The organism is Nitrospira sp. T9 (assembly GCF_052156535.1).
Lineage (GTDB): Bacteria > Nitrospirota > Nitrospiria > Nitrospirales > UBA8639 > Nitrospira_E.
Genome location: NZ_JBQKUP010000034.1, coordinates 230686 through 288356 on the forward strand (window position 1 = coordinate 230686; position 57671 = coordinate 288356).

Below are 57671 nucleotides of genomic sequence, written 5' to 3' on the forward strand. Positions count from 1 at the left end.
ATCCCCAATGCATGCGATCTCTTCTTCGGTATGGGCCTCACTCGAGAAGAATGAGTCGGAAAGAAGGCGGTCATGAATATTAAATACCAAGACCGGAAGACCATGGCTCCCAGTGGAATCAGGAAGATCGACTTCGGAGAGGCCCGCTTGCTGTTGCCAATTCAGGCGACACGGTTCGGTCAATGTAGGTTTCGTTTCAAACTTTCCTAGGCACGCACTCACCATGGTGAGTGCCATTAGGGACAACACAACCAAACCACCCTCCAACCAGCTTGCTTTGAATACGGGCATCGGCAGCCTCCCCTTCATTCAAATGGCAGTCTTCAGTTCCCCTACCTTTGGGATTCGAATCTCGCCACATAAATGTATTTGCTATGCATCCCATATGCTCTCGTGGAGGTTTGTGCGAGGACTCATACTTTTGGCTCTCAATAGAGAAGAAGGTTTCTGCACTCCTTACTTCGCTTAATCGACCACCTTGCTCCTGCGATGAAACCATAAAATAATAGCGGAACCAGGATTGATGTTCACGTTCGGTTCGCCTTATCGTTTATAGGGAAAAATGTTTAACCTATGGCGAATGGCCTCTAGCCGGCTTCCATTTTTGTGTTTCCTTTGATGATGATCCAAGGCGACTAGGAGGTATATTTCTTTTTTTTGAGCTTTGTCATCGACGGGCATTTTTTAACGATTACTTAAGAGATTATTGCTCGGACATTGAGCGGAACTCCTGCTTTTTTTGAAAATTGGGAACTAAAACCTAATGATTCCTATGTTGTCCTAATAGGCTAGATGAACCTGGGAACCTGTTCCAAGGGGAATTGGTACTGCAGTTTAAAAAAAATCATCACTGGCTCGACCCCCGTCCGCCTGTAATAATACGACTAGAAAAGGTGATTTTGGCGGAATTGGGTAGTTGGGTAAGATCTTACCACTATTGAGGAGAATGGATTCAGGGGTGATAAGGGAAAGGAGTGATTACGTTTGGCTTCTGATTCGCGCTGCACGTTCCATGAGGTGCCTCGCGCTAGGGCGTAATGATGACGTCGACAAAGGCAGGTTGACTGTCGGCACCTTGAATGTCCGTGACTCTGAGCGTGAAGCGGAAGAGGCGTTCTTCGACTACAAACGGGGCCAAAAATTTGGCTTGTGCGGAATACGGATCAAGCAGAGGGACTTTACTTCCTCGTACTTGTTCCCAGTGGTACTGGAGGGAGCCACCGTCTGGATCATAACTCCGTAAGCCATTCAAGGTGACTCGTGTTCCCGAAAGGACCGTTTGCGTTTTGCCGGGATCCGAAAGCGGTGGCTGGTTCGGTTCATCGTTAACCTCAACCAGAATACCGAGGGTGGCCTCTTGATGGCGGTTTTTTACGGTGAGCGCGGTTTCTCCATTCCCCACCAGCCGAACCACCCCATTTGGGTTGACCGAAATGATTTTTTCGTTAGCAGACTGATAGGTGGTTCCTGTGCTTTGTGCCCGAAGGGAACGGGAGATTCCATCTGAGAATCGCCCAATCACTGGTAATTCAAACGTTTTTCCGAGAAAGTCCACTTGGTCATATACACGAGTTCCGCTGGCTCGTCCCAATTTCATGGGCTTGTCCGTTTGAAAGTCAATTTCCAGGAGTTCAGCGTCCGGCTCGATTTGAATTAGGATTTCATCGAAGATGGCTAAGGATTCATGTTGGGATTGTCTTCCACCCTGTTCAGCCACAGCCAGAAGCCGATAGGTGCCCATCATCTCTTTGGGTATCAGGATCTTTCCGCCAAAGGGAGGATTATTTTTTGCCGTGGCGACAAGGGCTAATTTTTCTTCGACAAATTCTCGCAGCATATCGTCAAATTCACCATACCAGTAGTAGTTCACCTTGGTGACTCCGGGGAGACCCTCTAAATCCAAGGCGACCGAAATATGATCACCTGACTGGTGAACTGTGGATTCTTTCGGTTCAAGTATGGAAAAGGGCCAGGACGTTTGATATCCAAGCAGAAGGGTGAGAACGGTTACGAAGACTATCGTCATCAGAGCGCGAAACATGTTCGTACCTCACAGGGCGTCAACAGCCATTAGTCTTATCATACATCACCCTTTCAAGTGGGTGCATCCCTCATGATAAGATAATGACGAGTTCTTGGCTTGTGAAATGTGGGAGAGTGAGAAAGGGAAGCCCTGGAGGGGTAAATTTAAAAAAGGCCTGAGTGAATGGCCGGACACCTTAAGTGTTCATTCCCGGGATCAATGGTGTATCTACATTGCCATCTTCTCGGCTGAATCAGTATCCTCGTCCACCTGATCAAGACTTGGGTGATTGAGTACCCATGCGGGGACTGGTCGAATATCCCAAATGATCCCGAAAAGTTGGAGTCCTTCCAGCAGGTAATAGGTGACATCGATTTCCCACCATCGAAATCCTTGCCGGGCAGAACTGCAATATTGATGATGATTATTGTGCCATCCTTCACCTAGGGTAATGATGGCCAGAAGGAAGTTGTTCCGGCTATGGTCCGATGTTGGATAGCGTCGGCTACCGAAAAGATGGGAAAGTGAGTTGATGGTGAAGGTTCCGTGCCAGAGGACAACGGTCGATATCACAAAGCCCCACACCAGCATTTGCCATCCACTTGTTCCCAAATCCGGATAGGCACTGCCCAGCCATTTCCCCAAGAGAAACAGGAGGACTGCCAGCCCGATTGGCACAAGGGTGTCGAAACGATTCAGAAATCGTAATTCCGGATATCGCGCAAAATCCTTGATGCGGTTCAACTTTGTTGCGAGTTGGTCATGGGTTAAAAACCAACCTACATGGCTCCACCAGAGCCCGCGGATAACAGGAGAATGGACATCTGCCGGTTTGTCGGAGTAGGCATGATGGTGGCGATGATTAGCGGCCCACCATAAAGGACCTCGTTGGGCCGCGCTGGCCCCAAGGCAGGCAAACAGGAACTGCATCACTCGTGAGGTGCGAAAGGTTCGGTGGGAGAAGTAGCGGTGATAAAAGCCGGTAATGGCGAACATTCGTACAATATACAAGGATACCGCAACCCCGACCGCGATAGGACTCCAGCCCACCCAAAAGACTGCGAGGACGGCAACATGTAGGGCCAAAAACGGGATCGTTCGAACCAGGTCTATCTCGCGACCATTTTTATGGGAAGCCAGCGCTGTCGCTTCTTGGGTATCAAACAGGGACTTTAACAGTTTCCATGGGCCCAATATGATCCGCTGGATTTCTGGCATCCTTAACGCTCCTCTCTCATGTGTAGGGAATTTCGAGATATCTATAGCTTACGATTCACAAAACTTCATCAAGGCCTTTTTGTAAAACGGAGATCCTCAACTTTCTTAAGATAAAGGGAGAATATACAAACTCTACAAAGTAAACCAGAAGGAGACCTTCTGGCAAATACAATTTTACTAGGAGTATGGCTTTTGGTATACGATGGGAGGCTGGATATCTAATAGAACCCGTTAAAAAATGCCGACTCGAGCGTCCATCATGGTGATATTGAATGTGAGAAATGATCATATGCCATACAAAAATTTTCTTCAAAACTAAAATCCCGTCATTTTTCTGCTGATTGGGTGTGGAAGGGAATCGGTTTCGGGGCTTGGCATATTGTTATGGATGGGGAAGGCAACCTGGGTTTGGTTGATAGATCAAACGCTCCGTTGCATTGGTTCGATCCTGGTAAAGTTCCTCGAAACAGCGGAATGAACGCTAGAGAAGGACTATTCAATTCGAGAAACGCCTACATAATTATTTTGGAAGGTGGAGGGCAAACCCGCGAAAGATGCCCACGCTGTTATTAGCACCTACTGAGTACTATGTATGGGCATAGTCTAACAAAAACAGGCCAGATTTTACCAAATTTTTTCCGTGACATAAACATGGAGCAGCTATGGAAATTTTCATTTATTATCTCTGCTTGAGTGTAACCTGACCTTCTCCCATACCAGAAGGTCCTGGAGGCTGAGTGATGAGGCCAAAATGCAATCAATATAGGTCGCTCATCGTGTATGGGATTTCGCTGAACACAGGATGTCCATTCCTGTATTTCTATTGTATGGGAACATCCGGAAATGCCATTAGTCCCAGGATGGCTTACCCCTGAAACCCTCTCGCCACATTCAGCCGCCCACTGAATATTATGCAAGTGGGCAGGAAAAAATCTCAGCTTCTCCTGTTGGCCTCCCCGGATTTTAAGGCTCATGGCTTCTGATAAATGGTGCGGCGTAGCGGAGCACAACGACCAAGGGCCGAATATGTCAGAAATCATCTTTGCCGAGTGATGATCATCAATAACAATTAGGAGTATCTGATCATCCACCTGGAAATATGATTTTATGTTTGAGGTGTTTCACGTGGACTCTGTTTTTCGATCAGCGCTGCTGCTACCCGTTTGGCAATTTTGGCTGCATCAGGTTTTTGCGACACTTGGGCTGTCACGATTGCGCCTTCCAATAAGAGGGAGAGTTCTTCGGCTAAATGCTGAGGATTCCGCACTCCCATCTGAATGCATAGCTTGAGAATAAACTCCGTCATCATCCGCTTGAAATCCCTGCAGACGTAACGCAGTGAAGTGTCGGGGGTGGAATGCTCACCAACGGCATTGATGAACAGACATCCATAAAAACTCTGTTGCGAAAACCAGGTTTCGGCCACATCGAAAATGGCCAGCAGGCGAGTTTTGGGAGTGCGCGCCTTCGTCTCCACTTGCCGCATGAACGAATTTCTAAACTGTCCGTCATAGTGTCGCAATGCCGCGAGGACCAATTCCTCTTTTGAGCGGAAGTGGGCATACAAGGTTTTTTTTGTCACCCCCGAATGTTCAACAATGGAATCAATCCCTGTGGCGTGAATCCCGTTTTGCGCAAATAAGGTTACAGCTGTCTGGATAAGTTGCTCCCGCTTTGAGGGTCGAGGGCTTTCTTGCGACATTTAACTAGACCTTCTGGTCTACCAATATTTTTGTAATTTTTGTGGATACACAAATATTTCTGAAAGAGATGTATCAGGTTTCTTTTTGTATTCCAATAACATGAATGGTTTCTGAAATGTGAACGCGATTGGAAAAGAAGTGTAACGAAAGGAGAACTCAGCTGACTAGGCTCCATGAAGGATACAGATCTGTATACTTGGATTTATTAACCATTCTATCTTCAAAAAGGAGATCCATCATGAAAATGATGAAGACAATCTTGAGTTCCCTGTTCGTCATGTTCGTGGCTATCGCGGGTACACCCGCTTTCGCGGGGGATGTTACCAATAGCACTCCAGGAATCAGCGGTTATGATCCGGTAGCGTACTTTACGGATGGCAAACCGATGAGGGGCTCCGGTTACCACGTTGTCGAGCACAAGGGAGTGACCTATGCCTTTGCTTCCAAAGAGCATAAAGAAATGTTCGAGGCCGACCCCGGGAAGTATGTGCCAGCCTATGGTGGATATTGTGCCTATGGTGTGGCGGTCGGGAAGAAATTCGTGTCCGATCCTGAAGCGTGGAAGATCGTTCAGGGCAAACTGTATTTGAATCTGGATCGGGATATCCAAAACAAATGGGCCAAGGATATTCCGGGCTATCTCAAAAAATCGGAGGCCAATTGGCCAGAAATCAAAGATAAAGCGCCGTCGGATTTATAAAGGAACTAGGCCGAGGTCCGTCACGGTTTTTGGGGCGGGCCTCAGCCGTTTTTTAGTTACTAATTTTTGTAAGGAGAATTCTATGAAGCAGTTTGTCACCATAGGAACGATCCTCATTCTGGGATTGGGAAGTTTGGCAGGATGGGCGATGACGAAAGAAGAGAAATCCTTTGCCCCTAATGTTCACCACAAAACCGGGGCCATCAATGTTCCTGAAAATTACCGGGAATGGCCCACGCTAGGGACCTGGGCCCACGCCAAGGTTGAAGGTGCGCCCGGTTTGCAGGAATACCACGTCGTGTATACCCAGCCGGACACAATCAGGTATTACAACGAGAAAAACCGGTTTCCCGACGGAGCGGTGTTGGTGAAAGAACTCCTAAACGCCGACACCATGGCGATGACCACCGGGCCGGCAGTCGGTCACGCGACCACCATCAAAGGCTGGTTTGTGTTGGTCAGGGATACGAACGGGCGGTTTAAAGAATCCAGCCTATGGGGTGATGGTTGGGGTTGGTCCTTCTTTAATTCGGACGATCCTCAACATACGGTGTCTAAGGATTATAAGATAGATTGTCTTCCGTGTCACACCCCGGCCAGAGAGCTGGCGCGGGAAAATGCGGTTGAGGCGGATAAATGGATTTACTCGTTTGGTTACCCTGTGCTTCAAAGGAAATGACAGAGCAACTTAATATAAACATCCAATCCATCGGCACTGTTCCATAAAAAGTTTCACTCGCCTCACATTTGTCATTTTCGCCAAGGGTTATTATTTGACTTTGGCTATTGGATGAACCGGGTTCCGGTTCGGAAGCCAGGTTCGTTTCATTGGGCCAAAGGACGCAAAGCCATTTCCATCCAAGATTGCACATGGAATCGTTCTGACTTTACCGTGGAGGAGGGGACCATACCCGTCTGGCCCAACTAAGGTCTTTTTCTGGGTTTGAACGTCAGCCCGGTTACCTCATTCATATGTGGTGGTCATATGATCATCTGAGTCGAAGATCAAGCCTGTAGATATGGTTTTCATTTCATCCTACCTTGCTCACCTACCTTCTTTAGGCTCGTTTGCGTGATCATTTCCGGATCTTCTATATTCGTGGACAGAAAAGGGGATTAACTAGTGGGTCAATACAGGATTTAACCTTTTTAAGCCTCTATTTTCATGAGCCGATTTTTTGATGTCATTGACACATTACGGCTCCTTTGCTACTTATCGGCTTGGTCCCCCAGGGCTTATACATTTCCTATTCCCAGTGAGTACGACACGTTACCTTTCGCCGAAAGAACTCCTTTCTCGAAATGCGCAACACCATGAGGAGGTTAAACGCTTTGAAATTTTTAATCTATCTCGTCTTTTTATCCTTCTCATGGTTGGGGCTGACCACACAGCCCTTGGCTGCGGTCGGAGACGTGAATTACATCTCGGACGTAGTAACGGTGCCGCTACGCAGTGGGCCCACTACTGCCCATCGCATCCTACACCGTGGCCTACCAAGCGGGACCCAACTGACCATTCTCGCGATAGACGAGGAGGCGGGCTTTACCCAGGTCAGGACCACCGATGGGATGGAGGGTTGGGTTACGTCTCAGTACCTCATTGGAGAACCCATTGCCCGGGTCAAGCTGGCTGCAGCCGAAAAGCGCCTACAAGGTCTTAAAGCTGAAATCGAAAAAGAACGCGAGGCGCGTGCAACTATCCAGGTTGAGCACAAAGAAACCGACGCCAACAACCGGACACTTAATTCGCAGGTGCAATCCCTCTCGAAAGAACTCGCGGAACTGAAACGTATATCGGGCGATTCCATCAACGAGCATGCCCGTAACATCGAACTTGTTCAGCAGAATACACTTTTAGCCGGCCAGGTTGAAGAGCTATCCGCCAAAGCCAGGCAGCTCGAAGAAAACTCACAACTTAAATGGCTACTGTATGGGGGCGCTCTGGTCCTCATCGGCCTGTTAATCGGAGTCATTCTCAAAGCACGGCCCAGACAGACGACGAGTTATTCCCGCTATTCGTAAGGAACATCATAAAAAACCCATGCCCAAAAGTCTGTGCTCCCTTAGGCATCTCTCTCGCCCAGACTCGATTCAGACCTGTCGGGTCAATCCATGCCTTCCGATTATTTCAATGCTTCAAGGGTTGCACGGAGTTCTTGGACCTCCGTCTTAAATAAGGCGAGGTGTTCATCCCGTTGGGGTTGCGTATCCTTGAACTTCCATAGCCGTTTAAAGATAGCCCACAATTCCTTATTATGGGTCACCGCGAGAGCGTAGGCCGGTGTTTCCCGTTTGGCCTCGTCCACACAACACAAGGAATTGTCGAAGGCATGAAATTGATTGTGCAGGTCGTCCAATGGCTGATCGGACCCTGTTCCCCCTTTCGCGGCTTCCGCACTGGCTTCCATCATAGTGGTCAGGTTCAGTACGGTTTCGAGACTGGTGGTCCCTTTAGCTTTTTGGGCAAATTCATCCGCACGCGGATAGAAAACATAACTACATCCGCTCAGCCCGGTTATCAGAGCTGCTATCGCGAAAATGGCGGTAATCTTTTGCATAAGCCCCTCCAGGGTAAATGGGAATAGGTTGTGTAGAGTGTATGATCTCTAGCCTATAAAAGATTGTTTAAAAAAATTGTGTGGATGTGTATGTGAGCGCGTCCATCAATATAGAAATATTCTACCTATCTGAATCCTGGAGCGAAATTGACTTCGGAAGACATTTTTTCTGCTTTTTGTCTCCCAAGGCTCAAGGCGCAAATTTAACTCAGTCTCCAGGCCATGTGGGTCCATCTCCTTTAACTTTCATTTCAAATTCAACATCATTCTTATGTAATGTAAAATGGCATGGGCATCTTTCTGGAGGGTATTTTAAAACAATAAGAGAACGAATGAGGGCTAAACTTTCCAAACGATTAAAGGCAAAGGTCGAGGCCAATTTCTTTGTCGATTCCACCCGGATCGGTTGTGATATCTGTCGACAATTGGCAGGGGGCACGTTTGTGGAGGTTGGTGAGTGTTCGACGGTATGTCACCACCCGGGATCTCAAGAAGAAGAATTTTTCGCCTATCAAGCATTAATAGTCTGTCCTGTGGGGTCATTTGTCACTATGATGAAGAATCCTTTTGTTACCCCTAACATGGTGAAAAGATGGTAATCCATTTTTAGCATTGCGATGTGTATATGAAGTTGGTTAAAGATGTGCGATATGAGGGGAGATTCGGATACCAAATCTTTCACCGAGATATCAAAAGAGGCCGAGTATGTCCGCTCCGATCTCTTTAAGCGAATCAACGCAGACCATACCGAAATTTGTGGGAACGGATGATTCCCACGTCTCTGTGCAGAGCAAATTCTTCAGCCGATTGGTTTTTATTTCAGGAAAATTGGAACGGATTCCGGCAGACATTTTTCCAGCGAAGTATTGTGAATGGGTTTTTTTGGAAATATCCTAAAGTAGCATGCCGATCTTTAGGTAGACGGTTGTGGTTCTTTCTTTTTGGCAAACCATTTCTTACCAAAAGATGGCATAGGAAAAGTACATGGATAACCAATAATCATTCATCACACAGGAGGAGGTTATGAACATTCAAGGAAACTGGAAATTGGTGCTTGCAACCACAATGATGGCCCTGATGGTCGGGTGCGCATTCAGTCCGCCAAGCAAAATGGTGAAACAAAATGACCATGCGCGTTTGGCGGATTGGTACCAGAAAGAGGCGAGTGACCTTCATGCGCGGGCAGAAGAAATGCGCCAAATTGAGAAAGAATATGAGTTTTTGGGGACCCCCAAAGAAGGGCATGAATCAAGCCTTGTGGAACATGCCAAGAATTTAAAGGACTATTACACTAAAGCTGCGGAAGTTGCGGAAAAGATGGCGCAGGCTCATGCTGAGCAGGCAAAAGCCCCGTAAGGACGTGAACGGGAATCTTTCAGGCTTTCATGGGGAAGCCGGATTACTAATTATTAAATTGTGCATGATGGTCAATACTCATCCTGGGATGGGCCATTAAACCTTTATTCAAATTTGACGTCCAGAATATTTGAATCCGTATCCTTACCGGCCGATAAAAATTTGGTTTTTATTCCCCGGTGATCATCTGTGGTGGAATCGGAAACTTGGGTGTAAATCTCTCACCCGCGATATCCCGAGGAAACGGATAAACCTTTTCCAGAACCTGGAATGTTTGCAATCAGTTCGGATGGTAAGGTCCATAATAGGTATTTCCAACATGTCCCCCAACAGGTCCGATCCCGATGAGTTGATCGAAATCTTGGAAGGGATTCAGGCAACTAATTCCCGATCCGGGGAACATATGAATAACTTTAAAGCCTCGGTACTTCCATTTTTTCTTCTTCTTCAATTCCTTCGTTTTGGAAGTAATCGTTTGACGCTTTGGTCCTCGCTTTAGGTCGAGTTGGGGGTTTGTTCTCCGCCCAAATCCAACCCATGGCGATTAACGTGATCACAATAGTGAGACTGATGGTTAAAACCAAGGACCATGCCATGTCATTGCCTCACTTGATTGGATGTGTAAATAATTTTCTTTTGCCTGTGTGAGGTAAGTGAGCAATCATGATGCCAATTGGTGGAAGAACCCTTTCCCAACCACTCTGAGTTTAAACGCTTGAATTCTTAAGAGAAAAGAAAATCAGACAAGGATGGAGGGAGATCGACAAGTGGTTAAATCGTGGACAGGTGTCTATGAGGAATTTTCACAATAACCAGTTTCCGGTTTTTCCTTCTATCCAATCACCTGAAGGGAAAAACCTGCGCTAGTTTCTCTATGGGTTTCCTGCCTTGATCCCTGTGACGCCATTTCAGTCAGGGTGCTTCTTGTGAACCAGTTCTTTCCGGGGCAATACGCATCCTCATCCATGCTCAGCTTGTGATGGTCTGTCAGGGTGAGTCGAAGGTCCAAATGACCGAGAAAATCAATAAGTTCTGGGAAGGCGTCAGAGTGTTTTGCCCACCCTTGAAGAACCCGCCACCGGAACCCGTAGAGTTGTCATGGCGGTATTCGATCCGAAATATGGAATTGGTCCATTCATAGGGAAGCCGGTATTCCGAAGTGGCGGTGACCGCCCAGATGAATTGGGCAAAGCCGGTTATGAGACCATTCGGGTCCGAATAAAGCTCCGGTCGAAGCGCGACAAACCATGGTTTGGTGATGTGCCAGCGCGTATGGAGCGTCGCGCCCATATAGAGTAATCGGGGATTGCCAGGAACCGAGGCATTCTTTTGGGTTCCCAACTGATACTGGCCCGCAATTGTGACCTGCTTCCCTTTCCATTCAACGATGGTGTCTGAAAAAAATCGCCAGAATTCCAGTGAGGTGTTCGATTGATCAGGCCCATAATAGATGGTTTCTTTAATCGTCCAGGAGCGACCGGGTGTGTATGTCGCCTGGGCTCCATAACTCGGAAGGTCGTTGGCGTTTTGTAGATGGAAATATTCATTGATGACAAAGACTGCACCGGTCCATCGGTCGTTGATTGAATAGACCGCATTCGCCCCGAACATGAGGTACGGTGAGTAGTCGGCCATCCAGGAGCGCGTATAGTTAAAATTATCCTTGGCGTACAATGATTCATAGCCAATGAGGCTGTTAAAGAGTCCTGCCTGAATCGTCAAGCCGTTGCCGACCGGAGCCAGGTAGGAGAAATTCGCGCGACCGAAGTGATGCCAGACATCGGACCCGGGAACATGAGGAAGGTTGGTCCCGAACCCGAAATCTTTGGAATCCTGTCCGCCCTGCCCCAATAGCTCTGCACCCCATCGGGACTGCTCGGACGCACTCTTCTTAATATAGGCACCGCCCATGTTCAGTTCGAGCTCGTTGACTTTGGGCGTGGTGGCGCGATTGCGAAAAAGGTGATTGCCGGGAGAGTTAAAGTCATGTGAATATCCAAGATCCACAAACCCGCCGTAGTGCCATTGTGGGGACTGGGCTTTCGGTAGCTGGGCCGCAACATCCTGCGACAGTACCTTTGTCCGGGGCAGACGCTCAGGTTCCTCTGCAAGGGCCTGAGTCATCCTGATCAAGCATGTCACCAATGTGATCATGCCCATCCACCAGGTAATCGATATCATGGTCTAATCGTTCTCCGTCTCCAGTTGTTTTCGATCGGACTAGTTCTATTTGATGCTCCCCCATCTCTCGGATGAACGGATGGAGAGGAACTCGCATCGGCTGGTTTGTTCTGTCATGTAAAGATATGTGTCTGACGATTGGGGTGCCCTTTACCTATAGCAGCAGGACCGTTTCAGGATAAAGGCTCATGTGACTGGTGTCATCCAGAACTCGTTGGTACTGTATTTTTGTGAGGAAAAAGGTCCTGGTTTGGAATCTGCCAACTATGGACAACGTCCAGGTAGGTACTGTAGGGGGCTGTTGAAAAAATCCGCCAGCGGCGTTCTCGCCATTTTTCCGTGCTCACGTACTGGAAGTACGCTCTGCGCGCAAAAATGACTGCGGCCTTTCCTTCGAGGGGCCTCAGGACAGGACTGGACGGACCCTTCGGGAAGACTCAGGGCATGCTTTTTTGAACCGCCCCGAGGCCTCTAATATGCAAAGTGCCTGTGGGTCAATATGCCCTTGGAAATTGTTTTTATTCAACACTCCCTGTAGGCATTCTTCAACGAAATAAATGAAATCGGTGAGGTCGACTTTGTCACCGCATTTCATCGCCAGGATATAATGTTCGCGGACCTGGTTTGTCTGGGGCATGAACTGGATTTGAGGCAAGAAATCGACTCCTCTCAATGCGAGAAAAAGAGCTACGGGCTTCTCGTTTCGGGCTGAGAAGTCAAACACGGAAGTCATATATCCTTAAGATCTGAACCTCATGGCCGAAAATATGAGTAGGCCTTGGCCGTTCGGGCTGCGAATATGATGCTGCAAACCTCGTCAATCATAAACAAGCCTGTGGTATTTTCTTATCAACCTCGCTCCCCTTTGAGGATCAAATCTTATGGCTACTGAAAAATTTCGATTGGTGACCCGCAGTGATTTTGACGGACTGGTCTGTGCAGTTCTGTTGAAAAAAGTGGGGATTATTGATGGGATCAAGTTTGTGCATCCGAAAGACATGCAGGACGGCAAAGTGGCGATCTCCGCCAAGGAAATCACCACCAATCTGCCGTATGTTGAGGGCGTCCACCTCGCGTTTGACCATCATCTGAGTGAAACCATTCGTAATAAGGGTAAGAGAAGCAATCATATTATCGATCCCAAGGCGCCTTCTGCTGCCCGGGTGGTCTATGAGTATTACGGTGGGGACAAGACATTTCCGGCCGCATGGAATGAGATGATGGATGCGGTCGATAAAGGCGATTCGGCCAAATACGATATCAACGAAATCCTCAACCCGAGCGGCTGGGCCTTGATGAATTTCATTATGGATGCGCGTACCGGACTTGGACGCTTTAAGGAATTTCGTATCTCCAATTACCAGTTGATGATGGAACTCATCGAAAAATGTATCAGCCTCAGTATCGATGAAATCATTGCCCTGCCGGACGTGCAAGAGCGGGTGCAGCTCTTCCATAAACATGCCGAGTTGGCGAAGGAACAGATCCAACGATGCTCGACTGTCCATGATAATCTGGTCGTGCTGGATTTGCGGGATGAGGAGACTATCTATGCCGTCAACCGGTTTATGATTTATGCCCTGTATCCGGACTGCAATCTGTCAATCCATGTGATGTGGGGATTGAAACAACAAAACACCGTGTTCGCAATTGGAGCGTCAATCGTCAACCGGAGTTCAACGGTCAATATTGGAGAACTTTGCCTGGCGTATGGCGGCGGGGGGCACCGGAATGCGGGCACCTGTCAGGTCTCGAATGAAGTGGCCGGGAAAACACTCAAAGAAATCATCGGGATGATACGCATGCGAAGCATGACCCAGGTAGATGCAGGAAAGCCAGCCTATGCGACGGTTTAACAGGCAATAGATCCAGAATGTCATGGTGTAACCGGTACCGAAATTGAGCAGACTATTTCTCGACCAGATTTGGACAAACCCCCATCTTTAAAAAGATGCGGATGGTTTCCCATTTGCGGTGCCATGGTAGATTGATGGTCCATGGAGGCTGCCATTAATCCTGTTTCATCGTTAACGCCACGAAATCCCCTTCGAATTTCCCGACCTGTTCGCCGGTGCAGCTCAGTGTGGCCGCGACGCTGATTCTCGCCAGATTCTTCCGTGCAAATGTTCGTAGAAACTTTTCCCAGGCCAGTGAGTCTTGAATGGTGGAAGAGGCCTCAAACGTACTCGCAATAGGACGCTCATAGGTCATCGTATTGCGCTGGATCACCAGACGACACTTCACGTGTTCCTGATGTAGCCGAACATACAGAATGGCCCAGGCTGCCAGGATGGCCACAGCCGAGGCGCTCCCACCAAACACGGTTTCCCGATGATTGATATTGGGAGCAAGAGGAGCGCGTAAGGTGACGCCATTCCAGCCGACCTCAATGACTTCAACGCCCATGGCGCGTGAGAGCGGAATATGCTCGTGTAGATACTGCTCTAAGTCATATCGTTTCATGGGAGAGCTCCTCCCTATTGAGCGCCAGGAAACAAGATTGAAACATAAGAAAAATCCCCGGAAAATTGGCGAATCGAGAGACCGGGTTTACCCGTCCTGGTCTTGGCGCCATAACTTTTCCCGAAGAATGTATTCTGTTCGCTTCTCCAGAAGCTTCTTAAAGAGTTCTTTCTCCTGCGCCTGTTCTTCCAATGCCATAGTTTCCGTGGTTTTATTGTAATCGTTTCAATGCCAGAGCTCGAGCACGACCACGGAGAATGTCCTCCAGAGGTTTTTGTAGCCGTGGGTCGACGCCAAAATAACAGGAAAGGCCCTGGTAGCCTAAATATTCGGAAATGGCTTCCCGTCGAAATTTCTTCCTAATCTCGCTGTTGGCACTCTTTCACAATTTACTTCATTGGGCCGTTGCATGAGGCGCAACGTGGTGCCCCTTCAGCAAAGTCCTTAGTTGGCGGTTGAAGCGGAGTTGATCCGGGAGTCGGAATCGGGGCCTCTCCTCGCAAGAGTTTGACGAAGCGTGAGTCGGGGAATCGGAGAACAAGTTTGGGGATGAGAAGGAGCAGCACGACCATAGCAAGCCCCAGAACCACCGTGAGCCATGTTCCTCCTGTGACAGAACTTCCGGCGTAGGTAAGTGCGAGAGTTGGAGGAATCATGCCCAGAAAAGTGACCAGTGCAAACATACGAAGAGACATGTTGGTGAGTCCAGCTCCATAACTGATCAAGTCGAAGGAAAAGATCGGCAGTAAACGGGACAAAAACACAAAAACCGCCAGGTGGTGGTCTGAACATTTCTCGCAGAAGGCGATGTTCATACGAAGGAGTCTGCTCAGTACTTCCCGTCCCACGGCCCGCCCAATGAGAAAGCTGATAATGGCTCCCAATTCCGCTCCCAGCACCGCATAGGCGGCACCAAGAAACGGCCCAAACGCGGCCCCCGCAGCAATGTCCAGCGGCAGGCTCGGAATGGGGCTGATAATCACGGCGAGAGCCATCAATCCCATAAACAGAAAAGGGGCGGATGGCCCGGCCTGGGAAAGCCATTGGGTGAGCCGGTCAGGATTGAATACCTCACCGACGTCGACGTGCTGCGTGGCCAAATACACCGCTATCGGCAAGACAAGCAACGCTGCCGCTTTAACCCAGAATAATAAAGTTGTCAGGCGCCTATGGGAAAAACGGGAAATCGGGGATGGATTGAGCAAGGTCAGGACGCCTTCCTGAATATGAGCCTTTTTAAAAACGCCTGCTCTCAAGTTCCTAAATTTTCGGTCCCATCAGAATTGCACTGCGGATATTCTCATGTTGTTAGATGAAGTTCCATCAAAAAAGGATCATTTATCCACCTATGAGAGATTATTACACTTCCCGGGCTTGTTAAGATGAGATCAACCGGGTCTTTTCAAAATTCCAAAATAAGGCAATCCACACGATCATATGGATTGGACCGGTTTATACGAAAAACTGAACCAATCTTAAAGGAGGTAATACCCATGGCTCCAACAAAGCTTTCGTCGGGCCGGCTCCCTGAATTTACACTTCCGCTGGTCAACGGGGGAGAGGTCACATTGGGCCATCCCAAAAAGAAGGGGAACTGGCAGGTCGTGTTTATCTATCGGGGGTTGCATTGCCCGATATGTAAAACCTACCTGAAGAAACTGGAAAATTTTAAAGAAAAGTTTCCCGCTGTGGGAGCAGAAATGGTGGCCGTCTCAGGCGATCCGGAACACAAAGCCAAGAAGATGGTTGAAGGAACCGGCGCAACGTTTCCGGTGGCCTACGGGCTGTCGATCGAACAAATGAAGGAACTCGGTCTGTATATTTCCCTTCCGCGCTCTCCGAAGGAAACCGACCAACCGTTCCCCGAACCCGGCATGTTTGCGGTGAATCCGGAAGGTCAGGTCCAATTGATCGATATGTCCAATACGCCCTTCAACAGGTCGGACCCCGAGGAATTAATTGATACCTTGAAATGGATTCAGGAGAATGACTATCCGATTCGGGGAACCTATGAATAGAGAATCCTAATATTTGATGTTTGCCATTGGAGCTTTGGTCTTCCATGCAACGGGTAGAGGTCAAGAATCCGTTGACCAAAACGGTAAAACAACTCAATCTCCCAATTCATTTTTTCCAGTCGTAGTAAGATAGGAATAAACAACACCTTGAATTTCTATTGGCTATTAGAGGGGCATTTATATTTTATCTCTCCTTCAATTTGCCCATTATTCAGAGTGTAGATACCGGAAAGTTCCAACCCCCTTGGGAATCTTGTCCCACTGAAAGAAGTCCCATAAATATTTTTTTCTCCAAAGCATGTCCAAAAAATTTTTAGATTATTACCCGACAAAAATTGTTGTAGAAAGGTTTTCTGAACATTCAAGGCAGAGGGACCCCCCTTTCCCACTGAAGGATCAAAACAAACGACTTGTCCCTCCTTGGATAGCCATTCACCCATATTTTTAGAATATTGTAGATTCAGGTATAAGTAGAAAATTTCGCATGGAGCAAGAAACGAAGGTTGGCTTTCATAATCCGCACCGGACTGCCATCGGTACCCTTCTGAGGTTGGGAGAACATGCCCTATTACCTTGGATCTGTTCCCTGGATCATTCACTTCATCCCAGTCTCCGCCATCGTAGTATGGTTTTTTAAAAAATTGATAAGCTGGTGACCAAAAAAATTCCCGACTAAATACTTGGTACCGATCATTCCTTTCATGGAGCCAGTCCCCAGAAAATTGTTGATCTTGGAGGAAATGAATTATACTGTCATATTCATCTTCTTTTACGAGGTAACTTCTAATGTGATACCAAAGGTGCTTTCGAGGAAAATGAAGGTCATCTTTTCCAATGGGAACTGACTCTTCCCAGGAAAGGTGCCTCTTAAGAACTAACCAATCCGAATTTACGGTGGCATTGTCATATATTACGGAGACAGGATCTGGTAGATTCTGGTGGCTGAAAAGCCAATTTTCATGTGTGTCATCCATATCAATATTGTTCCCAGAATTACCAAATTTCATTGAATCTTGTGAAACCTTTCTTTGATGATGCACAACTGTAGGATCAATATTTCTAACAAAGGGTTGCCAAGGCCCTTGATACCAAACATAATGCTTATCTTCACTCCACCGTGTGTACTCATCCACCATTTGAAAATTATCAGAAACTCGGGCAAGGACTTCATACAATGCAATCCACTGGTACTTCTTCCCGATCCTTTCTCTTTTATTTGTATGTCGGTCGCCACTAGTAGCGTGTCTGTCAAATTTTCCATGTTTCTCAACATCATAGCCATATTTTTCAAATATGAGCTTACAGGCATAATTGCTTAAATCATTTGGATTGAAATTCTCCCAGTCATATAAGGCACTTTGAAAGGTGTATCGACCAAAATCTCCATACATACAAACCCCCCGCCCATACTCCGTTACCATTGAGCTTAAAATTGAGTTTTGGCCCCAATAATAGTCCTTGAAATCCGGATTTTTATAATCGAATTCATAAGCATCTATTTCATCGTTACTTGGGAAGGCCGAAGGAAAGGAGCTTCTGTATGGTGGACGTATAATTTCAATATTTTCTAGGGTAATACATTTTCTGTGGATGGCATATTCCACAATGTTTCTTGCGTAATCTCTGACTAAAATATTGGGATAGACTTCATCAGCTTTAAAAAGTTTCTCAATTATATAATGTGAGAGATCCTCCAACCCTTCAATCTTTTGAGAGCGCAGGACCCCGCCATAAGCTGCAGCGAAGATTCGTTCATAGACGTATGGGTCGTCGACTTTCTCGAACTCCACCAAGAGTGTTTTTATTGTTTCAAAGCTATTTTCTAGTAATACGACTAACGCTTTTGTTGCCGAATCTCTGAATGAAATATTAGTGCTAGTGAAAAGCCAAGTCAGAGCCTTGGCTGCTAATAGACGGGATTCACTGGATAAGTAAAACTTGTCTTCTTCCGACTTGGCCCAATCAATGAGCCTAGGCATTGAAGACCCCTGGTAATCTTGATCATGGAGATTTATCGTCCAGCTTGCATCTCTTACAGCCATGGTGAACTGCATTAAATAACGGTGCAGGCTATCAGCATTGTAGAAATGTTCGGGGTCGGTAGCTACCGAATAGACCATCTGAAAAAATAAATCGAAGGAATTTTTGTAGCGAAAAACATATTTATTAACGTACTCAATACTGGTTTCTTTGATAGTTTCGGGTTTCCGCCAAATCAAACTGTTGATAAAGGAATCAATTATTCCTGTATCATCTTTTTTCCCATCATCAACTAATTCGTATAATTCTTTTCCGGTCCTCTCAGGAATTTGTATGGCTAACGACTCTAATAGCCCTTGTGTGAAACCTGAATCTTCAATGTAGCGGAATAGCCTACCTTTTTCTCTGAAAATTTCATCTAATGGGGTGTTCGGAAGGGTCCTATCGAGCAAATATGCCACTGTAAGATGATCTTCAAATCGTTCATAAGCTAAATAAATACCTTCCTCAAATTCTCCATTTTCTTTCAGGAATAAATTCTTGGCAAAAACCCCTTCAGATATAAGGGCATCTAGGAACCGCCGTGCATTACTAAATTGAGATATAATTTGATCAGCTAATTCGAACGCCTTCTCATAGGGAACAGTGCTAAGTTTATTATCTAATTTGAATTCAATAAGCCTATCAATTACTTTCCTGATAATTTTTTGGCCAGAGGGGTAATCAAAAAAACTTGGGGTTGAAAGCTTCTCATCAATACTCTGGATGAAAAAATCAACGATACTGCTGATGCCCCCATATCCTTTGGGGACATTTGTCAATCCCGAGCGATGTAACCCTTCACAAAAAAGCTTGAGAAATAATGGATTTTTGAATTCAGGGTTAAGCAAAGGCACGCTTGGTTGCTCAATGCCATACTGTGAAAAGAAAAATCGCGCGGATTGATATTCGATACCATCAAAACCAAAATGAGAAATTTTGGTTATCCCAGTGTTTTCAATGAAATTGTCAGGCACTAGGAGTTTTTCATAAGAGGACCGAACGCTGAGTACCAACCCAATCCAGGGGTATTTAGAGAACTCTTTAACGAAGCCCCTAATATGTTCTGGCCAAAAATACCTGCCTTTCCCCTCATTAATTGCATCCACCAGAAATAATAGTCGTTCGCCCTGCGCTTGTGCCCTAGCCTCCAGAGCGCCTAAAAGCTGGGTTTCATTACAGTTCAGTCTAAGCAGATTGCGTAGAATTTGTGTCCATGGTGATTCTTCAGATCTAAATTTTTGCCCTAAAAGTAATATGCAGGACTTTTTGGCATTTATTCTATTTGACGCTATGTCCGCCAATAGGTGTGATTTTCCGATTCCTGCTGGGCCAGAAAGCAATGCAATAGGACGATTTACTACCTTTAATATCGAACCTTGAATAAAGTCAGAAAAATCATACAAAGCTCCTTTTGCTTTATTTATTTCGTACTTTAGGTAATCAAAAGATTCTTTTCTGTCTTTTTTGTCCAACTCGATGTTTTTATCGCATTCGGAGAGTGCCCTCTCAATTATCTCGATACTTTTGTCCAGTGAATCTGTGTCAATTTCAACCAATTCCTTGCTTTGGGATTCTAAAAACGCCTTTTCAATATTATTTATAGCAGCAGATATCAGATTTATTTCATCTCTGAACGGGAACCTGCGTAAACTGTTCAAAACTTTATTCAGATCTAATAGAAATACATGAAAACTTTCTTTTATAAATTGACGAAAAGCATTGTTCCTGCTAATAGCATCAAAATTCCTGGCAATTTCTAATTCAACGTTCAGTTCAGGAGTATAACGTTTACCTAAATCACTGATGCTGGTCTCGACATGGGACTTAAACCATTGGTCTGAAAATTCTTCTCCTGAAAACCAGAAAAATTTTCTGCCAGCATTTTTTTCCTGAGATAATCTGTGAGCAAGTTCAGAGCTTCCCCAATATACAATGCCAACTTCCCTGTCTTCTGCTTTGGCATAATCAGTCCATTCAGCCACCTTTTCATTCCATCGATCCATGAACCACTTTTCCTCAAGGTGCCGAGGATCTTGTCTATCCAATGGAAGGCAAATTATGTATTTCTTAAGGTTTGGGTGGGTTTTAAGGGCAGTCTCAAAAGATTTCCTTAATTGTTGCCATTGCGAACTCCCCATGGAAAAGAAATACTTGGCTTGCCAACCATACTCGTTGCCATCTTCTAAAATGCAATAAGCTTCTACCCCCCCGTCTGGAGCGGCAACACGGTAAAATTCTTTTTTCCCTTCAATATCCTCTTCCCTTGCTAATTGGCATACCAATTCTTCAAAAGCATAATTTTGAGAATTATTAAATGGTTTTATATCTTCCCACCGAAATGACATAAAAATTCCTGAAAATTGTTTTTTTATTCACCTACCCGTATCAGAGATTTCATCTTTTCCTTTATGGAATTATCGAAAGGTTTTCGCAGCCCACTGTTGGTTGAAGAATAATTAAAGTATCGATTCCAAATCTCATTTTACCCTGATTTCACAAACCCCATCTTTTTAATGCGGGAGAGGAGGATAGTGGGTTTAATGCCGAGGAGTTCAGCGGCCCCTCCGGTTCCGTAAATTTTCCTGTCGGTGTACTTTAAGGCGGATTCGATATTGGCCCTTTCGCGAAAGCGCATACTTTCTTCCGTCAGGACTTCGCCGGGGCTCTCCCCGGTTTTCTTTAGACTACGGGTCATGTCTTTTGTTATCTAGTTTAGACTTTTTGCAAACCCAAGGCCTGCGGCACGCCATAGCGAATACTTACCTAAATAAATAACAACAACAGACACGCCCCATAATTTTTGTTGCTTCACCTACTTCCCTCATGATTGTACTCGCTCAAGCGATTAATTTACACCACACGTAACGGGGAATGTACCCTCAAGGGTTTGTATGCGAGGGCTTAAACGGTATAAATGATGCGCAGGGCGGACAGATGGAGGGTACTGCTTTGCAAATGCTTTTCCACATCGGAAATTTTCGTGTGCAGGAATTGCACTTCTTCATCGCGAATTGTTGGGTTGCGCTTTTGCAGGGTAAGGAGACGCTGTAATTCGTTATCTAATTCTTCATGCATCGAGGCGATGGCAGCATTTCGAAGCATGGGGAGCTGTTGCGCGGCTATTTCCTCAATGTGTTGCACCTGTTTTTTTAAGGTCGCACGCGTGCTCTGGATCATTTGTTGTGCGACTTTCCGATTGATCTTTTCCAGTAAAGTTTCGTAGCGGTCAGGTGGTAGTTGCTGGGTATAGTTTTTCCCGTCCTGGTTGACCAGCAAGCGTAAGGCGTGGCAAGGAAGGTAGCGCCCGATCTCTAATCCGGCGGGTGCAGGGCAGTTCGATTCGAATATGGCCTCGATTAAAATATTGCGAGGCGGAAGGTGTGGCAGGTGTAACGCGCAGACGCTGACCCGGCCTCGTTCTCCGTTCAAAGTCAAGTCGATTGTCGCACCCACTAACGGGTGTTCCCAACTCAGGAAATGCATATCTTCTCGCGCAAGGGCGGTCTCGCGATTGGTCGTTACGGTGATGCCGTCTTCGGGTAACTCAGGAAATTGTGCCACCTGTAAATGAGCGCCCGGTCGTATGATCCAACTGCTTGGCGAATGATCTTCAATTTCAACCCCAAAACAATCAAAGGCGTTTTCAAGGTATCGTAATAAGCTGTTCTCCTGCTCATTGCGTTTGATTTCTTTTATCAACGGGTCAGCAATTTCCTGACGGCACCCACTGAGTTCGAGCAACCGGTTGCGACCAAGGTTGAGTTGCCGGGTCTTTTGCTCGTGCAGTTGCCTGCATTCCTTGATGAACCGGTCCTCATCGAGGTGTTCGCCGGCAAGGTAAGCAGCAAATGGTTCTTCCATTTCGGCCTTGATGTGTTGGCCGGTTACGCAACTATGCTCAAACGCATTGAGTGCATAATTGTACCAGCGGCTCAGTCGTGCGTCTCTTGAACCTGCCGCGACAGGCACGTGAATATTGATATCGTGCTGCTGCCCGATTCTATCCAGGCGGCCAATGCGCTGCTCCAGTAAATCGGGTTGATCGGGTAAGTCGAGCAGGACGATATTATGTAGAAATTGAAAGTTTCGGCCTTCGCCGCCAATCTCCGAACAAATCAATATTTGCGCACCGTCTTCGGCATCGGCAAACCAGGCGGCAGCGCGGTCTCGTTCCAGGAGATTCATGTGTTCGTGAAAAACGCCGGCTGGCAGGCCATGCCTTTCCAGCAGTATTGTAGATAGGGAAACCGCGGTCTCGGCGGTCGCGCAAATCAGTAGGACTTTGTGCGGCGATAGTTCTCGGAGTTTATCGGAAAGCCAGTCAATACGGGTCTCGTTTCTGTCGTCATCAAGTACAGCAGGAATGAAGTGACGCCGGGGAAACCCGCTGATCGCCGCACGCGTGTTCCTGAACAATATGCGGCCAGTGCCGTGTTGATCAATCAAACGGTCGATGAGGTGTCGTCGAAGTATGCGTGCATCGTCATTAGCGGCATTGATGGCTGCCAGGTCGATGGCATCGCTATCATCAATGAGCGAACGTAAATGTGCTAGATCATCTTCAGTCATGGTCTGATGATCGAGTAGAATATTTACCAGCCCGGCAGTCGCGGCATGCTGTTTCTCCTCGGCTAAGTAGCTGTCGAGCGAGTGGAAACGCGCCGGGTCGAGTAGTCGCAAACGGGCAAAATGTCCTGCCGTGCCAAATTGCTCGGGTGTGGCTGTTAATAACAAGACTGAATCTGACTGATTCGCTAACGTTGCGATTTGTCGATACTCCCGGCTGCTCTCACCCGGTGTCCACTCCAGATGGTGCGCCTCATCGACGACCAATATATCCCAATGGCACATGGCCATTAACGGGGCGATATCATCGCGGCAGGCAAAGTGTAGTCCGCATAAGACGAGGGGGAATTGATCGAAAAGGTTTTCAAGAGGTGCCGATTCTTCCGGATTGTCGAATGCCTCGTCGATATGTGAAAAATACTGTTCATCGATTAAGGTGAAGCGTAAATTAAAGCGCCTGAGCAATTCCACCAGCCACTGATGCAGTAGTGGTTCCGGGACGATAACTAACGCACGGTGTATTTGTCCGGTCAGTATCAGACGGTGCAGAATTAAGCCGGCTTCAATGGTTTTACCGAGTCCTACTTCATCGGCGAGCAGAACACGGGGGGCGGTTCTCTTTGATACTTCATGGGCAATATAAATTTGATGTGGAATCAGGCTGACACGTGGCCCGTGTAAGCCAAAGCTTGTTGATGCTTGTTGTGTGGCAAGGTGTTGTAACGTGGCCGCACGAAGCTCAAACCATCTGTTGTCGTCAACTTGCCCGGCAAAGAGTTTGTCTTGAGGTACATTAAACGTGAGTGCATCGGACAGCTCACGTTCATGCATGGTGGCCGCCTCACCACTTTCCCGAATGCCGTGGTAGCGCACTGTGCCGCTGACATGTTCTATTTCGGTGATCGAAAGATCCCAACCATCCATACTTTTAATTGAATCACCGACATCAAATTCAACGCGTGTCAGCGGGGCGGTGGCTTTTGCATACGTGCGTGTTTCATCAACGGCGGGAAATTCAATTTGAACCGTGCGAAAGGCGACAGATTGGACGATGCCCAAACCGAGTGCGGCATCGTTGTCACTCACCCAGCGTTGGCCAGGAGTAAAATCATCCATCATATTCGTTCATCTTCTTTTAAGAGGTAGAGATTGCCTGGCTACTAAACACGAAAATCGATTTTGGAGAGGTGAAGTTAGTCTGCGGCATTCCCAGTCATGGTGATTGTTCTGAGTAGGGTGATTTTCTTACTCTCTTTGAAGGCGAATACCGCAAACGCATACATTTTTGATTTGTATCCCATTCCTACTTAAATTCAAGTTAATGACGCAAATCTAACGGTTTTTTCAATCCCCATTTTTTTGATGCGGGGAGGAGGGTGGTGGGTTTGGGGCCGAGGAGTTCCGCTGCCCCGCCGGTACCGTAGATTTTCCAGCCTGTTTTGTGTAATGCGGCTTCGATGTTCGCTTTTTCCTGAAGGCGAATGTCCTCTTCGGTCAGAATCCGGCCGACGCTGTCCCCATTTTTCTGGATGGGCGTTTTGAGTGAAGACCCGCTGGCTTGCGGCACGGGCAGGTCGAATTTTACCGGTGGAGATCTGCAATCATTTTCGAGAAGAATTTCGCTTGTCCAACCATTTCTTGAAAGAGGCCTGACTCTCCCCTGAGGCGTGGCCTGCAAGTAAGCCTTCAATACTGATATCTTCATCGAGGTCTTCCCAGTGGATTCCCTCTCCTCTGCCAATCAATCTCCAATTGTTTCGTTCTTTTGGTGTCCCGTGAACAAGTCGTGGAAACCATACCGATGGGACCGAAATTGTTCGTCCACCCCCTAAGTCGACACTTAAGGTATCGTCTGTCATTTTTACATCCTGTGCACTGGGAATCTGATGGTCAACGACCGAAATACTCATTCCACCCCTCCACTCATTTTTCATGGGATTCTAATTAGGGAAGAGGTTCGATTTTGTCCAAAGGTTCCAAGCTCTTCGCTTTTTGCCAATCAGAAAAGAAGCTCCTCACGATGAAGCGTGGCCCATTCTGAAACAAGGGCTTGAGCGCGTGCGGGCAATCGACCTGAAACCACAACCAACGTATTTACATCTATGAGGGCTTCATCACCTGCGTACTCGGCATGAAAGTGGGGCGGAGTGTGATCATCAAAATACATCTTGATGACAATCCCATAAAAGCGACAAATTTCAGGCATTCATGCCTGTCTTCAGATTTGGAAACATATCCTCAGGTGTTTTTTTCGTCAGTTTCATATAGAGAGAGTCCGGGCATAGGTCAATTTCATCGCTCCATGAAATTTTTCTGAGAGGTCCAATTCGGACTCCTCTGAAAAAATCCGGTTGATCCCAGGCCTTGAAAACGCCCTTTCCTGCCAGGTGGGACAAGTCGACCTCTCCTGATACGCCGTCATCATAGCGAAGCCACAGGCGGAAACTGGGAAGTGATGTGACTTCTAAAGGTTTCGGCATCTATGTCCTTCCTCTGGGGTCATGATATCACTCAGGGTATAAGAGACCAAGAATTCCCAAATATGAAGGACTATTCCGTACAGAGAGATGTCCGGGATTAATCGTCAATTGTTCACCCTACTTTCTCAATCCCCATCTTTTTGATGCGGGACAGGAGGGTGGTGGGTTTGAGGCCGAGGAGTTCGGCCGCCCCGCCGGTGCCGTAAATTTTCCAGCCTGTTTTGTTCAACGCGGCTTCGATGTTTACTTTTTCCTGAAGGCGAATGTCCTCTTCGGTCAGAATTTGGCCGACGCTGTCACCGTTTCTCTTGAGGGGTGTTTTGAGTGATGCGCCGCTGGCTTGCGGCACGGGCAGGTCGAACTTGACCGATCCGCATCGTGAGGAAATTACGGCACGTTCGATGATGTTCTGCAGTTCCCGCACGTTGCCGGGCCAATGATAGTTTTGCAATTTCACCACTTCCGCCTGGGTGAGTTCCCGTCCTGTGCAATTGAGTTTTTTGCGGACATGGGCCATGAACATACTGGCCAATAGCGGGATATCCTCCTTGCGATTGCGAAGTGGAGCGACTTCAATCGGAAAGACATTCAACCGGTAATACAGATCCTGACGAAATCTTTTGGCTTCCACCTCTTGGGCCAGCTTCCGGTTGGTGGCTGCGATAATGCGGACATTGACCTTTCTGGTGGTTTCCTCGCCTACCCGTTCGTATTCTCCCTCCTGTAAGACGCGTAAGAGTTTGCTTTGCATCTCCAGGGGGATTTCTCCCACTTCATCCAGAAACAGCGTGCCGCCATCGGCCGCTTGAAACCTCCCGGCCCGGTCTTTCATGGCGCCGGTAAAGGAACCTTTGGCATGCCCGAAGAATTCGCTTTCATAGAGATCTTTGGGAATGGAGGCACAGTTGACCCGCACGAGCGGATGCTCCTTGCGTTGACTGCGGCGGTGTATTTCCCGCGCGACCAGTTCTTTTCCCGTTCCCGACTCCCCCGAGATGAGTGCGGTGGCATCGGTGGGGGCCACCAGTTCAATCTGTTGCACCAGGTTGGCGATGGCGGGACTCTGCCCGATAATATCGCCAAAGTTCTGCGCTTCCAGGACTTCTTCTTTTAAGAATGTGTTTTCCAGTTCCAGTTGGGCTTTCAGCCGTTCGATTTCCTCGAAAGCCCGGGCGTTGGCAATGGCCACGGCCACATGATCGGCAATCATCCGGAACCAGACGGTGGCCTCATCGGTGACCGGTTTCCGTTCGAAGACGGCCAATACGCCAAGGGTTTCTCCTTTATAGATGATGGGTTGTCCGTGAAAGCCCTGGATGCCTTCCTGTCTGGCCCAGTCGGGCCTTGCAATCCAGGCGAGATTGTTTTCCATCTCGTTGATAACGAGTTGCTCGCCGGTCTTTCCAATCCGCCCCACCTTACACACCCCAAGCGGAAACCGGGCAAAGTACCCGTCGGTGTTCATCCATTCGGTTTTATCTTCCACACCCGATCGGCCCGCACTGGCTACGAGGTGGAGGCACTGCGTCTGATCCGGACATTCCTCCCTTAACCGGCAGGTGGAGCAGATATCGCCGGGTTTAAGCAGCCAGATTCGCGCCAGGACCACGGTGGGTCGATCCGCCAGCCGTCGCACAATCAGCCATAACAAATCATTCAATGAACGTTGCTGGGCGATGTCCAGCAACAGGCATTTCAGTGAATCCAGTGTGGTGGGTTCTTGGCATTCCGCCTTTGTCGTCGTCATAGCTGAAAATTTAAACGAAATTTCGTTGATGTGCAATGAGTTTTCGTGAAGAACGATTTTTCGTTGTGAAAATAAATTAGTTACTTGTTAAGTTTTTAATAAAAACAGCAAGTTATGATTTTTTAAAGTGTGGCATGGTCATTGTAATACCACGAAAAATGAAAGCAAAAATTTTCCAAACCAACACAAGGAGAACCCAAACCATGACACGATTAACTGCACTCGATCCGGAGACCGCCACAGGCCAGGCCCAACGTTTATTGAAAGGCGTGGAAAGTAAGCTCGGCTTCGCACCTAACATTATGCGGACGATGGCCAACTCGCCGGCCGTCCTTCAGGGATATCTCGATTTTTCGGGAGCCCTCTCGAAAGGCCATCTTTCGGCGAAGTTTCGCGAACAAATTGCCCTGACCGTTTCCGAGGTCAATGACTGCCGGTATTGCCTTGCGGCCCACTCGGCCATCGGCCGAACGGTGGGGCTCAGTGAGGAGGCTATCAGTGACAGTAGGCGCGGCGAATCACTCGATACCAAGGAGGCCACGGCCCTGGAGTTCACGCGGCTGGTCGTGTCGAACCGCGGACAGGTTTCGGAGGAAGAGTTCGCCAAACTCCGCAAGGCCGGGTTCACGGACGGGGAGATCACGGAGATCCTGGGCCATATTGCCCTGACTCTGTTCACCAATTATTTCAACCACGTGGCTGGGACGGAAGTGGACTTCCCCGCAGTATCCGACCTGGAAGCCAGGGTCTAAAACCGTCCAGGTCTTCATTCAGAGCCACCATTACTCAACCGGTAATTTCATGAAAGGAGAAACACCATGAGCACACAAACCACCATTAACCTGCAAGACAGACTGGAAGACTTGTTTTCGTATATCCGGGAAGGCCGCATTCTGGATGCGATCGATGCATTCTATGCGGAAGATGCGGCCATGCAGGAGAACGATCAGCCTCCCACGATCGGACGAGAAGCCAATCTGGAACGGGAGAAACAATTTCTCAGCACGGTGAAAGAGTGGAAGCGCTTTGATGTGACGGCCAAGGGCGTAGGCGACGACGTGACGTTTTATGAAACGGTTATGGACTGGATTACCACGGATGGCACGCCGGTTCATGTTGAACAGGTGGTGGTCACCAAATGGCAGGACGGCAGGATCATCCACGAGCGGTATTATCACAACTAATCCAAAATACTTTTCATCTATTCAAAAAGGAGATTGATTATGGCACTTCCGAATCCAGGAATGGACATGATTCCAGATCAGACGGCGTTAGTCATTACCGATCCACAGAATGATTTTTTAAGCCCCAAAGGCGTGGCTTGGAGCGTCGTCGGTGAAAGCGTGATGGAGAACAACACGGTTGAACATCTGGACACACTCTTTCGAATCGCAAAGGAGACGGGTATCCAGGTGTTTGTTTCACCTCATTACTATTACCCCTCAGACCACGGATGGAAGTTTGAAGGTGCATTGGAAGCGGTGATGCACGGTATCAACATGTTCGATCGTGTCGATCCATTAAGTTTGAAAAATTTTGAAGGCTCTGGTGCGGATTGGCTCGACCGGTTTAAGCCATACATTGCAGACGGTCAGACCATCGTCGTGAGCCCACATAAAGTCTATGGACCTGAAACGAATGATCTGGTGTTGCAATTGCGCAAGCGGAGATTCAGCAAGGTCATTCTTGCCGGCATGTCCTCGAATCTTTGTGTGGAATCACACATGCGAGAGTTGATGGAGCAAGGCTTTGAAGTGGCTGTGGTCAAGGATGCCACGGCAGGTGCCAAAGTTCCCGAAGGCGATGGCTACGAAAGCGCTTTGGTCAATTACAGAATGATTGCCAATACTGTCTTAACTACGGAAGAGATCGTTAACCGTTTGCAAGGCTCAGTGGCAGCTGTATAAGGAAAACCATTTGTTTTATCTCGATGGTCTTTTTGGAAACGTAAAGGCTTATCGATTCAATAGGGTAAAGGAGAACGACACCATGAAACGCTTCAATAGAATTTTTAAACCTCTGATTGGAATTTTGGCTGTTGTGCCATTCGGGCTTATAGGCATGTTGGTTGTGGGGGCGATGGCTTCAAAGTCGGGAAATCAAGACCTAACAACCGCTCAAACCACGTCCGTGGAGATCAATTATCCGACTCTTCATAAAACAGTAAACGTCAACGGCCTGGAGATCTTTTATCGCGAGGCGGGACCAAAGGATGCGCCGGTCATTCTCTTGCTTCATGGGTTCCCGACCTCGTCCCATATGTTCCGCAACCTCATCCCGCAATTATCAGATCGATATCATGTGGTGGCTCCGGATTACCCGGGATTTGGAAACAGTTCCATGCCAACCGTGGATCAGTTTACCTATAGCTTTGATAATCTTGCGAAGGTCATGGAGCAGTTCACCCAAGAAGTGGGCTTGAAATCCTATAGCCTCTATTTGATGGATTATGGGGCGCCGGTAGGGTTCCGCCTGGCAGTGAGTTACCCTGAGCGGATCGACTCTCTCATTATCCAGAATGGAAATGCATACGAAGAGGGCTTGCGGGAGTTTTGGAAACCCTTTCGGGCGTATTGGAAAGATCGTACGCCGGAAAATGCCAGAGCTCTCAAAGGCTTTCTGAATTTGCCGGCAACCAAATGGCAGTATACCCATGGAGTGAGAGATCCAGAAGCGATTAGTCCCGATAATTGGCTGGTAGACCAATATCTGCTGGATCGGAAAGGCAACAACGACATTCAACTGCAATTGTTCTATAGCTATGGCTCCAACCTGTCGCTCTATCCACAGTGGCAAGCCTACTTGCGAGAGTATCAACCGCCAGCATTAATTGTTTGGGGGAAGAACGATCAGATCTTTCCGGCTGAAGGGGCCTACCCGTATAAACGGGATCTGAATAATCTGGAGTTTCATTTACTCGACACGGGACACTTTGCCTTGGAAGAAGATGTCGACCTGATCGCCAATTATATTGGCCGTTTCTTGGATAAACGGGTAGCGGTTAACCGGTGAAAGATCACGAACAACTAAGAATGTCGTTCATTGAGAAACTCATTAAAAGGAAACGGACCATGACAAAACTTTTTGAGCCCCTAACCATAGGTTCTCTGACATTGCCCAATCGCATCATCATGGCACCGTTAACACGGATGCGATCAAAGCAGCCAGGAAACGTTCCACATGAACTCAACGCCACATATTATGCACAACGCGCTTCTGCCGGATTAATAATCTCGGAAGCCACTCAAGTTTCCCAACAGGGACAGGGCTATCCAGGAACACCAGGGATACATACCTCAGAGCAAGTCCAGGGCTGGAAACTCGTAACCAATGCGGTGCATAAGGCTGGCGGCCGGATCTATCTTCAACTATGGCATGTGGGGCGCATTTCTCACCCTTCTTTTCAATCCGATGGTGCTTTGCCGGTTGCACCTTCTGCTCTTGCTGCGGAAAACAGTGGAACGTATACGGCTGATTGGCAGGAAACGCCTATTCTGGTTCCTCGTGCACTTGAAACCGATGAAATAACAGGAATTGTTGCTGACTTTAAAGCGGGTGCTGAAAACGCCAAAGCGGCGGGCTTTGATGGTGTAGAAGTGCATGGAGCTAATGGGTATTTACTCGATCAGTTCCTTCAGGATGGTTCCAACGTTCGTACTGACGACTATGGTGGATCAATTGAAAATCGTGCCCGTCTGTTGTTGGAGGTCGTCGATGCGGTCAGCGAAGTCTGGGGAAAAGAACGTGTCGGCGTGCGTGTATCTCCCTTTAACGCATTTAATGGCATGAGGGATAGTGATCCGATCATGCTGTTCACCTATGTCCTTCGTGAATTGGATACACGAGGTGTGGCCTTTGTCGACTTAATTGAACCGCGGGCAGCGCTCGCGGGCATGCAAGACGATAGTCTTCAAGACACACCACAAACGGCCTCATTGTTTCGTGGCAGCCTGAAGACTGTTCTGATTTCGGCAGGAGGCCATACCCCCGATTCAGCGCTTGAATTTACAGAAAAGAGTTTGGCAGACGCGGTGGCGTTTGGAAGATACTTCATTTCCAACCCAGACCTCCCAGAACGGATTCGAAAGTCTGCCCCTCTCTCCCCATATGATCGTGCCACGTTTTATGGTGGAGATACGAAGGGATATACCGACTATTTGCCTCTAAATGAAAAGGCCGCCTAACGACTATTTGAGTGAGAACAAGGAGACGAAGATATGAAACCACCAGTCAGCGACATCGCCTTTACTCCGTCCGTGAAAGCTGTGCAGGAGCGACTGGGGTCACGACAGCACTATACGCGAATGGAAGAAGGGGAGGGATGGTCGGACACCATTACACCGGAGCTTGCGGACTTTATCTGCGAGCGGGACTCCTTCTATTTCGCCACGGCGAGTGCGGCAGGAAGGCCCTATATTCAGCATCGAGGCGGTCCCAAGGGTTTTCTCAGGGTGCTGGATGATCGGACCCTCGCCTTCGCCGATTTCAAAGGCAATCGCCAATATATCTCATTAGGAAATTTGGCCGAAAATCATCAGGCCTTTTTGTTCCTGATGGATTATGCCACCCAAACCCGAATCAAGATGTGGGGAAGGGCAGAGGTCATTGAGGGTGCCCACGACTTGCTCAAACAACTCACCGATACACATTACAAGGCAAAGCCCGAACGGGTTATTCGTTTTCATGTGGAAGCCTGGGATGCCAATTGCCGACAACACATTCCCGTGAAATATTCACAAGAGGAGGTCGAGCGCCTTATGTTACCCCTTAGGAACCGGATCACGGCCCTGGAAACCGAAATTAAGATATTAAACAGACAATTGCGGGTGTCCGTGTAAACGAATGTCAGTCGATTACTGTCAAAGGCCATGCTGAAATAGGAGACAAAGAAATGAACACATCCGTACAATTCAAGAAATCAATATCCGAATCGATAGGAGTCTGATTATACACACGGAACTACAAGGGAGTGTTGAATAATAAGGATGTTCAAGGGCAAAAATAGCCCAGGATTAGATTACTCATCAAAGGCTCCGGGTCGGTTCAAAAAAGCATGCCCTGAGTCTTCCCGAAGGGTCCGTCCAGCAAGGCCGCAGCCGTTTTTACGCGCGGAGCGTACGCTGAGTACGTGAGCACGGGAAAATGACGAGAACGCCGCTGGCGGCTTTTTTCAACAGACCCTGCAAGGGAACATCGAACCATGAATCATGAATCTGAACAGTGGGAAGAGGAATTCCGGACCCTCTTCGACAGCAAGGTCACGGCCTATAAAAACGGGGAACGTCAGGTGGATGTGATGTTTACGAAACAAGAGGATGATTTTCTTCGATCGATCGGGGCCACGCCTCAGGAAATATTTGACTTTGTGGAGGACTGGTGTGATGCCGGAGAACCCGATCCGGAAACCGCTCTCGCCATTACCAGGATAAGGCGGGACTATTTTTTGAACGATCAACAGGGACAATATTCGAAATTTGTGAAAATTACCGAATTGTTCCCGCCCCGGGAGGCCTCTCTGGCCGGACTGGAATGGTTTCCGCGCATTATTGAGAAAGCCAGAGCCAAGCTTTATGGAGAGTTGCCACCCGATCTGATGTATAGTTGCGGTGCGGATCGTCGATTTCTGAGAAAGGTCAACGTCAATCCCGTTGAATTTCTCCAAATGGTCCGGGAGGCGGAGGACGATGTGGACCGTATCGTGAAATTTGTGACGGAACGATCAAAAACCTGATCGAAATAATTTTTTTGAAGGAGGTAGCTGATGCCAAAGATCGTGCGCTTTCATCAAACAGGCGGACCTGACGTTCTGAAGCTTGAGGACTTACCTTTGGCCGAACCGGGTAAGGGAGAAGTTCGCATGAAGGTGGAGGCAATCGGCCTAAACCGCGCCGAAGTCATGCTGAGAAAAGGCCAATATCTGGAGACTCCTCAACTGCCCTCTCGGATAGGGTATGAAGCAGCAGGAGTCATTGATGCCGTCGGTCCCGACATCACAGACCTCCGGATTGGGGACAGGGTGAGTACGATTCCGTCTTTTCCAATGAGCCAATATGGTGTCTATGGTGAGAGTGCCATCGTCCCGGCCTCTGCGGCCGCTCCTTATCCCGACAACCTCTCCGCCATTGAAGGTGCCGCCATCTGGATGCAATACATGACGGCGTATGGTGCGCTCATTGAATACGGAAACCTGAAGACAGGCGACATGGTTTTGATTACGGCCGCCAGCAGCAGCGTGGGATTGGCGGCCATTCAAATCGTCAAAGCTACCGGAGGAGTCGCGATTGCTACGACTCGTGGCGCAGATAAAAAAGCCTTTCTCCTTGAAGCGGGAGCCGATCATGTGATTGTGACTGATGCGGAAAATCTGGTGGAAAGAGGAATGGCGCTCACCTCTGGAAAAGGCGCCCGCCTGGTGTTTGATCCTGTTGCGGGTCCGTTGTTGGAACAACTCGCCGCTGTCACCGCACCTGGAGGGATTATCTTTGAATATGGGGCATTGGCTCCACATCCAACCCCGTTTCCTTTGTTCCCTGCCCTGGCAAAAGGGTTAACCATACGAGGCTATACGCTATTTGAGATTGTCAAAAACCCTGAAATGCTGAAGCGCGGGAAAGACTATATTTACCAGGGATTGGAATCCAGCGCTTTAAAACCGATCATCGATCGCACTTTCCCCTTAGCCGAAATTGCGGAAGCGCATCGCTATATGGTCTCCAACCAGCAAAAAGGCAAGATAGTGGTGACAGTTTAATTACCCCTCGTGACCGGGTTGCTTTCATTTCTCCTGCGGTGGCTGCCACATTTGCAATAGCCGATTGCCTTATTTTTTCTTGAATAAGGGCTCTTCTTGCATTCTGTAATGACTTCCAATAGTTAAAGCCAGGCCTCCCACAATAAACTGAGGCCAGCAACGTTTATCCCACGCTCTTCAGTTAAGAAGCCAAGTTTCCGACATTCCTAATATTCTCATCACTCGAATTGCTGCTATCCCTCTCCCCTAGAGGATAAACGCAATTTTTGGAAATTCAGGTATTGAAAAATCATCATACAAATGCCAACTTTCTATCCGTTTTTACCTTCCCGAAAGTTTCAAATACAGTTCTTTCTTGCCGGTATGGCCTGTTTGTTTTTGGGGAATCCGACTTTTGGGTGTGAAAAGCCATTTGAAGGCATGGATGAAAATTCCAATCCCTTTTCATCAATTTCATCATCCTGGTTTCCCTCCGGCTTTGTGGGGTATCCCAAACTAACAGTATTTGAAGGAAAAACTATCGTTTTTCTCCCCGTGGATTTTAAAAGCTGTTATCTCCAGCTTGGTGAAAATCCTGTAGAAAATTCTGAGTGGTCAGACCTTGGAAGGACCCACCTCAAAAAAAGTTTAGAAGAATATTTAATGAAAAAGAACTTAGGGAATCCGAAGTTTCTTTCTCTGGATGAAATGACTTTACCCCAACAACAAAATCTGAATGAAGCTGGCTTGCTATTGGATCTACTGCACATAAATTCTGTTAGACATTTGCCAAAAATCCCAGAAAAAAAAGTGTCGGATTATTCGCTTGGGGAGGAACTCACCAGCTTGTACCCCGAGGCCGATGTGTTTGTTCTCCTCAAAGGCCGCTATTACGTGAATAGCCCAGGGAGAGAGGCTGCAGCTATGGGTATTACCGCAGGAGTGGTTGCCTCAACAATTGTATCCCCATTTTTGGGGGGTGCAACCGTGGCTGCTGTGAATTCTTCAGCTCCAGGAATGATGATGGCCCCAAATTTCGTCACTATTAGTTTTTTTGAGGCTACTACTGGCAATCTCATCTGGTTGAAGCATGAGTTGGTCTCAAACGATGCATTTAACCTTCGCAATAGTGAAGAAACCGAAAGGTTTGTGAATTATTTAATGAGAGAGTTTCTGTTTTGATGTCCCAATTGGCTTTCAAATGAACGGGAATAAAGTAGTAAAAGAAAATCCTTGGAATTCGAAATTTGTCCTTTCTTTTGCTACATGGATAATTGTCGGTATGGCTTCTCTCCTCATTGGTTGTCCCTATCACATCTGGGAGCCGGTTGGATCGGAAGTAGGGTTTTCTTCCTTCCAAGTGACTACGGATATCCCACCGGATTGGCGCCGATTTTATGATGGTTCCGATGATCTTTTGATATCCTACGATGGCCTGACACTTCAAAACATTCGTATTCGAGAGGTGTCGTTGGAAGAATTAATCCCAGAAGTGAATAACGAAAAATTATCTGATATGGCTCCCAATGATTTGATCGCTTGGGTTAATAATTCCAGTCCGGGAAATATTTCCATTTTGAAAATTGAAGTTTTGGAGTCAGTTCCCTCCACTCTCAATGGAATTAATGGAAAAAGACTTCTTGTATCAGGGGAGAGCCACAAAGGATTGCGGTATAAACAACTGCATTACGTCTACTTCCAGGAGAGTCGGGTCTATATTTTCTCCTTCACAGCCGTGGCGCGACATTACTTTGATCGAGATGAACCGGTATTCGAAAAAATCCGGATGTCGTTTCAGGGCACTAAAACATCCAAAGGTTAATTCAACTGTTGTTAATTGGGAATCAGACTCTTCATTTCGCCAACTCCTTTCCCATTCCCCCTTCGAGACCTGAAGGGGAGGTTTCGATCATGGCTTCGTCAGGAAAGTGGTTCGGGTCGGCTGCTCATCCATATTCCGCTGCTCGGTTGAACGGAGGCGGATTTTAAAGATCACGCGGCGGCTCTTCTCGCGGTTCACCCTGCTATTCCCATCGTAGATCAAGTCTTGTCTGCCACGGCCGGAAGCTGACGTCATCGCTTGGAAGCATTGATAGGCCGACGGCTCTTGAGCCTCAATGGCCTCCAGCCCCTTCACCATCACGGCCAGGGATCGCTCCTGGCTTAATTTTAAATTATACGCATCGTCCCCGCGATCGTCGGTGTGACCCTGGATTGCGAGGGAATCGATCTTGTCGCGTAAGGGGCCGCATAAGACGGCTGCGTAGAACGGCATCGCCTCCTGTAAAAACTGAACGGCGTCATGAGAAAGTATGCTATGGCCGAATTCAAAGGTGAGTTTATTGTCGGGGACGACGATGAGAAGCGTGAGCGGATCTTGGGGATCGGACTCCAGGGTAAGTCCTAATCGCTCCAAATGGTCCCGAAGGGCTGCCTGCACATTCTCTTTGTGTTCTTGCAATTGCGATTGGGCTTCGGAGGGGTTTTGGGTGATAAAGGCCGCAAAGAGCAGAATGAAGATCATGGCCAGTGAGGTCATGAGATCAATGATTCCGCCGGTCGTGGGAGAACTGGTGTTATCCGGATCCGTCGGGAAACTCATCCTGTCCGCCGGTGTCTGACTGGCCCCGGCCGTTTGGACCAGGAGCTGATTTTATCGAAAAAGCTGATCATGGAAGGGCTCCGAGCGTATGCAGAGGTCTTCCAGAGGGCTGGGCGGTTTTCGAAAGGTGTTGCTGTTGGCATGGGTTGCAGGTTGGCTTCCTTGAGACATTTGGTGAGGCTGTGAATGGCATCGTTCAAATCATTGAGGGGACCATGAAGCCGGTCGGTCATGACGCGTGGAAGTTCCGACAGGGTTCGTCGGATTTCGGCATGTTGTTCCTGCTGCAATGTCGTCAACGTTTGAATGGCCGCTGTTAAATCGGCCGTTGAGCCGGCAAGCCCGTTTGTCTCCCATCCGGCCAGGTGTGGGCGGCTTTCTCCGTTGGAGGCCGAATGATCTTTTGGGGATCGGCCTTGGATGGCCGTGAGTTGCTCTAACATTTGCTCCATGGTTTTTCGAGGAAAGAGTTGATCAATGAGACCAAGAAAAATGTAATGGTCGTTTATCAGTCGGGCCATGAGCGGTTTTTCAATGAACGTGAAGACATTGGCCACAATAAGTCCGACGATGGATGTCAGGAACTTTCCTGCCAGCCCGTTTATCAGCCCCTGAATTCCGACAATCTCACTTCCCTCGGCATGCAGCTTGCCAAGGCCGATAAACAAGGCGAGAAAGGTCAGCAGTAACCCGAGACCCGTGATGAACGAAGGCAACTGTCGATAGAACGGCAGATTCACATGTTTGGCAATGAGGGCTTCTTGAGTAAACACCTCTGCGGCGCGTTTTGTGCTGAATATCCGCGGGTCGACAAACCACGGGACGTGTTCAAGAATGAGTGTCATTCGGTATTGCGCCCATGCATCGCGAAAGATGGGTTCCTGTTGCATTCCCGAGTCGAGCGTGTGGATGTCTTCACTGTCCAGCCGGCTCGAAGGGGATGCCGCCCGGTCCACATGGGTTGAGTACCCCTTTCCCGGGTGATGCGTGAAGCGATGGCGATCGATTTCCTTTCGTTCCTTGGCGAGTGCGTCCAACATGGGGCGTACTCGATTGAACGCGAGACGAACCGAAGCCGTTTCCTTTCGCATCTTGAGAATGTGCCACAGAAAAAATACTACAATCCCAACAGACCCCAGCCAACTCAGCATGGGGCTGTTCGGGCCTCCCAGGAAGGTCACGTCACGGCTCAAAAATTCCCACAGGCCAAACGTAGAGGGCATCTTGTCCTCAGCCTTTCGCTAATAATTGCCTACGGCTTATGCATGGCAGAGTTGTTGATCGTTGAATTCGTATACAGCGTTCTCAAGTTTCGTGCCGTCGCTAAAGCCAGTAGAAACTCATTAAATAAAGGAATTTTTGTGAATGTTAGGAATCTTGAGAGGGGCATTGGGCAAAGAGTGCCTCCTGTATCGGCAAGTTGGTCCTCAAAAAAAAACGCACCTCCAATCATGGTTCCCCATAAATCCTGACACAATCCTTTTCCCTCTGGTCCCAGACTGTCATCCTCATCCGGTGCCAAAGGTTGCCAGACCGTTGGTTTTGTTGATGTCCAAAGAGTCCCCTCATGTTCATGGTTAGGGAAACCTACAAGGAAAATTTTCTTTTTAAATGCGTGATAGAGCCAATGGGTTTGACCCTTTCTTCAAATGGCGTACAATAACTCCACGATTCCGGCCAAGCTTCTCTGTTGAAGGACATTTTTAGCGGAACATAGGGAAAAGAAAAGGAAGAAAGATGGAGGCTCTGAGAACCACCACACCCACTATCCTTGTTGTGGATGACGAGGTGGACATTTGTCTGGCTTTGAGTGATCTGCTGGAAAGTGAAGGGTATCGGGTTGAGACCGTGGAGACCGGAAGCGAAGCGTTACGTCGGGTTTCCCCCGTTCATTCCTATAGTGCCGTCATTCTAGATTTAGGTCTGCCTGACCTTGATGGGTTGATTGTCCTTCAACGGCTGTATGGACAGGATCCCACCCTTCCTGTGGTCATTCTTACGGCGCATGGCGATCAAAAGGAAAAGATCCTCACTCTGCAACATCATGCATTTGCCCATTTGATCAAACCCTATGACCGGCAAGAGGTGGTTGAGATGGTGCATCGCGCGGTTGCGGCCAAGGATTTGACTTGGAAGGCCGCGCAGGCGGAAGAGGCGCTCACCTCCAGTGAATCGAAACGCCAGCTCGAACAGCAACGTACGCAAGCAATGCTTTCCGAAAGTGAGCAACGGCTGACGTTGGCCTTGAAGGCGGGAAATATGGGGATTTGGGACTGGCATATTCCGACCGGTCATCTTATCTGGTCGGAGGAAGTTGCCGGGCTCTTCGGGTTAGCGCACGGGATGTTTGATGAAACCTTTGATGCTTACGAAAACTGCATTCATCCTGATGATCGCCCGGTGCTTAAAGAAATCATTGGGAGAACGCTGGAGACCGGGGCGCCTTATGAAGTCGAGCATCGAATCGTGTGGCCAACCGGGGAGATCCGATGGATCGCCTGCAAGGGGCAGGTTGTTAAAGATCAGGATGGTCTCCACCAACGAATGCTCGGCATCGTTCAAGATATCACCACCCGAAAACAGGCAGAGATCCATTTGCAGGACAGTCAACGGTTTATGACCTCCATTGTGGATAACCTCCCGCATATGATTTTTGTTAAAGATGCCAAAGATCTCCGCTTTATCCTCTTTAATCAAGCCGGAGAAAAGCTCATTGGCTATTCCAAGGAGGCGATGATCGGGAAAACCGATTACGATTTGTTCCCCAAATCGGAAGCAGACTTTTATACCAGGAAAGATCGAGAAGTCTTACCAGGTAAAACCCTGATTGATATCCCGGAGGAAGTAATTCACACCCAATCTCATGGGACACGGTATCTGCATACCAAAAAAATTCCGATCTTAGATGGTCAGGGAGCCCCTCAATATCTTTTAGGAATTTCGGAGGATATTACTGAGCAGAAGCAGGCAGAATTGGAACGGACAGAACGTGAAACCTTGTTACACCTTATTTTTGAAATGGGGCCGGGTTGCATTAAACGGGTTGCCGCGGATGGAACCCTGCTCCACATCAATCCTGCGGGGGTGGATTTAATCGAAGCGACAAATGCCGAGGAGGTGCTTGGACGTTCCGTCTTTGACCTCGTCGTGCCTGAGCATCTGGATGCCTTTAAGCAGATGCATCACGAGGTGATACAGGGGAAGAAACAGACCCTTCAATTTGAGGTCCAGAGCCTCAAAGGTACCAGAAGTTGGATAGAAACCTATGCGGTGCCATTCAAGAATCCCATCACAAATGAAGTGGAGCATTTAGCGGTCACACATGATATTACGGAACGGAAAAAGTCAGAGGAGCAGGCTCAGCGGTTGTCCCGGCAGAACGAACTGATCCTGTCTTCGGCTGGTGACGGAATCTATGGATTGGATCTACAAGGTCGGACGACCTTTGTGAATCCCGCTGGGGCAAAAATGTTAGGGTATGAGCGCCAGGAGCTCATTGGATCCTTTATGCATGGAACCGTCCATCATTCTAAGCCCGATGGTTCTCCCTATCCCAGCGAAGCCTGCCCTATGTATGCGGTCTATTCGGACGGTGTTATTCGTCAGGTAGAAGATGAAGTCTTGTGGCGCAAAGACGGCACCAGTTTTCCTGTGGATTATACCAGCACGCCAATTTGGCAGGATGGGAATCTGGCAGGAGCGGTCGTCACCTTTCGAGATATTTCCGAGCGCAAGCAAGCGGAGGAAATATTTAATAAATCGAGGCAGGATTTTCAGGGATTAGTCGATTCTCTTGGAGGTGTTGTGTGGGAATGTGATTTTCCCTCGTTTCGCTTTACCTTCGTCAGTCAAGAGGCCGAGCGCATGTTGGGATATCCCATAGCTGACTGGTTAGGGGAACCCGATTTTTTCTGCAATCGTCTCCATGCCACGGATCAGACCCGGGTGGTGGAATATTGTCGAGAGGCGACCCTCCGGAAAGAGAACCATGAAATTGAATATCGATTTTTTCATGCGAATGGGGAGGAGATTTGGTTGAGGGATCTGGTGACCGTGGTGGTAGAGCATGATCAACCCGTGAAATTACGTGGAGTGATGTTTAATATTACTCAGACTAAGGAGGCAGAGACCGTTCTTCAGGAGAGTGAAGAACGGTTCAGACTTTTAAATGAAGCGATTCCGCAGCAGGTATGGACGGCACGCCCTGATGGGTCTTTAGATTATGTTAATCGACGGGTTCTCGAGTATTTCGGCTCATCCTTTGAGGAGATGATCGGTCATGGGTGGCAGCAATATCTGCATCCGGATGATCTGCCTGGATGTCTGGATTGCTGGGCCAGGGCACGCGAAACCAACCAACCCTACGAAATCGAATTTCGGCTACTGCGGGGGGCAGACCATGTTTTCCGATGGCATCTCGGGCGGGCTCTTCCTGTTTTTAATCCAGAGGGGCAGGTGGTGAAATGGTTTGGATCCAACACAGATATCACGCAATTGAAACAATTGGAAAATCAGGTTCGCCAATCTCAAAAAATGGAGGCCATTGGGACCTTGGCAGGTGGTATTGCCCATGATTTTAATAACATTCTTATGGCGATCATTGGCTATACGGAACTTGCCAAACAGAGTGCCAGGGAAAATATCAGGGCACAAAAGAATCTTGATGAGGTGTTGGTTGCCGGGCAGCGCGCCAAGGAATTGGTTCAGCAAATTTTGACATTTAGTCGGCAAACCGAACAAATGCAGCAGCAGTTTGACCTTCAACTGTTGGTCAAGGAAATTGGCAAATTCCTTCGTGCCACGTTCCCGGCGACCATTGACATTCGGCAACAGTTCACTGAGGCCACCTCAATCATATTAGGAGATCCTATCCAAATGCATCAGGTGTTGATGAACTTGTGTGCCAACGCCGAATACGCCATGCGGGGAAGCGGAGGTCTTCTTGAATTGAAGTTGGAGCGTGTGATTGGTGAACCTGATGGTATCGGCGCACATCCTGATCTAAAGGGAGGTGCCTATGTATGTCTGACGGTTCGAGATACCGGAACGGGTATGACTCCGGATGTCGTCCAACGCATCTTTGATCCCTTCTTTACCACGAAGAGGGTCGGTGAAGGGACGGGAATGGGCTTGGCCGTGGTCCATGGAATCGTCATCAGTTATGGCGGTGTTATTAAGGTGGAGAGTGAACCTGGACAGGGAACTATGTTTAGCATTTATTTCCCGGAGATGGAGGCGGCGAATTGTCCAGGGGAATATACTCCATTGCCACAAGAAGTGTTCATGGGCCGAGGGCATATTCTTTTTGTGGAAGATGAGGAGCCCCTCGCCAGGCTTGGGGAGGAGGCCATGAAGGGGTTGGGGTATGAGGTCATGGTGCGCACGAGTAGCGTTGAAGCTCTGGAAACCTTTCGGGCCGATCCCTTTCGATTTGATGCGGTGGTGACCGATCAAACGATGCCGCATATCACGGGGGAATCTCTGGCGCGTCAATTATTAGAACTCAGACCCGACGTGCCTATTATTCTGTGTACGGGTTTTAGTCACAGTATGACCTCGGAAAAGGCCAAGGCCATGGGGATTCGGGCTTTTCTTTTAAAGCCGCTGTTGATCAAGGATCTCGCGTGGACTCTTCGGGAGGTTCTTGATTCATGACTGGTCGAAGGTGATTTCGTCGTTTCGGCCGTGAGGAAATCTCGTCATGCCTCTGTTTGGGACGGGAGGAGTTCATTCCCCAGATTTGCGGTGAGGTCCGAAATTCCCGTTTCAGAACTTTTTCTTCCTTCATCACCCCCACCAACAATTTTTTCTGCAGACGCGTCATCAGAAACCTGACGCTCGAAAGGTGTACTCAGCAACTATGGGCCTAAGATATTCCAGGGCTGTTGAAATAAGCGACCGTGCACCTCTTTTTTCTTCCATTTTAACCCCGCATTCCGGCCCCACAGGCCATCCAACGTTTCCAAAATCAGAATAGGAGCGAATTTGTACTGTTCATGAAAATTCGATTGTGGCGGATTCCCAAGTCACTATATTGGATTCCTTTACATTCAGAAGGCTTCATTGAAAGGGTTTCCTTCTTCGCTCTTTACGTCCTGCAGGTAACGAACCGGTCGTTCTCCCATTTGCTGGATGGAGTGTGCGGCTGAAATACAAGAAGTCCGACTACAGTATTGGCGTTCGAATTTTCTTATGACCGTTTCTGAGAGAATTAGTCATGAATGGTGAAGAGGCTGTCATTCAAGCGTATGAACATGCCGTCAAAATGGCCCGTGATGTCACGCGATACGCACGTCAAAATAGAAGGCCGCGGTGGAACAATGGTTGTCCAGGCATCTGGTGTGTATGCCTCCCGCCTGCATTATCAGGCAGGCGGGACTGATTCGGTGAAGGAGTTAACCCACCTGGACCATGCCGTGGTTGTCGCAATGAGCATCGTGAGGAAAATGCAAATGACCATCCACCAGGTAGTCGAAATGGTCGCCGTGTGGAACCGTTTGATGCCCGCATGTAGGCCCATGACGATGGGAGGATTCATGGGCATCGCAATCGTGGTTGGGCGTACAATCGGCGGGATTCGCAGCCCCTACAGCTAAGGTGTGTTCATCCACATGTTCATTGTGCGGGAAATGCAGATGTCCATCATGAAGGTAATCCTGATGGTCCTCGTGCCGGATAAGGGTATGGCCACAATCGGGACCGTGTGTGTGGGGATGTTCGTCATGAATACGATGGTCGCTCATGATGCCTCCTTTTACTATTTGTGAACCCGTCTTTCCAGGGAAATTTCACATACCACCTTAGAAAAATCTGGAAGGATTGTCAAAAGATTGTCGCTTATGGACACCGTTGTTTTTCTGGTGCCGGAGCAACCCTCACCATGAGCGGCTTTTTCTTTCATTGGTAGAATCCTCTCTTAATGGAAAAAAGGCGAAAGATGTTTAAAGGTCATGGTGAGGCAGGATGTATAGAAAGAGTAATGCCCCGTCATTCGTCGTGGCTGACCACACATGGCTTACCTAATCCCTTCGTGGGATTGCTGTTGATGACTGGTTAGGATCGAGTTATGAGTAAGCCGACGGGGAATGCTCAGTTGCCTTTTTTCTTGCGGTCCCCCGATGATTCCTGGAAGGCGCACGAAATTTAAATTCTCAGGTACACCTAACCGGCAAGAAGTACTGTCGAGGGAAATGATTATTGACTGATATGGAGAGACTGTATGCCCATTTATGAATATCAAGCTTCCTATTGTCTTCGATCGCTATTTTGTTCCAAGAGGTTTTCCTTTTGGCGGAACATGTCTGACCCTCCCGTCACCGAATGTCAGGAATGCGGAGTCCCACTGGAGCGGGTGATGTCCACATTTTCTGCGGCGGCGGATATTTTGGCGTACGGTTATGCCGTTGCCAATCCTCCAGCCGGATCGCAAGCTCCTCCCGCTACCCAAAAAAATATCTTTGGAGGGGGATTGGGGATTCAGGGTTGTGGCCACGATTGTCGAACGCATCATCGATCTTAAGAAAGAAGGATGCTCTAGAAGTCAAAAGTCAACATGAAATCAGCGCAATGCCCTGCTGTATGCGGCTCTAGCAAGTTGATAGAGCCCTTGCAGCTTATCTCCCTTGCCTGAGTAGGGCCTTGAAACGGAACTTTCCGAAAACTGAGATTTTTTTGTGGCTTGGATGCTTTGCGAGGGAGAGGTGGAGCCTTACGGTCTTGCGCACCTATGCGTGGAGACAGGTGTTTGCCATGAACAGGTGTGCGTTCCCATGCGAAATTCATAGCAGATTTCAGGACATTACTGGGGAACGAATCTTCCTTTTTCTCCGATCTGACGAATCAGGCCAATTCATGAACACTCATTCTTTCCCGGGTCAAGGAAGTCCCCGATTGACGTATGGATGTGGGGCACAGGAAGAGACCGGTGTGATGCAGATTTGTTCCCGTTCGAACACGTATGTGCATGAAGTCTGCAGCCTTGGTGATGTACCCGTCGATTCAGCCATCCGGCTCCAATCAACACTCCCGCGCCGCTGATCATGAACAGGGTTTCGCCGGCCTGACCACCTTCCCACCAAACGCGACCATACATCATGAGTAGGAATCCTATTCCGGACAGGATGAGCGGGGCCGGTTTTCGATGGAGAGGGATGCTGAGTATTTGGCTTCCCAGGGCCAGGCATCCCACGATTCCCATCAGGATCCAGTCGAGGGTGTGCGCGGTTTCCGGAAAGAAACGGGATGAGATTTCCGTTTGTGATCCGAGGACAAGAGGAAGAACTACGGCTGCGAAGGGGGTCAGTGAGCATTCAATGGCACAAAGGAATGAGGCGGTCATTCCCGCGCGCGACAGTTTGTCTTCGAGTGTGTTCATCAATTGTTCCTGTGTGAGAAGAGCGTAAGGTTTACCTCATGATAATGGCAGAACGGATTTTATTGCCATCAGGGAATGGCTAACTTGAGCGCATGATGAAGAACTGATTCAAGGCTGCGCTCCCATCTTTAGATGATATCGGGTCCTCCGTACCGGACTTGATCCGACTCTGGCGTATATCGCTGGTTCATGTCGTTGGAAAGTGAGGGGGATTGGCAGATGGTTGGCCGGAAATGACCATCCATTTTTATTTTCATGCAGATGAAAATTTCTTTTATTAGGGTTCCGTTTTTTATGAATCGATGGGCGGGAAAGCCGTCAATTGGGTGCGGAGAAAGTGAGCCGGTTACAAAAAAGGTATAAAGAAGCCTTACGGACAGGGGGGTACCGGTTTACCCGCCCGAGGCAGGCGGTTCTGCAGGTGCTACAAAGAGCCGGCCATCCTTTGAGTGCCTTGGAGGTGTTTAGGCGATTGCAGGAAGATCACGTGTCGATCGATCGGGTCACGGTATACCGGAGTTTAGCGGTTCTGTCCCGGCTGGGATTGGTGGCGCAATTGGCGTTTGCCCAGGAGGGGCAATTCCGCTATGAATGGCGGGATGGTCGTGCGCTCTCCTCCCATGTGCGTTGTCAGAAATGCGGAAGAATTGAATCGCTTTGTCTTCCCTCGTTGAAACGACTCAAATTCCTGATTAAAAGTAAGACCAGTTTCCTCGTAAATGACCAGTCTTTGGAATTCAACGGTTTATGCCCCGACTGTCAATGAAGCCATGAAATCCTTTGGTCTTCATCTTTCAAAGATCGGGTCTTTGGCGTCTTTGGTTTGCGCCATCCATTGTGCTCTCACGCCGATAGTGCCGTTAAGTTTGCCCTTCATTCTTGCGCATTCGTCCGGGGAATGGAATGGGATTCTGGAAATGATGTTTGGTGAAAATACCGAATGGCTGTTTCTTGGAGGGATCGGGCTGCTGGCAGGATTCGGATTATTAGCCACCTATCCCGTTCATCGTGACAGGAGGCCTGCTTATTTATCCGGAATCGGTGTGGGTGTGTTGTTGATCTCGCGTGTGTGGATGGATCACCAAAGTCCCGGAGAGATCGCCCTGGATATTACGGGGGCATGCGTCATTGCCTGGGCCGGATTTTGGAACCGGCGGCTTTGCCGTTGCGCAGGCTGCCATCAACATGAGCAATAAACGCCGGACACTGTTTCTGTGCGGGAATGGTGTTCTTTCCGGTCAGGAAGGGTGCCGGCAACCAGAAAATGAGGGGATGGAAGAGCATGCAGAGCATTATGGTATCCGCAGCGGGGAATAAGCCCTTCGCAGGAACCTGCCACATGCACCTGGTTACATCATAGGCTCCAAAGCGAACTGCGTCGGATTTCTGCAGCGTAGTCCCCAAGGCCGTGGGTTTTTACTAACTGCCTGCCAGTATCATGCAGCCCAAAAAGCGAGGGTGGGATTCGGTTCTCGTTACGGGCGTCGATGAATTGAAATGCTCCAAGTGCCTTGGTTAAAGTAGTTCAATTGTTCTATTATTGAAATCCATGAAAATCCAGCACAAGATCATTGGATTTCTTCTTGCCATCATCCTGGCTATCCTGCCCCTTTCTTCGGCATTGGGTGTCCAGCATATCCTGGCCGGCGCAGACCTCCCCGGCCATGCCCACTCGGATTTCGATCTCTGTGATTGGGTACATCTTCAGACGACAGGTTCCCTGTCGTTCGATGCGAACTCTTCATGGCTTTGTCTGTTTCGATCAGGCGATATGGTGGTCCAGGTTCCCTCACGTTTCAACAGCCTCTCGGTTATTTCCTCCAGTTCACCTCGAGCTCCTCCCCAATCGTAATTTCCAGCATTTCTCAACCCGTATTTCGAAAAACGGCAAATAGCTTTGAAGTCCCTCCGGTCTTTTGGACGGACGCGGACTTTCGTTCCGTCGATATCGGGATCTTGGGCGTGTCTGCTCTAGCTTCCGTCTGCATCCCGCGTTAGGGAGATTTAGTCTATGAGACGGATAGTTGACGGTCCAGATAGGAGGATGAAAGGTGCCGGAGCCGACGTAATTGGAGGCTGGTGTGGATGAACATGATGCCGACGATTCCACAGGCAACGGCCGGCTTCACGATAGAAAAGATGAGCAGCAACGTCAGAAAGAGAGTCATCATCATGTGTGTTCTCATGGGTTGATCTGTAGGGGTGATGGCTGTGGGCATATGGTTATGTTCGGCCGAATCCGGGCCTGGCTTGAGAGCGGACAAAGAGAAAGATCCGGATGAAACCCTGACCATCAATGCCGGGATTAAACGACCATTGATGGGTTGAAACCGACCACTCGTCAGGATAGCTTCGTGGAAATAATCTATCGGCTCTATGATGAGGCGCAAATTTTTGGAAGAAAAGGAAATGGTTGTCATGGAACAGGACCATGTTGACTGAGGTGTCCGATTTCTCCGTCTCGTTTATCCCCCACGTCAGCGGGTACGCCATCGGCGTGGTTTTGTATGCCATGTTGTTGTGGCTGGTTATCCGGGCGTTGCAGGAATCGCCCCAAAAGAGTCAGAGCGAACCCTCTGCGCAATCACCCAGATGGCTTGCATGTTGGACGGCTATTTTAGGCTTGCTATGGAATGTTGGAGCCCTGCTGGCCTTTCTGCTTCCGAATTTACACCTGACCGCACCGCTTCCGGTGTTATATGCGTTGGCGGTCTCCGCATTGGGGTTTCTTCCCGCTGTCGTTGTTTTGGCTATGGTTGAAACGCAGCCCATGGGTCTGCCTGCCTGGATTCGTCGAATGATTTCCGTATCCGGTTTTGTGTTAAGCGGGTGGGCATCCCTGATGCACCTGCATGCTGCTCTGATCGGGGAGTCGGGGAGCATGTCCGGAACAGCGCTCCAAGTCATGGTCTGGGGCTATCTCGTGTTTCTGATCTGGCTCCTGGCTGTCAGGGTCCGGACGGAAGGGTGGGATTATATGGGAGGAATCGTCGTTCTTTCCGGATTGGCCATTGCGGTTCTTCCCTTCAGTCAGCATGAGAGCGGGGAATATTCCTGGGGCATGGAGCTTGTCGGTCATCACGCGAACCTCCTGTTGGCCCTGGCCATTCTCTATCAGGACTACCGCTTTGCTCTGGGAGACCTTTTCTTGAAGCGGGCGTTATCGTTTTTGGTGTTGGCCCTGGTAACGCTTGGTGCCTTGATCACCGTTGGGATTCCGGTGTTACTGCTCGACCCGGACCATGAAATGGCCAACCTATCCCGGCTTGGTGTTTTTTTAGCACTTTGGATCATCACGGCGCTGGCCTATCCCTATTTACAAAAAGCGGTGATCTGGCTGGTGGATGTCGTCGTGTTGCGGCGTCCGGACTACGATCACCTCAGGCAGAAGGTAGCAATCGCTGCTAATCAGGAGGAGGAGCCTGAACGGATTTTGTTCCGTGTCGGTGCGTTACTCCAGCCTGCTCTGTTGGCCAGACGGATTAGCTGGAGGCCTTGGAGCCTGGAAGGCGAGGCCGGGCCTGAATGGCCGGGTCAGGTCGGCTTGTTGGACGGGGATCGTGCGGAAGAATCTCCGGCGAGTCGAGGCATCTCCGTGGGGAGCCTGGTTAGAAAAGGGAGCAGTGGGTCTTCCTTGTCCCGGTCTTGCGGAGAGGAATTCCTCGTGTTTATTCCGACCATGGAATTGCCTCAATACGTTCTGGTGATCCAGGGGCTTCTTCATCGAAGGCGATTGCTTTCGGACGACCTGTTCCTGTTGGAAGCCGTGGCGCATATCATTGCCCGAAGGATCGATGCGGTGCGTTCGGCCCATGAGCGCTGTGCCGTCGCCATTCGAGAACAGGAAATGAGAAAGCTCACCATTGAGGCGGAACTCCGGGCTCTTCGCACGCAATTGAACCCTCACTTTTTATTTAATGCCTTGACCACTATCGGCTATCTCATTCAAACGGCCCCTGCGCAGGCGTTGGACACGCTCATGCGGCTGACGGAATTGCTGAGAGGCGTGTTGAAGCGCCTTGAAGGGGATTTTTCCACCTTGGGTCAGGAGGTAGATTTAGTCCATGCCTATCTCATGATTGAACAGGCGCGTTTCGAACGGCGGTTGGCCTATCAAGTCAATGTGCCGTCAAATTTACGAGACCTGCCGGTGCCGGCTTTGGTGTTGCAACCACTGGTGGAAAATGCAGTGAAACACGGAATCCAAAAATGTGCCAAGGGTGGGGTCATTAAAATCGAGGCTGAAGTGGAGCACCGGAAAATCGAAAATGGTCATGGAGCATGGAGGACTCGTGATCTTGTGATCAAGGTGCAGGATACGGGACATGGGCCGGTCGGCAAGGGGCAGGAGGTCGCCTGGGGAACCGGAATCGGGTTGGCCAATATTAAGAAACGTTTGCAATTACATTATGGCGATCATGCTGCGTTTTCCATGCATCGGAGTCCGAAGCTTGGCACGATTGTACGCATCCGTATTCCTCTTGTTGGTTCGAGCGATCTCCTGGCAGAAGAATCCGAATGCCTTCCTTCCGGCCAGGGGGCGAAAGAATGAGCGGAAAACTCCGGGTCATTGTTGTTGACGATGAGCGGCCCGCACGGTCATTTCTGATGACGACCTTGAAGACTCTTGATGATGTCGACATTGTGGGAGAGGCCGAGAGCGGTGAGGACGCGATCAGGCTGATTCAACGGGAACAACCCGATCTGGCATTGCTGGATCTTCAAATGCCTGGACTGGATGGCCTTTCCATGGTCAAGGCCATCAAAAAAGGGCATATTCCGTTGATTGCGTTTGTCACAGCCCACAATGAATATGCCATTGAGGCGTTCGATATCGAGGCCATCGACTACTTGTTGAAACCGGTCGACCGCACGCGATTGCGAAAAACCATCAAACGGGCAAAGGAACGTCTGGAACGGGAAGATGTCATGGCGAATGAATTGGAAGCTCGACCGCGCGGCAAGGAGGGAGCCTCTCCGGAGAATTCAGATTACATTGACCGACTCCCGATCAAAAAGAAGGAAGAGATCATTTTCCTGCCGGTCAATCAGATTGCCTCTATCGTCTCGGATGGAGAGTTGATGCATATCACCACGTTTCGAAAGGAACGTCATACCATCAGCCACCGGCTCAAGGCTCTTGAGGCCAGACTGGATCCTAGGCGATTCGTGCGTTTGGGTCGCGGGACTTTGGTCAATGTGGAGTCGATATGCCGGGTGGCTACTATGCCGGGAGGGTCGTATGTCGTCACCTTGACCAATACCCAACAACTCAGAGTCAGCCGCAGTCAGTCACGTTTTTTACGGCACCAAATCTTGAGGTTGTAAGAAGTCTGCCTTGAGGACCGGTCCCTTGCCGGTTTTCCCTTCCCTTCTGCCTTAAGCCAGTCATTCAGGCCAATCAACCGCTCATGAAAATATATGACCGTTCGTAAAAAAAGACTGTGGTTTACGCGCATCCCGCCTTTATAAATTGACAGGCATTCGAAATGAAAGTTTATGGAAAGCCGTGTAGTCCGTTCAGTGACAGGTTTCCGGAAATCGTAAGTCTCAGGCGAGTGCCCGGACGCTCGAAGGAGGATTGTCCTCTTTGACCCCAGAAGGGTGCATGAGGTGTCAACTTTACTCAAAGGAGGGTTTTTCCATGTTTAAAAAGTTACGTAGTCAAGCAGGCGCGGCGTTGGTGGAATACAGTCTCCTCGTCGCGGGAATTGCCTTAATCGGAGCGGCCGCCGTGGCGGTATTCGGCCACAAAACCTCGGATATGATGGCCGCGGTCGCTGCGGTGTTGCCCGGGGCGCATGCTGACGATAATGGCCCCATTGTCAGCGGTAAGATTATTGAAACCGCAGATGGTCAAGGCCCTGGTGGCAATGCCATTGCCTTGGATATTGGCGGCATTGTTGCCAACGCCGGCACCGAACGGCTAGGAAATAATTTTGGGACCACTACGAGTATTTCGACATTGGTTGTCGAAGCTCAATCTGAGTAAGCTCCCTAGGGTTTGTACATGCATGCGAGTAAAAAGCCTTCCCGGTCGAGTCAGGCCGGGAAGGCTTTTTGTTGTCTGTCGAGCACATTCAACAGGTTGGGGGATGCAAGTCATTTTGACAATTAATGATAGTGAAGTCGTCGCGAGGCACTAATAGGATCCCGGAGAAGTCCTCAGACGGCGTGCCTAGCCTGCGACGCAGAACGAAGAGGCGCGGCAACCAGGTCGTGGTGGACGAGCCAAAACGGGGCAATTCTGAGCATCCTGCTTGGGTCATCTCTGTCGTTTGAGACTTTACTGCCTCTGTCGCTTTCAGCAGGCAACAATAGTTGTTCCGTAATCTGCCTCAAACGGGTACATATCGGTAGGGTTATGGGATCGCGGAGTATGTAGCGACATTCAGGTTGCCCTGAGAGATGATTCAACAACCAAATGACTCACGCCCACAACTCAGGCCAATCCGAATGTTGCAAACATATGAGGGTGATAGGTCACCCCACCCGGATTACATACCAATCGCTTAGGGCTAGCGTTAACCAGTCCCGTTTTGTTGGGCAAACCCAGAGTTTGTAAGAGACCTACACTGTTGGGAGTGTTGAATAATAAAGATTTTCAAGGGCAAATTTGCCCAGGATTAGATTACTCATCAAAGGCTCCGGGTCGGTTCAAAAAAGCATGCCCTGAGTCTTCCCGAAGGGTCCGTCCAGCAAGGCCGCAGCCGTTTTTTCGCGCGGAGCGTACGCTTCGTACGTGAGCATGGAAAAATGGCGAGAACGCCGCTGGCGGCTTTTTTCAACAGACCCCTGTTCTTCGCTCTCTCACCGGTTTTCGCTTCCACCACTTCAATCCAGTCATATAGGCCATTAACTGCTCATGACATGAATGTAACTGTTCAAAAAAAGAAAGTGGAATACATGAGATGGCGACCTTATACGTGAACAGATAAGGATGCCTTCTTAAATTCCATTAACCCATTCAGTCAAAAACCAATTCCGGATTACCAGGCCTTGGGCGAGCGCCCGGACGCTTGAAGGAGGATTTGTCTTCTTTGACCCTCCAGGGTCCTCAAGGCGTCAATATCACTTAAAAGGAGGGTTTTCGTATGTTTAAAAAGTTACGTAGTCAAGCGGGCGCGGCGTTGGTGGAATATAGCCTTCTCGTCGCGGGAATTGCCTTGATCGGAGCCGCCGCCGTGTCGTTATTCGGCCATAAAACCTCGGATATGATGGCCGCGGTCGCTGCGGTGTTGCCCGGGGCACATGCCGACGATAATGCCCCGATTGTCGCAGGAAAAATCATTGAAACCAGTGTAGATAATGGACCCGGTGGCGATGCCATTGCCTTGGATATTGGTGGCATTGTTGCCAACGCCGGCACCGAACGGCTAGGAAATAATCTTGGGACCACTACGAGTATTTCGACATTGGTTGTCGAAGCTCAAGCTGAGTAAGCTCCCAAGGGTTTGTGTATGCACGCGAGTGAAAAGCCTTCCCGGTCGAGTCAGGCCGGGAAGGCTTTTTGTTTGAGCCGTCCATTGGTAAAAAATAGCCGTTCATTGGATGACTCTGACAGTCCAGAAGAATCACCTCGTGGGCGAGCGAAGTAATCTCCTATAAGACCTTTACAGTCGGACCATACACGCCCTTGCAAGACATGTGAGGGAAGAGCGGATTGGGCCTGGAGCAAGATAGAACCGGTGTGTAGATGAACGAGGGTATAACGAATAAAATGAAAGATAATCCAGCCGGATTGCCAAAGCCTGTCACTCTGGGCTATCTGAATGTCCGGCGTATGAGCCTGCTGGTTAGCCTGATCTTCCTGCTTCTTCTTCCCACCGCAATAGCCCAAACGCCCTCTTCGAAGCTATCCCCAAGGACAATAGTTCTTAAAAAATCCCCGGAGTCTCCTACCCCTTTGCGCGTGATTGTGGCACAACACCGACGTGTGTTGATTGATGATCCGGTGCAGCGGGTTGCGGTGGGTGATACCTCAATCGTTTCGGCTCAGCTGATTAACAATAAGGAAATCTTGTTTCTTGGTCAGCGGCCAGGACGCACCTCGGTCATTGTCTGGCTTCAGTCAGGAGCGATTCGCCATTATCAATGCAATGTGCAGTTGGATCTTTCCGTTCTGCATGCGGCTTTGCATAACGTTCATCCCAGCATCGGTGTGACCAGCGCTCCGGACCGTGACGCCTTGATTCTGACCGGAAAGGTTCCTGATGTGACCTATTCTCAGGCGGCGGAGGGAATCGCGCAGAAATATGTGAATGCCAGAAAAGGAGAAAGAAAGGCAGGTCAAGGGCCCTTTGTGAAAAGTTCCGGCGGGCAGCGGGCAAATCAATCTCAGCCCGGAAGGTCGAGTCAATCCTCGGGATCATCCAGCTCTTCTTCCGATGATGAGGGAGATGGAGAATCCCCATCAAGCGATTCCTCAACCCACGTTGAAGTCGCGGAGGCCATCCCTGTCGGCGGCACCATTATCAATCTGATTCAATTGGATACGTTGCCGGCTACCCCCGAGGAGCGCATGCAAGAGGCAATCCGGAATCTTGGGGGTGAGCAGGTGACGGTGCGGCGAGTCAAACGAGGTATTGTGCGTGATGATGAGCAGGATGTCTTTGTCCTGGAGGGGTCGGTGAAAAATCAAGTGGCCCTCTTGCGTGTGCTGGAGGTGGGTTCCCGAATGCTGATCGGCGAGGGGGCCACGCAAAAGAATATACGGGTTGTGGGGGATGAAGCGGGGGCGTTGGCCGGACGTTTCGCTCAACAGCAGGGGGGAGGGCAGCAAGGCCGACTGATGATTGGTGGGGGCGGCGGAATTGGCCAGTTGTTTGGAGGAGGAGGAGGGGGTGGTCGGTCGGGTCGCATCACTAACCGGGTGGAATCGAATCTTGCCCGGGCCAAAGTGATTGAAGCGGCCCACGGACGTATTATTTCTTTTCTTCATGTGAGGGATCTTCCGCAAATTCGGGTCAACATTAAGCTCTATGAAGTTAATCGGACAAAACTGAGATCCTATGGCTCGGACTTTGTCGGGACCTTTGACAATTTCGGGTCAGCCCCCGAGTCCGGGGCCCGAAACATTTTGGGTTTTCTGACTGGTACGCTTGTAGCCGACACATTTATTCGAAGCGGCGAATTTGCCATTCGATCAGTCTTCTCGTATTTGGAGAGTCTGGATTTGGCGCGAAGCCTGTCCTCTCCTTCGCTCACTGTGCTGTCAGGAGAAATCGCAGCTTTTCTGGTTGGAGGAGAAGTCCCGATTGAGCAGGCATTTTCCCCGTTTTTCGGGGGTGGAGAGACCACTGGTGCGGCAGGGGTTTTTCAGTTTGTCGAGTTTCGTGAATTTGGGATCTCTCTTCGTGTTCGCCCGCTGGTGGGAGAAGACGGGGATCTCACGATCGACGTGGTTCCGCAAGTGGTGACACCTGATTTGACCTTGACGGAGGGCATCCAAGAGGCTACTGGAAGCGATCAACCCACGACATCTTTCAAAAATCGGTCCATGCAGACGAGCGCACGTATGCAGGATGGCCAGGCCATCCTGATTGGAGGTCTCGTCTCGCGTGACCAATCAGATCAGCAGGACTTTATTCCTGGAGTTCGTGATATCCCGGGGTTGGGTTGGTTGTTTCGACGGTTTACGCAAAACGACGAAGAGGTTGAACTTGTGATTGTCATCCATCCTGTCATTATGAGGGAACCGATTCCCGAGGTGGGCCTCTGGGCTTTTCCCGCTCTCACCGACTATCGGCCGGCTTGGGAATTCAAGTCATGGCCGGCACCTGAGGAGAAAGGCTTGTGAAGCGGAGTATGAAAGCCATACTGACCAAGGCTCATCCCCCCCTTGGTCCGGTTGCATCCCAGCGTGGCGGGGTACTCATTGAATTTGCCTTTCTGTCGTTGGTGTTCTATGTGCTGGTTGCGTTGGTTGTGGACATCGGAAAAATGGTATTTGCCGCTCAAGTGCTCCAGGATGCCGCCCGTGTGGCCGCCAGGGAATTGTCATTGGTCCCCCTTCCCGCCGCCATGACCTTTGAGCAAGCGTTGGAGGATCCAACGGTCCTGGCCCGGGTATTCGATCCGGCCTTGCTGGTCATCGATCTCGACGCGTTTGGCGATGACGATGTGGCATTTCAATCGTTTCTGGATCAATTGCCGATGGTTAATAAAATGTTGAGGCCGCTCATGATTTTCGAACAGGCTGACATTCAAGGTTCCCGCCGTCGATTGCTGAGGTTTCCCGGTGCGCTTTTGAATGATCCTTTGGCTCCGAGTGGTCTGGGAGTGGGAATTCCACGGGTGGAATCCCGCGGGGCGGATGGCGTGGAAGCCATTCGATGGGTTCCGGTTCTTGAAGAAATCACGAACGGCTCTTTCAGTCTGGTGCCACTTGACCCCGAGAATCCGCCTCCTCAACGGGGTCTGGTGGCGGTTCGCATCAATTATCCGTTTCAAGCGGCGATGTTGAGCGGGTTTCAGCAAGGTCCGGGAGGCCCGTTTGAACCGAACCTGGACAATCGCATTCAAGCGGACGATGAAAGCGTCGACGATTCCATAAATGCTCCGTCGCGCGGGACGCCATTTGGGGTTGGTGACTTGCCTGAAGTAGGCGTGTACGGCGGACGTTTCGGATTGGGAGGACAATTGGCTTTTGGCGGTGAAACGCTCAGGCCCTACAGGAAGCTTCTTTCCGCTCAAGCCATTTCCAGGCGGGAGGTGTTCTTATGAAAACTGCCGGGTTTCACCCTCGATCGCCGTGGGTCAGATTTGTGTCGTCCCCGTTTTTTTTGGCGGGCATGCTTGTCGTGATTCTAGGGGGATTGTGGGTGTCCGGCCTGGTGAACCCTTGCTGGTTCGGAGTGAATTGCGGGCCTTCCACGGAGGGGCTGGTTGCCGTTCCGGTCAGCGCGCAAACGATTCCGGCGTTCACCCAATTGAACCGTCAACATGTGTGGAATGCCGGGAAAGGGCAGCTGTCTGTTGTGCTGCTTCCCCCGGAACAGGTGACCGAGGTCATGAAAACCGATTTAACGGACATTCTCGGTCGTGTCCTTGGGCGAGAGAAGCCTGCCGGATATGTTTTCACGGAAGTCGATTTTCTGCCGCGTGGTTCCCGTCCTGGGTTAGTCGGGGGGATTCCCCCAGGGAAGCGGGCGGTGCGGGTCGAAGCCGGTCAGGTCAGCGGGTTATATGGCCTGAATCCCGGAGATCGCTTCGACCTGATCGCGACATTGCCGATCGACGCGGATGGGAAGGATAAATCATTGACCATGGGAGGAGTCTATGGTCAACAATTAGCGCTCCAGGCGAATTTACATAATTGGGCAAAACAAGCCACCGTGCGGGTGCTGGTGCAAAACGGTGTGCTGGTTCAATCGTTGACGACCCGGGAGATTCCTCTCTCGATGAATACGCTGACCCAGGGTCTTGTGGTCAAAAAGAAGCCTGTTCAAGAAATCGTCATCGCGGTGGACCCGGAAGAAGTGGCTTCATTGACCGAAGCCGTGGCCGTGAAGGCCGAGATTACGACCATTCCTCGTTCAGGACATCCGGACGATCCCAGGGACAGCGAGACACCGGAATCCCAACCCTGGAGCCCCTTTGGGAATACGTTGGCTTTAGGGAAGTCGTCTGGCGGGATTTCAAAAAATGGAAATACGGAATCTTCGCTCACGTTTGTGGAAACCTTGAACGGATCGGGGGAACGGGAGTTAATTACCGTGCCTGTTGCGTCGGATCAGGAGAAATAGTGCGATGTTATACACGATGCGCGTTCATGCTTGAACGCGACACGTTACGCTTTGGGAATGTCAGGCTATGTTGGTGCTGTTCGTTTTGCTGGTTTGGGGAATGCTGGGTATTGGCTCGCTAGTGATCGATTGGGGGTATGTCAATCTCACCAGAGTGCAAATGCAAAATGTTGCAGATGCCGGTGCGGGGGAAGGCTTGCGTCTGCGTGATGTGGCCCCAGAGGATCCGGTTGCCAGTGATCTGAACCGCCGGGTGGCGGTGAGCCAGCTGGCCGCATGGACGTATGATGATGATTTTGATCTGACCGACGATCTCCTGCAGTTTGGTGCGGGGCCTGATGTGTTCCTGACTGGAGGACAAACCGACCTCAATGCGATGCAGACAGTAGACGTTCGGTCGGCCCCCGTCTACAAACCGATGTTGCAATGGAATGATGAAGCCAATGCCCGACATGGCGATATGGTCAGCGGGACGTTTGGGATTCCCGATCCCGGTTGTTCGGTGGAAGCCCCGCACAGGGAATGTGCAAATTATACCCGGATCGATTTCGTCCCGGCTGAAGTGAACGCCAGTCCGACGGCCGATGCCTTTCTCGTGCGATTGCGGCGCTCCATAAAACCGGAACCCTTTCAAGGTCAGGCCGGCGTCGATAATGTGCCGGGAGTGAGTTCGGCCGGCCCGACCCTGCCGCTGGTGTTAGGACTTGGCTCGCCTCTCCAGGCCCAAATCGATTCGCCTGGAATTCGTTTTACGGGCCTAACTGTGCGGGCGACCGCGATTGCCGATGCCCGCCCTGTTCGAGGGGTGGGTCTGCCGGATACCTTGTCCGAGCCTCCCCGTCTGGGTGTTGCCCCATTTGGTCTTGTCCGTGCCGGCTGGCGGGATTCTCTGGTGGTGGATGTTCCCAGTCCGGGTACCGTGGATTCTTCAGGGGTCGTGGCGGTCGGGTCCACGGCAATCGGCCGGTTTCTCCTTCCGGTTACGAGCATTGGCGAACCTGTTCTTGCTCGATTTCCTGAAGGGGGACCGGTGACGATCGACGGATATGCACCTCTCTACGAAGATTTTTTGGGGACGGAACGGGTGGTAGGATTTGCACGGGTTGAAATGACTGGAACCGCGCCCGGTTCGGTCCAGATTATCAGGCGACCGGGTCAAGTGGCTGTAGAAAATGCCACCGTC

Annotated in this window: 52 protein-coding genes (2 of these 52 only partly in view); 31 read left to right on the forward strand and 21 right to left on the reverse strand. The window is 49.4% G+C overall.

Features of this window, described 5'->3' with window-relative positions:
• The 4 genes from ACTRXD_RS09640 to ACTRXD_RS09655 all read right to left on the reverse strand — a co-directional run.
• Window positions 1–291: the 5' end (the start) of a hypothetical protein gene (locus ACTRXD_RS09640; RefSeq protein WP_442431597.1), read on the reverse strand. The gene continues 666 nt to the left of window position 1, outside the view; only the first 291 of its 957 coding nucleotides appear in the window; it begins with the start codon at window positions 289–291; its stop codon lies beyond the left edge, outside the window.
• 736 nt (window positions 292–1027) lie between these two features.
• Window positions 1028–2041, reverse strand: coding sequence for a PKD domain-containing protein (locus tag ACTRXD_RS09645; RefSeq protein ID WP_442431598.1), 1014 nt, complete (start codon window positions 2039–2041; stop codon window positions 1028–1030).
• Between the two features lie 210 nt (window positions 2042–2251).
• A complete protein-coding gene (locus tag ACTRXD_RS09650) occupies window positions 2252–3241 on the reverse strand; it encodes an acyl-CoA desaturase (RefSeq protein ID WP_442431599.1) in 990 nt (329 codons plus the stop codon).
• A gap of 1105 nt (window positions 3242–4346) precedes the next feature.
• On the reverse strand, window positions 4347–4943 hold the full coding sequence (locus ACTRXD_RS09655) for a TetR/AcrR family transcriptional regulator (protein ID WP_442431600.1): 597 nt from the start codon (window positions 4941–4943) through the stop codon (window positions 4347–4349).
• Between the two features lie 239 nt (window positions 4944–5182).
• Here ACTRXD_RS09655 and ACTRXD_RS09660 point away from each other — a divergent pair, with 239 nt between their 5' ends.
• The 3 genes from ACTRXD_RS09660 (at window position 5183) to ACTRXD_RS09670 (ending at window position 7666) form a co-directional block, all read left to right on the forward strand.
• On the forward strand, window positions 5183–5644 hold the full coding sequence (locus tag ACTRXD_RS09660) for a YHS domain-containing (seleno)protein (RefSeq protein WP_442431601.1): 462 nt from the start codon (window positions 5183–5185) through the stop codon (window positions 5642–5644).
• Between the two features lie 82 nt (window positions 5645–5726).
• A complete protein-coding gene (locus ACTRXD_RS09665) occupies window positions 5727–6323 on the forward strand; it encodes a cytochrome P460 family protein (RefSeq protein ID WP_442431602.1) in 597 nt (198 codons plus the stop codon).
• Window positions 6324–6976: 653 nt separating this feature from the next.
• Window positions 6977–7666, forward strand: a complete 690-nt coding sequence (locus tag ACTRXD_RS09670; protein WP_442431603.1) for a TIGR04211 family SH3 domain-containing protein — start codon at window positions 6977–6979, stop codon at window positions 7664–7666.
• 101 nt (window positions 7667–7767) lie between these two features.
• On the opposite strand, the gene ACTRXD_RS09675 is transcribed toward ACTRXD_RS09670, so the two are convergent.
• Window positions 7768–8202 (reverse strand): hypothetical protein, encoded by a 435-nt coding sequence (locus tag ACTRXD_RS09675; RefSeq protein WP_442431604.1) that lies wholly within the window; start codon window positions 8200–8202, stop codon window positions 7768–7770.
• A gap of 92 nt (window positions 8203–8294) precedes the next feature.
• Here ACTRXD_RS09675 and ACTRXD_RS09680 point away from each other — a divergent pair, with 92 nt between their 5' ends.
• A complete protein-coding gene (locus ACTRXD_RS09680; protein ID WP_442431605.1) occupies window positions 8295–8801 on the forward strand; it encodes a ferredoxin in 507 nt (168 codons plus the stop codon).
• 424 nt (window positions 8802–9225) lie between these two features.
• On the forward strand, window positions 9226–9558 hold the full coding sequence (locus ACTRXD_RS09685; protein WP_442431606.1) for a hypothetical protein: 333 nt from the start codon (window positions 9226–9228) through the stop codon (window positions 9556–9558).
• 987 nt (window positions 9559–10545) lie between these two features.
• On the opposite strand, the gene ACTRXD_RS09690 is transcribed toward ACTRXD_RS09685, so the two are convergent.
• Entirely contained in the window at window positions 10546–11739 is a 1194-nt protein-coding gene (locus ACTRXD_RS09690) for an outer membrane beta-barrel protein (RefSeq protein ID WP_442431607.1), read from the reverse strand.
• A gap of 881 nt (window positions 11740–12620) precedes the next feature.
• Between ACTRXD_RS09690 and ACTRXD_RS09695 the strand changes: the two genes are divergently transcribed.
• Entirely contained in the window at window positions 12621–13595 is a 975-nt protein-coding gene (locus tag ACTRXD_RS09695) for an exopolyphosphatase (protein WP_442431608.1), read from the forward strand.
• Window positions 13596–13749: 154 nt separating this feature from the next.
• Here ACTRXD_RS09695 and ACTRXD_RS09700 read toward each other — a convergent pair whose 3' ends face one another.
• Together ACTRXD_RS09700 and ACTRXD_RS09705 are read right to left on the reverse strand one after the other, a co-directional pair.
• Window positions 13750–14202, reverse strand: a complete 453-nt coding sequence (locus ACTRXD_RS09700; protein ID WP_442431609.1) for a YiiD C-terminal domain-containing protein — start codon at window positions 14200–14202, stop codon at window positions 13750–13752.
• A 389-nt stretch (window positions 14203–14591) separates the two neighbouring features.
• Window positions 14592–15458, reverse strand: coding sequence for a TVP38/TMEM64 family protein (locus tag ACTRXD_RS09705; RefSeq protein WP_442431610.1), 867 nt, complete (start codon window positions 15456–15458; stop codon window positions 14592–14594).
• A 237-nt stretch (window positions 15459–15695) separates the two neighbouring features.
• Between ACTRXD_RS09705 and ACTRXD_RS09710 the strand changes: the two genes are divergently transcribed.
• The gene (locus ACTRXD_RS09710; protein WP_442431611.1) at window positions 15696–16220 is read left to right on the forward strand and encodes a peroxiredoxin-like family protein; all 525 of its coding nucleotides are present in this window, start codon (window positions 15696–15698) and stop codon (window positions 16218–16220) included.
• A 155-nt stretch (window positions 16221–16375) separates the two neighbouring features.
• Here the strand turns inward: ACTRXD_RS09710 and ACTRXD_RS09715 are convergent, their stop codons facing one another.
• From ACTRXD_RS09715 to ACTRXD_RS09750, 8 genes are all read right to left on the reverse strand, one after another.
• On the reverse strand, window positions 16376–20587 hold the full coding sequence (locus tag ACTRXD_RS09715) for a hypothetical protein (RefSeq protein ID WP_442431612.1): 4212 nt from the start codon (window positions 20585–20587) through the stop codon (window positions 16376–16378).
• Window positions 20588–20724: 137 nt separating this feature from the next.
• A complete protein-coding gene (locus ACTRXD_RS09720; protein WP_442431613.1) occupies window positions 20725–20937 on the reverse strand; it encodes a hypothetical protein in 213 nt (70 codons plus the stop codon).
• Between the two features lie 206 nt (window positions 20938–21143).
• Window positions 21144–23927 carry a helicase-related protein gene (locus ACTRXD_RS09725; protein WP_442431614.1) on the reverse strand — a complete coding sequence of 928 codons (2784 nt, stop codon included), beginning with the start codon at window positions 23925–23927 and terminating at the stop codon, window positions 21144–21146.
• A 199-nt stretch (window positions 23928–24126) separates the two neighbouring features.
• Complete coding sequence (locus ACTRXD_RS09730) at window positions 24127–24513, reverse strand: hypothetical protein (RefSeq protein WP_442431736.1); 387 nt, start codon at window positions 24511–24513, stop codon at window positions 24127–24129.
• Window positions 24410–24718 (reverse strand): DUF2442 domain-containing protein, encoded by a 309-nt coding sequence (locus ACTRXD_RS09735; protein WP_442431615.1) that lies wholly within the window; start codon window positions 24716–24718, stop codon window positions 24410–24412. Before ACTRXD_RS09735 ends, ACTRXD_RS09730 begins: the two co-directional genes overlap by 104 nt.
• A gap of 89 nt (window positions 24719–24807) precedes the next feature.
• Window positions 24808–25014, reverse strand: coding sequence for a DUF4160 domain-containing protein (locus ACTRXD_RS09740; protein ID WP_442431616.1), 207 nt, complete (start codon window positions 25012–25014; stop codon window positions 24808–24810).
• Complete coding sequence (locus ACTRXD_RS09745; RefSeq protein WP_442431617.1) at window positions 25007–25288, reverse strand: DUF2442 domain-containing protein; 282 nt, start codon at window positions 25286–25288, stop codon at window positions 25007–25009. The genes ACTRXD_RS09740 and ACTRXD_RS09745 overlap by 8 nt, the downstream gene beginning before the upstream one ends.
• A 112-nt stretch (window positions 25289–25400) precedes the next feature.
• Window positions 25401–27035 carry a sigma 54-interacting transcriptional regulator gene (locus ACTRXD_RS09750; RefSeq protein ID WP_442431618.1) on the reverse strand — a complete coding sequence of 545 codons (1635 nt, stop codon included), beginning with the start codon at window positions 27033–27035 and terminating at the stop codon, window positions 25401–25403.
• A 203-nt stretch (window positions 27036–27238) separates the two neighbouring features.
• Between ACTRXD_RS09750 and ACTRXD_RS09755 the strand changes: the two genes are divergently transcribed.
• The 10 genes from ACTRXD_RS09755 to ACTRXD_RS09800 all read left to right on the forward strand — a co-directional run bounded on the left by ACTRXD_RS09755 (window position 27239) and on the right by ACTRXD_RS09800 (window position 35587).
• The gene (locus ACTRXD_RS09755) at window positions 27239–27787 is read left to right on the forward strand and encodes a carboxymuconolactone decarboxylase family protein (RefSeq protein ID WP_442431619.1); all 549 of its coding nucleotides are present in this window, start codon (window positions 27239–27241) and stop codon (window positions 27785–27787) included.
• 66 nt (window positions 27788–27853) lie between these two features.
• Window positions 27854–28219 (forward strand): nuclear transport factor 2 family protein, encoded by a 366-nt coding sequence (locus ACTRXD_RS09760; RefSeq protein ID WP_442431620.1) that lies wholly within the window; start codon window positions 27854–27856, stop codon window positions 28217–28219.
• A gap of 39 nt (window positions 28220–28258) precedes the next feature.
• Complete coding sequence (locus ACTRXD_RS09765; protein ID WP_442431621.1) at window positions 28259–28942, forward strand: cysteine hydrolase; 684 nt, start codon at window positions 28259–28261, stop codon at window positions 28940–28942.
• 172 nt (window positions 28943–29114) lie between these two features.
• Window positions 29115–30047: an alpha/beta fold hydrolase gene (locus ACTRXD_RS09770; RefSeq protein ID WP_442431735.1), complete on the forward strand. Its 933-nt coding sequence runs from the start codon at window positions 29115–29117 to the stop codon at window positions 30045–30047.
• 59 nt (window positions 30048–30106) lie between these two features.
• Complete coding sequence (locus ACTRXD_RS09775; RefSeq protein ID WP_442431622.1) at window positions 30107–31219, forward strand: alkene reductase; 1113 nt, start codon at window positions 30107–30109, stop codon at window positions 31217–31219.
• A gap of 33 nt (window positions 31220–31252) precedes the next feature.
• A complete protein-coding gene (locus ACTRXD_RS09780) occupies window positions 31253–31873 on the forward strand; it encodes a pyridoxamine 5'-phosphate oxidase family protein (protein ID WP_442431623.1) in 621 nt (206 codons plus the stop codon).
• 362 nt (window positions 31874–32235) lie between these two features.
• On the forward strand, window positions 32236–32766 hold the full coding sequence (locus tag ACTRXD_RS09785; protein WP_442431624.1) for a DUF5069 domain-containing protein: 531 nt from the start codon (window positions 32236–32238) through the stop codon (window positions 32764–32766).
• Window positions 32767–32796: 30 nt separating this feature from the next.
• Window positions 32797–33786, forward strand: a complete 990-nt coding sequence (locus ACTRXD_RS09790) for a zinc-dependent alcohol dehydrogenase family protein (RefSeq protein ID WP_442431625.1) — start codon at window positions 32797–32799, stop codon at window positions 33784–33786.
• 300 nt (window positions 33787–34086) lie between these two features.
• Window positions 34087–34947, forward strand: a complete 861-nt coding sequence (locus ACTRXD_RS09795) for a hypothetical protein (protein WP_442431626.1) — start codon at window positions 34087–34089, stop codon at window positions 34945–34947.
• Window positions 34948–35047: 100 nt separating this feature from the next.
• Window positions 35048–35587 (forward strand): hypothetical protein, encoded by a 540-nt coding sequence (locus ACTRXD_RS09800; protein ID WP_442431627.1) that lies wholly within the window; start codon window positions 35048–35050, stop codon window positions 35585–35587.
• Window positions 35588–35674: 87 nt separating this feature from the next.
• Here ACTRXD_RS09800 and ACTRXD_RS09805 read toward each other — a convergent pair whose 3' ends face one another.
• Both ACTRXD_RS09805 and ACTRXD_RS09810 read right to left on the reverse strand, forming a co-directional pair.
• The gene (locus tag ACTRXD_RS09805; RefSeq protein WP_442431628.1) at window positions 35675–36367 is read right to left on the reverse strand and encodes an OmpA family protein; all 693 of its coding nucleotides are present in this window, start codon (window positions 36365–36367) and stop codon (window positions 35675–35677) included.
• On the reverse strand, window positions 36364–37590 hold the full coding sequence (locus ACTRXD_RS09810) for a hypothetical protein (protein ID WP_442431629.1): 1227 nt from the start codon (window positions 37588–37590) through the stop codon (window positions 36364–36366). Before ACTRXD_RS09810 ends, ACTRXD_RS09805 begins: the two co-directional genes overlap by 4 nt.
• Window positions 37591–38104: 514 nt before the next feature.
• On the opposite strand from ACTRXD_RS09810, the gene ACTRXD_RS09815 reads away from it, so the two are divergent.
• A complete protein-coding gene (locus ACTRXD_RS09815) occupies window positions 38105–42022 on the forward strand; it encodes a PAS domain S-box protein (RefSeq protein ID WP_442431630.1) in 3918 nt (1305 codons plus the stop codon).
• A 740-nt stretch (window positions 42023–42762) separates the two neighbouring features.
• Here the strand turns inward: ACTRXD_RS09815 and ACTRXD_RS09820 are convergent.
• A complete protein-coding gene (locus ACTRXD_RS09820; protein WP_442431631.1) occupies window positions 42763–43110 on the reverse strand; it encodes a hypothetical protein in 348 nt (115 codons plus the stop codon).
• Window positions 43111–43586: 476 nt separating this feature from the next.
• Between ACTRXD_RS09820 and ACTRXD_RS09825 the strand changes: the two genes are divergently transcribed.
• On the forward strand, window positions 43587–43886 hold the full coding sequence (locus ACTRXD_RS09825) for an FmdB family zinc ribbon protein (RefSeq protein ID WP_442431632.1): 300 nt from the start codon (window positions 43587–43589) through the stop codon (window positions 43884–43886).
• Between the two features lie 330 nt (window positions 43887–44216).
• Here ACTRXD_RS09825 and ACTRXD_RS09830 read toward each other — a convergent pair whose 3' ends face one another.
• The gene (locus ACTRXD_RS09830; RefSeq protein ID WP_442431633.1) at window positions 44217–44741 is read right to left on the reverse strand and encodes a MerC domain-containing protein; all 525 of its coding nucleotides are present in this window, start codon (window positions 44739–44741) and stop codon (window positions 44217–44219) included.
• A 337-nt stretch (window positions 44742–45078) separates the two neighbouring features.
• On the opposite strand from ACTRXD_RS09830, the gene ACTRXD_RS09835 reads away from it, so the two are divergent.
• The 4 genes from ACTRXD_RS09835 (at window position 45079) to ACTRXD_RS09850 (ending at window position 46593) form a co-directional block, all read left to right on the forward strand.
• Window positions 45079–45507, forward strand: coding sequence for a Fur family transcriptional regulator (locus tag ACTRXD_RS09835; protein ID WP_442431634.1), 429 nt, complete (start codon window positions 45079–45081; stop codon window positions 45505–45507).
• Window positions 45508–45511: 4 nt separating this feature from the next.
• Window positions 45512–45937 (forward strand): MerC domain-containing protein, encoded by a 426-nt coding sequence (locus tag ACTRXD_RS09840; protein WP_442431635.1) that lies wholly within the window; start codon window positions 45512–45514, stop codon window positions 45935–45937.
• Window positions 45927–46058: a hypothetical protein gene (locus tag ACTRXD_RS09845; protein ID WP_442431636.1), complete on the forward strand. Its 132-nt coding sequence runs from the start codon at window positions 45927–45929 to the stop codon at window positions 46056–46058. The genes ACTRXD_RS09840 and ACTRXD_RS09845 overlap by 11 nt, the downstream gene beginning before the upstream one ends.
• Window positions 46059–46290: 232 nt before the next feature.
• Window positions 46291–46593, forward strand: a complete 303-nt coding sequence (locus ACTRXD_RS09850) for a hypothetical protein (RefSeq protein ID WP_442431637.1) — start codon at window positions 46291–46293, stop codon at window positions 46591–46593.
• Window positions 46594–46750: 157 nt separating this feature from the next.
• Here the strand turns inward: ACTRXD_RS09850 and ACTRXD_RS09855 are convergent, their stop codons facing one another.
• Window positions 46751–47161 carry a hypothetical protein gene (locus ACTRXD_RS09855; RefSeq protein ID WP_442431638.1) on the reverse strand — a complete coding sequence of 137 codons (411 nt, stop codon included), beginning with the start codon at window positions 47159–47161 and terminating at the stop codon, window positions 46751–46753.
• 11 nt (window positions 47162–47172) lie between these two features.
• On the opposite strand from ACTRXD_RS09855, the gene ACTRXD_RS09860 reads away from it, so the two are divergent.
• From ACTRXD_RS09860 to ACTRXD_RS09895, 8 genes are all read left to right on the forward strand, one after another.
• Window positions 47173–49293, forward strand: coding sequence for a sensor histidine kinase (locus tag ACTRXD_RS09860; RefSeq protein WP_442431639.1), 2121 nt, complete (start codon window positions 47173–47175; stop codon window positions 49291–49293).
• Window positions 49290–50069: a LytR/AlgR family response regulator transcription factor gene (locus ACTRXD_RS09865; RefSeq protein ID WP_442431640.1), complete on the forward strand. Its 780-nt coding sequence runs from the start codon at window positions 49290–49292 to the stop codon at window positions 50067–50069. Before ACTRXD_RS09860 ends, ACTRXD_RS09865 begins: the two co-directional genes overlap by 4 nt.
• Window positions 50070–50385: 316 nt before the next feature.
• Window positions 50386–50733, forward strand: a complete 348-nt coding sequence (locus tag ACTRXD_RS09870) for a Flp family type IVb pilin (protein ID WP_442431641.1) — start codon at window positions 50386–50388, stop codon at window positions 50731–50733.
• A gap of 1102 nt (window positions 50734–51835) precedes the next feature.
• On the forward strand, window positions 51836–52183 hold the full coding sequence (locus ACTRXD_RS09875) for a Flp family type IVb pilin (RefSeq protein WP_442431642.1): 348 nt from the start codon (window positions 51836–51838) through the stop codon (window positions 52181–52183).
• Window positions 52184–52461: 278 nt separating this feature from the next.
• Complete coding sequence (locus tag ACTRXD_RS09880) at window positions 52462–54540, forward strand: pilus assembly protein N-terminal domain-containing protein (protein WP_442431643.1); 2079 nt, start codon at window positions 52462–52464, stop codon at window positions 54538–54540.
• Entirely contained in the window at window positions 54537–55466 is a 930-nt protein-coding gene (locus ACTRXD_RS09885; RefSeq protein ID WP_442431644.1) for a TadE/TadG family type IV pilus assembly protein, read from the forward strand. The genes ACTRXD_RS09880 and ACTRXD_RS09885 overlap by 4 nt, the downstream gene beginning before the upstream one ends.
• Entirely contained in the window at window positions 55463–56488 is a 1026-nt protein-coding gene (locus tag ACTRXD_RS09890; protein ID WP_442431645.1) for a hypothetical protein, read from the forward strand. Before ACTRXD_RS09885 ends, ACTRXD_RS09890 begins: the two co-directional genes overlap by 4 nt.
• Before the next feature lie 67 nt (window positions 56489–56555).
• On the forward strand, window positions 56556–57671 hold the 5' portion of the coding sequence (locus tag ACTRXD_RS09895; RefSeq protein WP_442431646.1) for a Tad domain-containing protein. 114 nt of this gene lie beyond the right edge of the window; the window shows 1116 of its 1230 coding nt (coding positions 1–1116); it begins with the start codon at window positions 56556–56558; its stop codon lies beyond the right edge, outside the window.

Excerpts from the sequence above, each read along its gene's own strand:
- ACTRXD_RS09645 (WP_442431598.1), bottom strand. The coding sequence starts at position 2,041 with ATGTTTCGCGCTCTGATGACGATAGTCTTCGTAACCGTTCTCACCCTT.
- ACTRXD_RS09650 (WP_442431599.1), bottom strand. The coding sequence starts at position 3,241 with ATGCCAGAAATCCAGCGGATCATATTGGGCCCATGGAAACTGTTAAAG.
- ACTRXD_RS09655 (WP_442431600.1), bottom strand. The coding sequence starts at position 4,943 with ATGTCGCAAGAAAGCCCTCGACCCTCAAAGCGGGAGCAACTTATCCAG.
- ACTRXD_RS09660 (WP_442431601.1), top strand. The coding sequence starts at position 5,183 with ATGAAAATGATGAAGACAATCTTGAGTTCCCTGTTCGTCATGTTCGTG.
- ACTRXD_RS09665 (WP_442431602.1), top strand. The coding sequence starts at position 5,727 with ATGAAGCAGTTTGTCACCATAGGAACGATCCTCATTCTGGGATTGGGA.
- ACTRXD_RS09675 (WP_442431604.1), bottom strand. The coding sequence starts at position 8,202 with ATGCAAAAGATTACCGCCATTTTCGCGATAGCAGCTCTGATAACCGGG.
- ACTRXD_RS09685 (WP_442431606.1), top strand. The coding sequence starts at position 9,226 with ATGAACATTCAAGGAAACTGGAAATTGGTGCTTGCAACCACAATGATG.
- ACTRXD_RS09690 (WP_442431607.1), bottom strand. The coding sequence starts at position 11,739 with ATGATATCGATTACCTGGTGGATGGGCATGATCACATTGGTGACATGC.
- ACTRXD_RS09695 (WP_442431608.1), top strand. The coding sequence starts at position 12,621 with ATGGCTACTGAAAAATTTCGATTGGTGACCCGCAGTGATTTTGACGGA.
- ACTRXD_RS09700 (WP_442431609.1), bottom strand. The coding sequence starts at position 14,202 with ATGAAACGATATGACTTAGAGCAGTATCTACACGAGCATATTCCGCTC.
- ACTRXD_RS09710 (WP_442431611.1), top strand. The coding sequence starts at position 15,696 with ATGGCTCCAACAAAGCTTTCGTCGGGCCGGCTCCCTGAATTTACACTT.
- ACTRXD_RS09715 (WP_442431612.1), bottom strand. The coding sequence starts at position 20,587 with ATGTCATTTCGGTGGGAAGATATAAAACCATTTAATAATTCTCAAAAT.
- ACTRXD_RS09720 (WP_442431613.1), bottom strand. The coding sequence starts at position 20,937 with ATGACCCGTAGTCTAAAGAAAACCGGGGAGAGCCCCGGCGAAGTCCTG.
- ACTRXD_RS09725 (WP_442431614.1), bottom strand. The coding sequence starts at position 23,927 with ATGATGGATGATTTTACTCCTGGCCAACGCTGGGTGAGTGACAACGAT.
- ACTRXD_RS09730 (WP_442431736.1), bottom strand. The coding sequence starts at position 24,513 with ATGAAGATATCAGTATTGAAGGCTTACTTGCAGGCCACGCCTCAGGGG.
- ACTRXD_RS09735 (WP_442431615.1), bottom strand. The coding sequence starts at position 24,718 with ATGAGTATTTCGGTCGTTGACCATCAGATTCCCAGTGCACAGGATGTA.
- ACTRXD_RS09740 (WP_442431616.1), bottom strand. The coding sequence starts at position 25,014 with ATGCCTGAAATTTGTCGCTTTTATGGGATTGTCATCAAGATGTATTTT.
- ACTRXD_RS09745 (WP_442431617.1), bottom strand. The coding sequence starts at position 25,288 with ATGCCGAAACCTTTAGAAGTCACATCACTTCCCAGTTTCCGCCTGTGG.
- ACTRXD_RS09750 (WP_442431618.1), bottom strand. The coding sequence starts at position 27,035 with ATGACGACGACAAAGGCGGAATGCCAAGAACCCACCACACTGGATTCA.
- ACTRXD_RS09755 (WP_442431619.1), top strand. The coding sequence starts at position 27,239 with ATGACACGATTAACTGCACTCGATCCGGAGACCGCCACAGGCCAGGCC.
- ACTRXD_RS09760 (WP_442431620.1), top strand. The coding sequence starts at position 27,854 with ATGAGCACACAAACCACCATTAACCTGCAAGACAGACTGGAAGACTTG.
- ACTRXD_RS09765 (WP_442431621.1), top strand. The coding sequence starts at position 28,259 with ATGGCACTTCCGAATCCAGGAATGGACATGATTCCAGATCAGACGGCG.
- ACTRXD_RS09770 (WP_442431735.1), top strand. The coding sequence starts at position 29,115 with ATGGCTTCAAAGTCGGGAAATCAAGACCTAACAACCGCTCAAACCACG.
- ACTRXD_RS09775 (WP_442431622.1), top strand. The coding sequence starts at position 30,107 with ATGACAAAACTTTTTGAGCCCCTAACCATAGGTTCTCTGACATTGCCC.
- ACTRXD_RS09780 (WP_442431623.1), top strand. The coding sequence starts at position 31,253 with ATGAAACCACCAGTCAGCGACATCGCCTTTACTCCGTCCGTGAAAGCT.
- ACTRXD_RS09785 (WP_442431624.1), top strand. The coding sequence starts at position 32,236 with ATGAATCATGAATCTGAACAGTGGGAAGAGGAATTCCGGACCCTCTTC.
- ACTRXD_RS09790 (WP_442431625.1), top strand. The coding sequence starts at position 32,797 with ATGCCAAAGATCGTGCGCTTTCATCAAACAGGCGGACCTGACGTTCTG.
- ACTRXD_RS09795 (WP_442431626.1), top strand. The coding sequence starts at position 34,087 with ATGCCAACTTTCTATCCGTTTTTACCTTCCCGAAAGTTTCAAATACAG.
- ACTRXD_RS09800 (WP_442431627.1), top strand. The coding sequence starts at position 35,048 with ATGGCTTCTCTCCTCATTGGTTGTCCCTATCACATCTGGGAGCCGGTT.
- ACTRXD_RS09805 (WP_442431628.1), bottom strand. The coding sequence starts at position 36,367 with ATGAGTTTCCCGACGGATCCGGATAACACCAGTTCTCCCACGACCGGC.
- ACTRXD_RS09810 (WP_442431629.1), bottom strand. The coding sequence starts at position 37,590 with ATGCCCTCTACGTTTGGCCTGTGGGAATTTTTGAGCCGTGACGTGACC.
- ACTRXD_RS09815 (WP_442431630.1), top strand. The coding sequence starts at position 38,105 with ATGGAGGCTCTGAGAACCACCACACCCACTATCCTTGTTGTGGATGAC.
- ACTRXD_RS09820 (WP_442431631.1), bottom strand. The coding sequence starts at position 43,110 with ATGAGCGACCATCGTATTCATGACGAACATCCCCACACACACGGTCCC.
- ACTRXD_RS09825 (WP_442431632.1), top strand. The coding sequence starts at position 43,587 with ATGCCCATTTATGAATATCAAGCTTCCTATTGTCTTCGATCGCTATTT.
- ACTRXD_RS09830 (WP_442431633.1), bottom strand. The coding sequence starts at position 44,741 with ATGAACACACTCGAAGACAAACTGTCGCGCGCGGGAATGACCGCCTCA.
- ACTRXD_RS09840 (WP_442431635.1), top strand. The coding sequence starts at position 45,512 with ATGAAATCCTTTGGTCTTCATCTTTCAAAGATCGGGTCTTTGGCGTCT.
- ACTRXD_RS09845 (WP_442431636.1), top strand. The coding sequence starts at position 45,927 with ATGAGCAATAAACGCCGGACACTGTTTCTGTGCGGGAATGGTGTTCTT.
- ACTRXD_RS09850 (WP_442431637.1), top strand. The coding sequence starts at position 46,291 with ATGAAAATCCAGCACAAGATCATTGGATTTCTTCTTGCCATCATCCTG.
- ACTRXD_RS09855 (WP_442431638.1), bottom strand. The coding sequence starts at position 47,161 with ATGACAACCATTTCCTTTTCTTCCAAAAATTTGCGCCTCATCATAGAG.
- ACTRXD_RS09860 (WP_442431639.1), top strand. The coding sequence starts at position 47,173 with ATGTTGACTGAGGTGTCCGATTTCTCCGTCTCGTTTATCCCCCACGTC.
- ACTRXD_RS09865 (WP_442431640.1), top strand. The coding sequence starts at position 49,290 with ATGAGCGGAAAACTCCGGGTCATTGTTGTTGACGATGAGCGGCCCGCA.
- ACTRXD_RS09870 (WP_442431641.1), top strand. The coding sequence starts at position 50,386 with ATGTTTAAAAAGTTACGTAGTCAAGCAGGCGCGGCGTTGGTGGAATAC.
- ACTRXD_RS09875 (WP_442431642.1), top strand. The coding sequence starts at position 51,836 with ATGTTTAAAAAGTTACGTAGTCAAGCGGGCGCGGCGTTGGTGGAATAT.
- ACTRXD_RS09880 (WP_442431643.1), top strand. The coding sequence starts at position 52,462 with ATGAAAGATAATCCAGCCGGATTGCCAAAGCCTGTCACTCTGGGCTAT.
- ACTRXD_RS09890 (WP_442431645.1), top strand. The coding sequence starts at position 55,463 with ATGAAAACTGCCGGGTTTCACCCTCGATCGCCGTGGGTCAGATTTGTG.